General features: G+C 48.5%; 54 protein-coding genes and 2 pseudogenes (1 of these 56 running past the window's edge). 22 read left to right on the plus strand and 34 right to left on the minus strand.

The window, feature by feature from the left end:
* Positions 1–289 precede the first annotated feature (289 nt).
* Together ACO0K4_RS18950 and ACO0K4_RS18955 are read left to right on the plus strand one after the other, a co-directional pair.
* Positions 290–937, plus strand: a complete 648-nt coding sequence (locus tag ACO0K4_RS18950) for a DUF4272 domain-containing protein (RefSeq protein WP_422958240.1) — start codon at positions 290–292, stop codon at positions 935–937.
* 21 nt (positions 938–958) lie between these two features.
* On the plus strand, positions 959–1,195 hold the full coding sequence (locus ACO0K4_RS18955; protein ID WP_422958241.1) for a hypothetical protein: 237 nt from the start codon (positions 959–961) through the stop codon (positions 1,193–1,195).
* A 64-nt stretch (positions 1,196–1,259) separates the two neighbouring features.
* Here ACO0K4_RS18955 and ACO0K4_RS18960 read toward each other — a convergent pair whose 3' ends face one another.
* On the minus strand, positions 1,260–1,631 hold the full coding sequence (locus tag ACO0K4_RS18960) for a hypothetical protein (protein WP_422958242.1): 372 nt from the start codon (positions 1,629–1,631) through the stop codon (positions 1,260–1,262).
* A gap of 94 nt (positions 1,632–1,725) precedes the next feature.
* Positions 1,726–2,082 (minus strand): nucleotide pyrophosphohydrolase, encoded by a 357-nt coding sequence (locus tag ACO0K4_RS18965; RefSeq protein WP_422958243.1) that lies wholly within the window; start codon positions 2,080–2,082, stop codon positions 1,726–1,728.
* A gap of 426 nt (positions 2,083–2,508) precedes the next feature.
* On the opposite strand from ACO0K4_RS18965, the gene ACO0K4_RS18970 reads away from it, so the two are divergent.
* Positions 2,509–4,533, plus strand: coding sequence for a M13 family metallopeptidase (locus tag ACO0K4_RS18970; RefSeq protein ID WP_422958312.1), 2,025 nt, complete (start codon positions 2,509–2,511; stop codon positions 4,531–4,533).
* Positions 4,534–4,720: 187 nt separating this feature from the next.
* Here the strand turns inward: ACO0K4_RS18970 and ACO0K4_RS18975 are convergent, their stop codons facing one another.
* Together ACO0K4_RS18975 and ACO0K4_RS18980 are read right to left on the minus strand one after the other, a co-directional pair.
* Positions 4,721–6,739 (minus strand): ATP-dependent DNA helicase, encoded by a 2,019-nt coding sequence (locus ACO0K4_RS18975; RefSeq protein ID WP_422958244.1) that lies wholly within the window; start codon positions 6,737–6,739, stop codon positions 4,721–4,723.
* A gap of 50 nt (positions 6,740–6,789) precedes the next feature.
* Positions 6,790–6,990, minus strand: a complete 201-nt coding sequence (locus tag ACO0K4_RS18980) for a YdcH family protein (protein ID WP_422958245.1) — start codon at positions 6,988–6,990, stop codon at positions 6,790–6,792.
* A gap of 97 nt (positions 6,991–7,087) precedes the next feature.
* Here ACO0K4_RS18980 and ACO0K4_RS18985 point away from each other — a divergent pair, with 97 nt between their 5' ends.
* On the plus strand, positions 7,088–7,888 hold the full coding sequence (locus ACO0K4_RS18985) for a PP2C family protein-serine/threonine phosphatase (protein WP_422958246.1): 801 nt from the start codon (positions 7,088–7,090) through the stop codon (positions 7,886–7,888).
* A gap of 145 nt (positions 7,889–8,033) precedes the next feature.
* On the opposite strand, the gene ACO0K4_RS18990 is transcribed toward ACO0K4_RS18985, so the two are convergent.
* The 3 genes from ACO0K4_RS18990 to ACO0K4_RS19000 form a co-directional block, all read right to left on the minus strand.
* Positions 8,034–8,684 (minus strand): glutathione S-transferase family protein, encoded by a 651-nt coding sequence (locus ACO0K4_RS18990; protein WP_422958247.1) that lies wholly within the window; start codon positions 8,682–8,684, stop codon positions 8,034–8,036.
* 88 nt (positions 8,685–8,772) lie between these two features.
* Positions 8,773–10,656, minus strand: a complete 1,884-nt coding sequence (locus ACO0K4_RS18995; RefSeq protein WP_422958248.1) for a type IV pilus assembly protein FimV — start codon at positions 10,654–10,656, stop codon at positions 8,773–8,775.
* A 327-nt stretch (positions 10,657–10,983) separates the two neighbouring features.
* Complete coding sequence (locus tag ACO0K4_RS19000; protein ID WP_422958249.1) at positions 10,984–11,757, minus strand: RNA methyltransferase; 774 nt, start codon at positions 11,755–11,757, stop codon at positions 10,984–10,986.
* 154 nt (positions 11,758–11,911) lie between these two features.
* On the opposite strand from ACO0K4_RS19000, the gene ACO0K4_RS19005 reads away from it, so the two are divergent.
* Both ACO0K4_RS19005 and ACO0K4_RS19010 read left to right on the plus strand, forming a co-directional pair.
* The gene (locus tag ACO0K4_RS19005; protein ID WP_422958250.1) at positions 11,912–12,709 is read left to right on the plus strand and encodes an inositol monophosphatase family protein; all 798 of its coding nucleotides are present in this window, start codon (positions 11,912–11,914) and stop codon (positions 12,707–12,709) included.
* A 312-nt stretch (positions 12,710–13,021) separates the two neighbouring features.
* Positions 13,022–14,419 (plus strand): DEAD/DEAH box helicase, encoded by a 1,398-nt coding sequence (locus tag ACO0K4_RS19010; protein WP_422958251.1) that lies wholly within the window; start codon positions 13,022–13,024, stop codon positions 14,417–14,419.
* A 132-nt stretch (positions 14,420–14,551) separates the two neighbouring features.
* Here ACO0K4_RS19010 and ACO0K4_RS19015 read toward each other — a convergent pair whose 3' ends face one another.
* From ACO0K4_RS19015 to ACO0K4_RS19035, 5 genes are all read right to left on the minus strand, one after another.
* The gene (locus tag ACO0K4_RS19015; protein ID WP_422958252.1) at positions 14,552–14,917 is read right to left on the minus strand and encodes a hypothetical protein; all 366 of its coding nucleotides are present in this window, start codon (positions 14,915–14,917) and stop codon (positions 14,552–14,554) included.
* Positions 14,918–14,960: 43 nt separating this feature from the next.
* Entirely contained in the window at positions 14,961–16,088 is a 1,128-nt protein-coding gene (locus ACO0K4_RS19020; protein ID WP_422958253.1) for a CaiB/BaiF CoA transferase family protein, read from the minus strand.
* Between the two features lie 81 nt (positions 16,089–16,169).
* The gene (locus tag ACO0K4_RS19025) at positions 16,170–16,997 is read right to left on the minus strand and encodes an enoyl-CoA hydratase/isomerase family protein (RefSeq protein ID WP_422958254.1); all 828 of its coding nucleotides are present in this window, start codon (positions 16,995–16,997) and stop codon (positions 16,170–16,172) included.
* 4 nt (positions 16,998–17,001) lie between these two features.
* A complete protein-coding gene (locus tag ACO0K4_RS19030; RefSeq protein ID WP_422958255.1) occupies positions 17,002–18,207 on the minus strand; it encodes an acetyl-CoA C-acetyltransferase in 1,206 nt (401 codons plus the stop codon).
* A gap of 11 nt (positions 18,208–18,218) precedes the next feature.
* Complete coding sequence (locus tag ACO0K4_RS19035; protein WP_422958256.1) at positions 18,219–19,355, minus strand: acyl-CoA dehydrogenase family protein; 1,137 nt, start codon at positions 19,353–19,355, stop codon at positions 18,219–18,221.
* A 139-nt stretch (positions 19,356–19,494) separates the two neighbouring features.
* On the opposite strand from ACO0K4_RS19035, the gene ACO0K4_RS19040 reads away from it, so the two are divergent.
* From ACO0K4_RS19040 to ACO0K4_RS19050, 3 genes are all read left to right on the plus strand, one after another.
* Positions 19,495–20,154: a TetR/AcrR family transcriptional regulator gene (locus tag ACO0K4_RS19040; RefSeq protein ID WP_422958257.1), complete on the plus strand. Its 660-nt coding sequence runs from the start codon at positions 19,495–19,497 to the stop codon at positions 20,152–20,154.
* A gap of 481 nt (positions 20,155–20,635) precedes the next feature.
* Positions 20,636–20,935, plus strand: a complete 300-nt coding sequence (locus ACO0K4_RS19045; protein WP_422958258.1) for a type II toxin-antitoxin system HigB family toxin — start codon at positions 20,636–20,638, stop codon at positions 20,933–20,935.
* Positions 20,936–20,945: 10 nt separating this feature from the next.
* A complete protein-coding gene (locus tag ACO0K4_RS19050; protein WP_422958259.1) occupies positions 20,946–21,323 on the plus strand; it encodes a helix-turn-helix domain-containing protein in 378 nt (125 codons plus the stop codon).
* A gap of 104 nt (positions 21,324–21,427) precedes the next feature.
* Here ACO0K4_RS19050 and ACO0K4_RS19055 read toward each other — a convergent pair.
* A pseudogene (locus ACO0K4_RS19055) lies at positions 21,428–22,005 on the minus strand (DNA adenine methylase); the annotation flags it as partial.
* A gap of 650 nt (positions 22,006–22,655) precedes the next feature.
* Here ACO0K4_RS19055 and mutS point away from each other — a divergent pair.
* Positions 22,656–25,298: a DNA mismatch repair protein MutS gene (gene mutS / locus ACO0K4_RS19060; RefSeq protein ID WP_422958260.1), complete on the plus strand. Its 2,643-nt coding sequence runs from the start codon at positions 22,656–22,658 to the stop codon at positions 25,296–25,298.
* Between the two features lie 179 nt (positions 25,299–25,477).
* Here mutS and ACO0K4_RS19065 read toward each other — a convergent pair whose 3' ends face one another.
* Positions 25,478–26,728 (minus strand): HD-GYP domain-containing protein, encoded by a 1,251-nt coding sequence (locus ACO0K4_RS19065; RefSeq protein ID WP_422958261.1) that lies wholly within the window; start codon positions 26,726–26,728, stop codon positions 25,478–25,480.
* Between the two features lie 685 nt (positions 26,729–27,413).
* Positions 27,414–27,953 (minus strand): FKBP-type peptidyl-prolyl cis-trans isomerase, encoded by a 540-nt coding sequence (locus tag ACO0K4_RS19070; protein ID WP_422958262.1) that lies wholly within the window; start codon positions 27,951–27,953, stop codon positions 27,414–27,416.
* A 76-nt stretch (positions 27,954–28,029) separates the two neighbouring features.
* Between ACO0K4_RS19070 and ACO0K4_RS19075 the strand changes: the two genes are divergently transcribed.
* Together ACO0K4_RS19075 and ACO0K4_RS19080 are read left to right on the plus strand one after the other, a co-directional pair.
* On the plus strand, positions 28,030–29,166 hold the full coding sequence (locus tag ACO0K4_RS19075) for a cupin domain-containing protein (RefSeq protein ID WP_422958263.1): 1,137 nt from the start codon (positions 28,030–28,032) through the stop codon (positions 29,164–29,166).
* Between the two features lie 356 nt (positions 29,167–29,522).
* Positions 29,523–29,762 (plus strand): hypothetical protein, encoded by a 240-nt coding sequence (locus ACO0K4_RS19080; RefSeq protein ID WP_422958264.1) that lies wholly within the window; start codon positions 29,523–29,525, stop codon positions 29,760–29,762.
* A 217-nt stretch (positions 29,763–29,979) separates the two neighbouring features.
* On the opposite strand, the gene bamC is transcribed toward ACO0K4_RS19080, so the two are convergent.
* The 10 genes from bamC to ACO0K4_RS19130 all read right to left on the minus strand — a co-directional run bounded on the left by bamC (position 29,980) and on the right by ACO0K4_RS19130 (position 41,094).
* Complete coding sequence (gene bamC / locus ACO0K4_RS19085) at positions 29,980–31,140, minus strand: outer membrane protein assembly factor BamC (protein ID WP_422958265.1); 1,161 nt, start codon at positions 31,138–31,140, stop codon at positions 29,980–29,982.
* Positions 31,141–31,218: 78 nt separating this feature from the next.
* Positions 31,219–32,103 carry a 4-hydroxy-tetrahydrodipicolinate synthase gene (gene dapA / locus ACO0K4_RS19090; RefSeq protein WP_422958266.1) on the minus strand — a complete coding sequence of 295 codons (885 nt, stop codon included), beginning with the start codon at positions 32,101–32,103 and terminating at the stop codon, positions 31,219–31,221.
* Positions 32,104–32,191: 88 nt separating this feature from the next.
* Entirely contained in the window at positions 32,192–32,836 is a 645-nt protein-coding gene (locus tag ACO0K4_RS19095) for a class I SAM-dependent methyltransferase (protein WP_422958267.1), read from the minus strand.
* Positions 32,837–32,848: 12 nt separating this feature from the next.
* A complete protein-coding gene (locus tag ACO0K4_RS19100; RefSeq protein WP_422958268.1) occupies positions 32,849–33,508 on the minus strand; it encodes a site-2 protease family protein in 660 nt (219 codons plus the stop codon).
* A gap of 38 nt (positions 33,509–33,546) precedes the next feature.
* Positions 33,547–34,170, minus strand: coding sequence for an L-threonylcarbamoyladenylate synthase (locus tag ACO0K4_RS19105; RefSeq protein WP_422958269.1), 624 nt, complete (start codon positions 34,168–34,170; stop codon positions 33,547–33,549).
* Positions 34,171–34,249: 79 nt separating this feature from the next.
* Positions 34,250–35,125, minus strand: a complete 876-nt coding sequence (htpX, locus tag ACO0K4_RS19110; protein ID WP_422958270.1) for a protease HtpX — start codon at positions 35,123–35,125, stop codon at positions 34,250–34,252.
* A gap of 66 nt (positions 35,126–35,191) precedes the next feature.
* Positions 35,192–36,037, minus strand: coding sequence for a 3',5'-nucleoside bisphosphate phosphatase (locus ACO0K4_RS19115; protein WP_422958271.1), 846 nt, complete (start codon positions 36,035–36,037; stop codon positions 35,192–35,194).
* A 134-nt stretch (positions 36,038–36,171) separates the two neighbouring features.
* Positions 36,172–38,505, minus strand: a complete 2,334-nt coding sequence (locus ACO0K4_RS19120) for a TonB-dependent receptor plug domain-containing protein (RefSeq protein ID WP_422958272.1) — start codon at positions 38,503–38,505, stop codon at positions 36,172–36,174.
* A gap of 238 nt (positions 38,506–38,743) precedes the next feature.
* Positions 38,744–40,075: an ABC transporter permease gene (locus ACO0K4_RS19125; protein WP_422958273.1), complete on the minus strand. Its 1,332-nt coding sequence runs from the start codon at positions 40,073–40,075 to the stop codon at positions 38,744–38,746.
* A gap of 77 nt (positions 40,076–40,152) precedes the next feature.
* A complete protein-coding gene (locus tag ACO0K4_RS19130) occupies positions 40,153–41,094 on the minus strand; it encodes an ABC transporter ATP-binding protein (protein ID WP_422958274.1) in 942 nt (313 codons plus the stop codon).
* 246 nt (positions 41,095–41,340) lie between these two features.
* On the opposite strand from ACO0K4_RS19130, the gene ACO0K4_RS19135 reads away from it, so the two are divergent.
* Complete coding sequence (locus ACO0K4_RS19135) at positions 41,341–41,718, plus strand: hypothetical protein (RefSeq protein ID WP_422958275.1); 378 nt, start codon at positions 41,341–41,343, stop codon at positions 41,716–41,718.
* Positions 41,719–41,837: 119 nt separating this feature from the next.
* Here the strand turns inward: ACO0K4_RS19135 and purF are convergent, their stop codons facing one another.
* The 8 genes from purF to ACO0K4_RS19175 all read right to left on the minus strand — a co-directional run bounded on the left by purF (position 41,838) and on the right by ACO0K4_RS19175 (position 50,409).
* The gene (purF, locus tag ACO0K4_RS19140; protein WP_422958276.1) at positions 41,838–43,358 is read right to left on the minus strand and encodes an amidophosphoribosyltransferase; all 1,521 of its coding nucleotides are present in this window, start codon (positions 43,356–43,358) and stop codon (positions 41,838–41,840) included.
* A gap of 44 nt (positions 43,359–43,402) precedes the next feature.
* Positions 43,403–43,891, minus strand: a complete 489-nt coding sequence (locus ACO0K4_RS19145) for a CvpA family protein (protein ID WP_422958277.1) — start codon at positions 43,889–43,891, stop codon at positions 43,403–43,405.
* A 33-nt stretch (positions 43,892–43,924) separates the two neighbouring features.
* Positions 43,925–44,962: an SPOR domain-containing protein gene (locus ACO0K4_RS19150; RefSeq protein ID WP_422958278.1), complete on the minus strand. Its 1,038-nt coding sequence runs from the start codon at positions 44,960–44,962 to the stop codon at positions 43,925–43,927.
* A 16-nt stretch (positions 44,963–44,978) separates the two neighbouring features.
* Positions 44,979–46,295: a bifunctional tetrahydrofolate synthase/dihydrofolate synthase gene (gene folC, locus ACO0K4_RS19155; protein ID WP_422958279.1), complete on the minus strand. Its 1,317-nt coding sequence runs from the start codon at positions 46,293–46,295 to the stop codon at positions 44,979–44,981.
* Between the two features lie 57 nt (positions 46,296–46,352).
* Complete coding sequence (gene accD / locus ACO0K4_RS19160; protein WP_422958280.1) at positions 46,353–47,225, minus strand: acetyl-CoA carboxylase, carboxyltransferase subunit beta; 873 nt, start codon at positions 47,223–47,225, stop codon at positions 46,353–46,355.
* A gap of 86 nt (positions 47,226–47,311) precedes the next feature.
* Positions 47,312–48,109 (minus strand): tryptophan synthase subunit alpha, encoded by a 798-nt coding sequence (gene trpA, locus ACO0K4_RS19165; RefSeq protein ID WP_422958281.1) that lies wholly within the window; start codon positions 48,107–48,109, stop codon positions 47,312–47,314.
* Positions 48,110–48,374: 265 nt separating this feature from the next.
* A complete protein-coding gene (gene trpB, locus ACO0K4_RS19170; RefSeq protein WP_422958282.1) occupies positions 48,375–49,658 on the minus strand; it encodes a tryptophan synthase subunit beta in 1,284 nt (427 codons plus the stop codon).
* A 76-nt stretch (positions 49,659–49,734) separates the two neighbouring features.
* Positions 49,735–50,409: a phosphoribosylanthranilate isomerase gene (locus ACO0K4_RS19175; RefSeq protein ID WP_422958283.1), complete on the minus strand. Its 675-nt coding sequence runs from the start codon at positions 50,407–50,409 to the stop codon at positions 49,735–49,737.
* A gap of 83 nt (positions 50,410–50,492) precedes the next feature.
* Between ACO0K4_RS19175 and ACO0K4_RS19180 the strand changes: the two genes are divergently transcribed.
* The gene (locus tag ACO0K4_RS19180) at positions 50,493–51,311 is read left to right on the plus strand and encodes a WecB/TagA/CpsF family glycosyltransferase (RefSeq protein ID WP_422958284.1); all 819 of its coding nucleotides are present in this window, start codon (positions 50,493–50,495) and stop codon (positions 51,309–51,311) included.
* A gap of 88 nt (positions 51,312–51,399) precedes the next feature.
* On the opposite strand, the pseudogene ACO0K4_RS19185 reads toward ACO0K4_RS19180, so the two are convergent.
* A pseudogene (locus ACO0K4_RS19185) lies at positions 51,400–52,389 on the minus strand (integron integrase).
* A 140-nt stretch (positions 52,390–52,529) separates the two neighbouring features.
* Here ACO0K4_RS19185 and ACO0K4_RS19190 point away from each other — a divergent pair.
* The 8 genes from ACO0K4_RS19190 to ACO0K4_RS19225 all read left to right on the plus strand — a co-directional run.
* Positions 52,530–52,877, plus strand: a complete 348-nt coding sequence (locus ACO0K4_RS19190; protein WP_422958285.1) for a hypothetical protein — start codon at positions 52,530–52,532, stop codon at positions 52,875–52,877.
* Positions 52,878–52,997: 120 nt separating this feature from the next.
* Positions 52,998–53,462: a hypothetical protein gene (locus tag ACO0K4_RS19195; RefSeq protein ID WP_422958286.1), complete on the plus strand. Its 465-nt coding sequence runs from the start codon at positions 52,998–53,000 to the stop codon at positions 53,460–53,462.
* A 140-nt stretch (positions 53,463–53,602) separates the two neighbouring features.
* Entirely contained in the window at positions 53,603–53,989 is a 387-nt protein-coding gene (locus ACO0K4_RS19200) for a hypothetical protein (protein WP_422958287.1), read from the plus strand.
* A 98-nt stretch (positions 53,990–54,087) separates the two neighbouring features.
* Positions 54,088–54,597: a hypothetical protein gene (locus ACO0K4_RS19205; RefSeq protein WP_422958288.1), complete on the plus strand. Its 510-nt coding sequence runs from the start codon at positions 54,088–54,090 to the stop codon at positions 54,595–54,597.
* 96 nt (positions 54,598–54,693) lie between these two features.
* On the plus strand, positions 54,694–55,185 hold the full coding sequence (locus ACO0K4_RS19210) for a hypothetical protein (RefSeq protein WP_422958289.1): 492 nt from the start codon (positions 54,694–54,696) through the stop codon (positions 55,183–55,185).
* 102 nt (positions 55,186–55,287) lie between these two features.
* Entirely contained in the window at positions 55,288–55,608 is a 321-nt protein-coding gene (locus ACO0K4_RS19215; RefSeq protein WP_422958290.1) for a hypothetical protein, read from the plus strand.
* A gap of 125 nt (positions 55,609–55,733) precedes the next feature.
* A complete protein-coding gene (locus ACO0K4_RS19220) occupies positions 55,734–56,138 on the plus strand; it encodes a hypothetical protein (RefSeq protein ID WP_422958291.1) in 405 nt (134 codons plus the stop codon).
* 394 nt (positions 56,139–56,532) lie between these two features.
* Positions 56,533–57,671, plus strand: partial view of a serine hydrolase domain-containing protein gene (locus tag ACO0K4_RS19225; protein ID WP_422958292.1) — the 5' portion only. 385 nt of this gene lie beyond the right edge of the window; the window shows 1,139 of its 1,524 coding nt (coding positions 1–1,139); the start codon lies at positions 56,533–56,535; its stop codon lies beyond the right edge, outside the window.

The following is a 57,671-nucleotide window of genomic DNA, read 5'->3' on the forward strand; positions in this document are numbered from 1 at the left end:
TCCCACTTCTAACATCCGTATCAACCGCTTCTCTTTCTCTTCCTTACCTTCCCGCCTCTCGACGGGAGCCGAACTATAGCAAATTCCTTCCGCCATTGGCAAGCTTATTCGACCAATATTTTATAAATAGTTTGGTTTAGTAGCAAAGTATAGTGAAGTTGCATCTCTCAAGGCGAATCAAGCTTCTGAATACGAAACAACAATCAGATGTAAACATGTGATAAAACACTTTCCATCAATATTATTAAATGGCAAATAATTGTTAAAGTATTTTTATGAGCACTAAAGTATGAATCCAGAAAATCGCAAATTTTTATCCGAGACGATGCTGCATAAGCGCGGCATCCGCATCAATCTACAACTCCCGCTGATTGAATCGGATGAAGAAGTCACCCTACGTGATACAACATCTCTTTTCGAAAGGCTGATCGCCTTGTGGGCAGTAACTAGTGCTGCGCAATCTGGGGAGGCGCACTACTTTCGCGAATACCTTACCGCCAACCAAATGACTGGTTATTTATCAGAGAGAGAGAAAAGCTTCTTGCTAACTGATCACTGGACTGAAAATGAACGCGCTTACTTCTCTGCACAAAAAGAACGCTTGTTTTTTTTGGGATGGTGCGCTGGCATCCAGCCGGATATCGAGCTCAGTTTACAAGTATCTAGTTTAGATAAACTGTTACGCTATTTTCCACAAGGTATGGAAAACGCCAGCGTCTTGCAACAAGCGATACAAATGCGTTCTAAATCAAAAATTTTAGATTGGGCCGATCTGCTATACCGTGTTCATTGGGCGGTGAGGCATGCCAACTTGATTGGGAAGACGACCGTCGGCAATATTCGTTGCGACATCATTCCCGAATGGCATCACGCTGTAAATTGGCTGACCCGTTATAACGAGGAAGATAACTGGGATATGGTCGAAACCGACACTTAAACAAACACAAATATGACAAGCATGAACAAAGAAGCGTTAGCAGCTATCGTAGCGCGCCAAAAACCCGGTGCCAAATTTGTCGTCTCAGCGGAAATGCTAGGAATGAATGTAGTCGATTTTGACCTGCAGGCAAAACTCTGGGCAGAGGAGAATGGTCCCGGCTTCACTACCACCGGCGTCCCATTCCGCAAAGTAATTGATGGTCAGTTTTTTAATTCAAAGACTGACCTTACTGAAAAATACTTGATATGCGTTTGATATGCATATTCGACAGATGCGTCATCGCATCTGACTTTAGTTAATGGTAGTTAAGCTAGATGTTTTAGACACGTACTGCCGGTGCACTATCAATATCAACTAAAGAGTCGCGGCCTTTATCCGTAATCGCAAAGCCGCCCTCAGTCGATTCAATAATGTGACCTTTTTTACTTAAAAAGGTCGCCACATCCTTGGCCAATGTCGTTGTTGCATCTTGAGATACCAATCGCAAACCTTCTATACATCGTTTAACGAACAAGGTCTGCAAGCCTTTTTCTGTCATTTCGAAAATGCCATCTTTATGATACTTGATAAATTTCAGGCCATTCAAACGCTTAGAGTTTCTGCCTATACAGGCATTCGGCGTATCGCCCTTGCGTAATTTGCTAATTAGCTCCAGCGCGTTAAATTCATCGATGGTCAAATTGTCGTTCATAGTTTTCCTTATTTATTTTTAATCTTGCAAAAGTGGCGCAATAGGTAATTTGCCCGACCTCGCAAGTAAGATCCGTGATTACTTCTAAGCTCTTCTAATCGAGCGAAGTATATTTTTTCGCACTGCCGTAGATCAGTCCTACAGGATAGCGTTTCTCATTGATACGGATTTTCTCTTCTGCGGCCGCGATCAGATCGATTCCATTTTGTTCGGCGATTAGCAGCAAATAATGCAATACATCAGCACACTCGCCAGACAGATCACGCTGAAACCCGGGATCGGCTTGCAATGCGATCACTTCTTCATCCGTTTTCCACTGCATCAGTTCGAGCAATTCGCCAGTTTCAAGATGCAGAGAAATAATCAGATTTTTTAAGCTATGGAACTGTTTCCAGTCGCGCTTATCCCTGAATTCCACCAATAGTTGACTCAATGATTGCAAGTCAGGCATGTTTTATACGAAAAAATGAGAAAGAATGCCGCATTGTAATCGATAGACCGCAGCTTACTGGTAATCAGGATCTTCACGGTTCTTAGAAATCGATAGATACCATCATTGGAGACATCCTGACTAACCTTCATACAATTTGACTCAGCACCGGATTGAATTCGGCATTTCGTGGTTTTTATCAACTTTGCTCTGTTTATTTTCATTCACATTAATTAATTTGAAAAAAATTGATTAGAATTTGCGGCGTCGGGCGAACTCGCAACAACAATGCTGGTCTACGTGATGCAAGGCTCAAGGCGGCACTTTGAATTAAGCCCGCGCTGCTAAGCGATATTGCCAGTGATTCATTTAGTTAAAACAACAAGCCTTACCTCACTACCAGGGAGATTATTAGTGAAAGCACAAGTTCTCAGCGCGATCGCGCTCATGTTTGCCGGCGCCACCAGCGCCTACGCAGCTGAAGCAGTTAATACGACTGCATCCGCTTCAGCTGTTCTATTAGCGGGCATTGACACCAAACACAACGACAAAACTGTACGCGCGCAAGACGATTTTTATCGTCATGTGAACGGCACCTGGCTAACTAAAGCAGAAATCCCTGGCGACAAATCATCTATTGGCGCCTTCATGGACTTGCGTGAAGCCGTAGTGCCGCGCCTGCATAGCATTATTGAAGGCCTGAACAAACAAAAACCACAAGCTGGTTCAGAAGCGCAAAAAATCAGTGATCTGTATGCCACTTTCATGGATACAAAACACATCGAGTCTCTGGGCCTGAAGCCACTCGATGCCGATTTTGCCAAAGTCGCCGCCCTGTCTGACAAAAAACAGATTCCGGCTTTCATTGCCTGGTTAAATAAAGTCAGCGTCAATGCACCGCTTGATATCTCTGTTCATCAAGATAATAAAGACTCCACCAAATACGTACTGGACGTCGGCCAGTCAGGCCTCGGCTTGCCAGACCGCGATTATTATCTGAACGATGGCGATGCCAAGCTCAAGGACGCTCGTGCCAAATACCTGAAACATATTGAGACGATGCTCGCTCTGGCAGGTGACAAAGCGGCCGCAAAAACGGCAGCCGACATTCTCTCGCTGGAAACAGAACTGGCAAAAATCCAGTGGAGCAAAGTGGAGTTACGCGATCCAATCAAGGCTTACAACAAAATTGAGCTCAGCAAACTAGATACATTGACGCCAGGCTACGACTGGACCGGCTACCTCACGACACTTGGCGTGCAAAGCAAAATCAATTATCTGATCATCAGCCAGCCAAGCTATCTGACAGGCTTTAATACCGTTATTGCCAATACCCCGCTTGATACCTGGAAAGCGTATTTCAAATGGCAGTTATTAAGCTCTGCGGCAAGCCAATTGCCGAAAGCATTTGCCGATGAAAATTTTGCATTTAAGAGCACCACGCTGATGGGTGTACCTAAGCAAGAAGAGCGCTGGAAACGTGGTGTGCGTCTGGCAGATGCCGGTCTGGGTGAAAGTCTGGGCAAGCTGTATGTAGAAAAATATTTCCCCGCTGGCCATAAAGTAAAGATGGAAAAACTGGTCAGCAATTTGCTGCTGGCGTACAAGCAAAGTATCGACACGCTTGACTGGATGAGTCCAGAAACGAAGAAAGAAGCACAGGCAAAATTGGCGACTTTCATGCCTAAAATCGGCTACCCAAACAAATGGCGCGACTACTCCGCACTGCAAATAGTCAAAGGTGATGCCGTCGCCAACTTACGCAATACGCGCTCATTTGCCTCTCAGGTTGAGTTAAATAAACTGGGGCAACCGATTGATCGCGAAGAATGGGGCATGACACCACAAACCGTCAACGCCTACTACAACCCGGAGATGAACGAAATCGTCTTCCCGGCAGCGATCTTGCAACCGCCATTCTTTGATGCGAAAGCCGATGATGCAGTGAACTATGGTGGCATCGGCGCAGTGATTGGTCATGAAATCAGCCACGGTTTCGATGATCAAGGTGCGCAATACGACGGCTTAGGTAATTTGCGTGACTGGTGGACCAAAGAAGATCACGAGAAGTTCGCAGCCAAAACAGCGACACTGGTCAAACAGTACAGCAGCTTCAGCCCGCTTCCGGGTTACTTCGTGAACGGCGAACTGACCCTTGGCGAAAACATTGCGGATAACTCTGGTCTGGCCATTGCGTACAAAGCCTACAAATTATCACTTGGCGGCAAGCCTGCGCCAGTAATTGCAGGATTGACTGGCGACCAACGCTTTTTCATGGGCTTTGCTCAGGTATGGCGCGGGAAAATGCGCGAAGCTTCAATGATCGTTCGCCTGAAAACTGATCCGCACTCTCCTGGCGAAATCCGTGCTAACGGCACATTGCGCAACATGGGCGAGTACTACAAAGCCTACAATCTGAAAGAAGGCGACAAAATGTATTTGCCGCCTGCTGAACGCGTATCCATCTGGTAATCAGGCATCAATCAGCTTAACCGCATCAATAAAAAGGGCGCTTCAGTTTATAATACTGAAGCGCCCTTTTTCACTCACTTACAGATACTCCCCTAATTTCCTTTTAAAATCATCTTATTCCCGCTCATCTGTATTGCGACTTTAAAAAATACTCTAGTGGAGTATGGTAGCGAGTGCTATAAGCGACTTACTTTTCTTGTAATTTTACGACGGCGAGATTTTTAAAGAAATCCTGCACAACCGTCAGCTCTCTGGTGCGGGTAAATGCCGGTAAGCTTTGCCATATCCGTTTGCCATAAGGCTTAGAAATCAGGCGGGGATCACACAGCATCAACACGCCTTTATCCAATTCATCACGAATCAAACGTCCGGCTCCCTGCTTCAGATTGATGATCGCCTCTGGCAACTGATGATGGACAAATCCATTCAAGCCTTTTTTTTCCATGGCTTCGATGCGGGCTGCGAGCACCGGGTCATCGGGCGGCGAGAACGGCAGCTTATCAATCACTACCAGCGACAACGCATCACCGCGCACGTCCACTCCCTCCCAAAAACTCTGACTGCCAATCAGCACCCCATTACCGGCGGCACGAAAGCGATCAAGTAATTCCGTGCGCCCTGCATCTCCCTGCACAAACAAAGGGAAATTCAGATGACGCTTTTCAAATTCTTCTCTCAGCCGCTCTGCGCAATGCTTGACCGCTTTGATCGTCGTGCATAGCATAAAGGTGCGCCCACCAGCCGCCTCAATCACTGGCAATGCCGCATCTACGACGGCGTCAGTGTATTCACGAGAATTAGGCTGCGGCATTCCCTCCGGTACATACAAGATGCCCTGCTCGGCATAATTAAACGGGCTAGGCCAGGTTCTGGCGGGCTCATTCCATAAACCCATCTGCGACACAAAATGCGCAAAATCATTCTTCACCGCCATCGTAGCCGACGTAAAAATCCAGGTACGCGGCACGCCCTCACGCTGCTTATTAAAAATCGGCGCAATCGACAGTGGGGTGCGGTGCAATTGCAAGGAGGTTGAAAATGCCTCGACCCAAAGTACATAATCGGCTTTGGGCACGGCACCCGCCTTGGCATTCGGTTCTGGCTCTTTCCAGTCATCGATTTTGGTTTGCAGATCAATCGCCCTGACACGGCATTGCTCAATGGTTTCGGCCCGTTCAGCCTGTTTTTCCAGTACCGCGATCAGATCATCCATCGTGTCTTTGAGTTTGTCGAGTGAAGGAAAAAACTCGCTCGACGGCGCGATTTGCGATAAGGACAGACGGACAACATCTTGTGGAAATGCCAGTCGCAAATCACGCGCGGCACGCTCGACAGGCGCCACAAGCTTTGCCCATTCGGCACCGTCGCGGGCATGCGACAGCCCCTCTGCCAGCACATCACGGCACAATTCCAATATTTGAGAAGTCGAAATCGTCTCCCCAAAGAACAAGGTAGCGGTGTCCGGCAATTGATGCGCCTCATCAAAAATCACGGTATTCGCCGAGGGCAGCAATTCGGCGATACCAGTATCTTTCAAAGCCACGTCAGCAAAGAATAAATGGTGATTGACCACCACCACATCGGCTTGCTGCGCCTCCTTGCGCGCCTTCATGACGAAACAATCCTGGTAATACTGACACTCAGATCCCATGCAGGTATCTTTGGTAGACGTCACCAGATTCCAGACCGAGGCCGTTTCTGGCACACGTGCCAGCTCCGCTTTATCACCGCTGCTGGTGGTCTTCATGAAACGGGAAATATCACGCAAATATCCGACGTCTTCACGGGAAGTCAGGCGGCCATTTTGTAAGGTACGCTCCAGATGAAAATGGCAGAGATAGTTCGCTCGCCCTTTCAGCAAAGCAACCGATACTGGCGCTTTCAAGACTTTTTTGATAGTTGGAATATCGCGTAAGAACAACTGATCCTGCAAGTTCTTGGTGCCGGTGGAAATGATCACCTTCCCGCCCCAGAGCAATGCAGGCGTCAGATAGGCATAGGTCTTACCTGTGCCGGTACCGGCTTCTGCCAGCAGGGTTTTTTGGCCAGAGATCGCATCAGCAATCGCTTTTGCCATCTCGGTCTGCGCCTGACGGGGACGATATCCGTTAATTGAAGCGCTTAACGCACCGGTCAAACCAAAAATATGTTCAACTTCGTCATCATGAGTGCCCTTGGCACCCGGTACTAGTGTGGATTCAGTCAAAATAAATGGATCAGTCAGCAAAGTGTAACAAAATAAAACAGATCATCAGCTTACGCCGGCACATCTGGCATCATTTGCATTTTGAGTAGAGTAATATGGTCTTTTAATTGCAATTTGCGCTTTTTAAGGCGGCGTAGCTGCAATTCATCGTGATTTTGGTCTTTCACCAGGGTTTCAATCACGATGTCAAGATCGCGATGTTCGACTTCCAACTCGATAATGCGTTGTTGTATTTGTTCCGGATGGCTCATAGTCGTCTGGTTGCGAGTAAAATGAAGTTTAATTTGAACAACAGTTTTTGCTTGGGACCTTTTATAGGATACCCGCTAGTTTAATCTACCAAGACGTATGAGCCAATATAAGATCGAAGCTGGCACCGGACAACACATTGGTGACAGGAAAGAACAACAAGACAGGGCAGCCCTGTTTGCGGCTCCGCACGCCCCTGGCTATATGATGGCTGTAGTGGCCGATGGCATGGGTGGCAAGAGCGGTGGAGCACTGGCTGCAGAACAAGTCGTACGTACTGCAAAATTATTATTTGATGATTTCTATCCGACCGGTGATGTAAAAAAATTGCTGGAACATATCGTCAACGAAGCACATACCGTCATCAAGCTCAGCGGCGTCTCTGCTGAAAAAGAACCTCATAGCACCTTTGTCGCCTTGGTGATCACGCCAAATAAAGAGGCGATCTGGGCATATGCAGGCGATTCTCGACTGTATCGTTTCAGCGGACCGAATTTCGCCGAACGCACAAAAGATCACTCCTATGTAGAGCGTCTGGTGGACGAAGGCAAAATTACTGCGGAAGAAGCCAAGACTCACAGGATGTCGAATATTCTGGTGAACGTACTCGGCTCTAGCACGACACCGCCTTATATCACTTATGGACAACGCAGTGAATTAAAGGTCGGCGATTCGTTTTTGATCTGCTCTGACGGACTCTGGCATTACTTTACCGATGCAGAATTATCTGCCGCTGTTGCCGCAAACTCTCCGCGTCAGGCATCTGAGTTACTGATCAGAAAAGCCCGCGAACGAGCCGAAGGGCATGGCGACAATTGCACCTTTGCGATTGTTAAACTGGTTGAGCCGCCAGAAGAGGTAAAAAATTACGTCGTCCAAAAAATGCGCAGAGCAGTTTAAGCATCGGCTTTAGCGCTTTAGCAGTGTAGGCGACATGACTTAACATGCAGTGCCAATAGCATTGCCAATAGTAGTTAAAATAAAAACGGCGTCCTGATTAAAGGACGCCGTTTTTTATTCCACATCACCGAACGCGGAACAGAATTTACTTTTTTGAGCGCTCTGCTAGCACTAGTTGATTCGCCTTACGATCGGCGTTGATTTGCTGCATAGCTGGGCGTTCTGACATCATTTTCACGTAATCACGCGTAGGCAAATCCGCCAAAAAATCGCGATCATAAATCGCCTTCGTCGCCATTGAAACCAAAGGAAAATGTACGACTGCGACACAGTCAGCCATCGTAAATTCACTGCCCGCAACAAACGGGGCAAACTTAAGCATCGGCGTCAATGCTTTGATATTTCTCGTGAGTTGCTTCTCGACTCGCATCTTTACTTCATCGCTGACTTTACCGCCAAAAAAAGCCTCTGCATACAGCTCGCGTGCCACCAGCTCCAGATGCAATTCCAGGAACACAATCAACTCCCGTACTTTTGCCGCAGCAAAAGGATCGGCAGGCAACAGGGGATGCGCCGGATAAGCACTCTCCAGATAATCAATAATCGCCTGGGATTCACACAAAGCACCTTGCTCAGTTTCGATAAAAGGAACTTTACCCAGTGGAGATCTGGCCAGTAGTTCAGGGGAACGATCAGCCCACACCAGAACTTCTTCAAATGGGATTTGTTTTTCCAGCAAAGCCAGCTTCACTTTGTTGTGGTAATTACTGACGGCAAAGCCACATAATTTAAGCATCGTTTGTCTCCGGTTTTGTTATTTTGTGCGTCAGACTCATTATCTGACGAATACACCTGATTGTGAATTACAGACCTTAGTGCATAGTTCAGGTTTTTTTATGAAAATCAATCGCTTCAAAATCAATGCTATGTGGGTCTGACTGGATAATGATGGCATCGTCGGCGCCAGGCTCAATATGACTGACAACATCCGGCGCATGTGCCCAGCCACTACCTGCAGGACCTGCGCTGGCATTACGTTCCAACTCATTTGCGATGGCAATCAATAACAAAATATCGCGATACACCGGCAAATCAAATCCTATCCGCGTACCATCACGGTCATCGACTAATAAGCTTTGCAGAAACGGTACGATATCACCGCCATTCCACATACTGCAAATACGCTCTATCAGGTGCGGAAACTCCTCAAGATGACGACTCACAATTGTCGTGTGATCCACATCAAACTCAGGAATATTGGCATTAAAAAACAAGATGAAACGGTCGCGTAAGGCATCGTATTTCACGCGATTATTTGTCGCATGATACAGATCCAGCAGATACAACCAGGGCACGGGCGAATCCGGATGTTCGACCAGACTTTGCGGCTCCAGAATCTCAATCGCTCGTTGAGGATCATTGACCGAGATCCAGAATTCGGCTTCCTGAGTGACGTCAGAGATCTCTTCAACCTTGACTGAACTGCCTCTCGTGGAGAAGAAATTAAAGGTGCTGCTATTACTTTCTTCCAGCGTCGGCGTGCGCCCCCGCCCACCTCTTGCCGGCGAATCTGTATCCATCGCATCTATATCGGGAGAACCTGCTTTTGACATCGTATCCACCCCGCCAAACGACATGGGCTGACTATCCTCAAACGACTGAAAACGTCCGCTGGTCGTCGTTGGCTCATACGAGGCCTGTATGTTGTTGACGATATCTTCTATATTTTTTCTTTCAACTGGTTTGTCCGCATGTTGCGCCCACCAGGAGCTCTCGGTACGTTTGTGTATGCGATTGATATAAACCAGCAACATCACAATAACCAGCAATCCCGTCACAATGAAGGCGGACAAACCGATCACCCAATTGCGGGAAAAACTATTTTCCTTAACCTCATCCAGCGCAGCTCTGTCAATCTGGCTTTGTTTTTTGAGTTGCGCCGCCTCCATTTGCAGGCTGGATAGTTTTTGCTGGTCGGCTTTTAATTGGGTTGATTGTGTTTCCGGCTGGCCGCTGTCACCACGCAACAACGCTGCCAGATGTGCCTGTGCTGCGCGAAGCTCGGCCATATTACTTGCGCTCTGCGCCTCGCCTCCCATAGTCAGGCTGTCACTCATGCGCAAGCCTTGCGGCAAGACCATCGTTTCATCCGAGAGCTTTAAAACATCTTTATGTTCTGTGGAATTTTTTTTATGACTCTTCGACTTATCCGGGGATTTTGGCGTATTGGCTTTTTCTGAAAATGCCGCTTCTCCTGCTAATTCTGCACTGTTTGCAGAAGCCCTCACTTTTTTAGAACTTTTTTTTACCCTGGTGAGCGCTGGCTCGTCCTGAGCAGAGGCGGAAGAAGCTTGAGGTAACGAAGATATTTGACTTGCTGATGAACTTTGAGTGCCTTGTATGAGCGGCAAAGAAATAGCCTTCTCATTTTGATTAAATTGCGGCGGGTCTAACAAGAGCATGTATTCGCGATGCAATTGCACTTCACAAGCGATATCAATCGTGACTTTGACCGCAGGTTCAGACAAGCCTTGACGAGTTGTGATGTAAATCGTCTTGGAACCGCCGGACTGAACCAAAGCAACATTACCGGTTGCTAAAAAACCGCTTTCAGAGGTCTCTACCTTCGCCTTAATGCAAATCTGACTCACATCACTTGCGTCATTACCTAACAAGACAATAGACGATTTCAGAGGCTGGCCCAATCCTGATTGCAGACGAATCTCGCCGAGACCTAAGGCGTAAGCAGGCATCGCAGCGATCAACATCTGAGCGGCGATAAAAAGCAAAGTGACAACGAATCGACGGGTGCGATAAAAAATAATCAGTTCCTCAAAAAACACTTAGCAAGAATAATTTTCGCAAACCGCAAAAAAAGATACCTAATTGACTAAACTAATATTGCCAATCTTACTTGCTTTATAACAAAGGCAAAAGCAATTGCCTTTAAAAAAGACCGTCAAGTATGAGGATTTCAACTTATTTATCATTTGCCACAACAATTCATTTCCAATAAGAAATTATATTGTGCCAACTTGGGACAAGCCGTCCCTGAATGTCGGTGTTTTATATCTCAAGCCAGACTAAAACAGACGCTACTTCACACTTTTGAAATGCAAAATTTTCTTTGCAATTCCGCGCAGTATATTCACTTCTTCAGTTTCTAGTTGAGCTCGTGAAAACATCCGTTTCAATCTCGGCATCAGCTTTTTGGGACTGGCAGGATCAAGGAAATCAATCGCAATCAACGCCTGTTCCAGATGCGCATACATGCCATCAATATCGTTGGCAGATGCCGCCTCGCCATGAAAACCGATATCAGTGACAGGCAATTTATCGCCAAGAGCAGCCAGACGACACTCATAAGCCAGCACTTGCACCGCCTGCGCCAGATTAAGCGAAGAATAATCAGGATTCGCCGGAATATTGATCAAAGTATTACAGTTGACGACGATGTCATTCGGCAGGCCAAATCGCTCGTTGCCAAAAACCAGAGCAATGGGCGCATTGCTGGACGACGCGCCAGTTTGCCCTGCACGGAGTGCAAGCTCGCGTGGCGTACAGACCGGTGGAGAATACTCCCGCAATCTTGCACTGACTGCCGCAACCAATTGGCAGCCATCAAGGGCGGCGTCAATAGAATCGACAATTCTGGCAGACTCCAGCACATCTAGTGCTCCGCTGGCAAAAGCGATCGCATCAGGATTGCTTAACGCATCAGGAAAACGGGGATTCACCAGAATCAGTTCGGAGAACCCCATCGTTTTCATCGCCCTGGCAACGGCACCAATATTGCCAGGATGGCTAGTTTCTACCAAAACGAAGCGCAGGCGTTTGAAAAGAGATGTGTCAGTTTGGGTCAAGTTCATTTAAAATAGCGCAATTACGCGTTTATCCAAGGCATGTTAATCGTGCCGCGATGTAACGCGACGCTCTTTAATTCATTTTTGTGTGGCATCTTTTTTTGCAGATATCGGTTTCGATGTCCGCACCAATAATGCCGCCATTTTAACGGAAACCCTTATGCACCCAATGCTCAATACGGCTATCAAGGCCGCTCGTCGTGGCGCGACTATCATTAACCGCGCATCTTTTGACCTCGACCGCGTCCAGGTCACGGAAAAACAATACAATGATTTTGTGACTGAAGTCGACCGCGCTGCCGAAGCAGCGATCATTGAGGTGCTGACAACTGCCTATCCGGATCACGCGATTCTGGCAGAAGAGTCCGGGGCTTCCGCCAATCTTCACGACGACAACGACAATGTCTGGATCATCGATCCACTTGACGGTACAACGAATTTTATCCACGGCTTTCCACAATACTGCGTGTCTATTGCCTTGCAACAGCGCGGCGTGATTACGCAAGCCGTAGTCTACGATCCTACCCGCAATGAAATGTTCACGGCCAGCAAAGGCGCCGGTGCCTTCCTGAACGACAAACGCATCCGCGTTACCCGTTGCGACAAAATCGCTGATGCACTGATCGGCACAGGTTTCCCTGCACGTGACTTATCCGGTCTGGATGAATACATGGAAATGTTCAAAATCATGACGACCAAATGTCAGGGTCTGAGAAGACCAGGCGCCGCCGCTCTGGATCTCGCCTACGTCGCAATGGGTCGCCTCGACGGTTTCTTTGAAAAAGGTCTGGCACCCTGGGATATCGCAGCGGGTTCATTGCTGATCACCGAAGCTGGCGGCATCGTCGGTAATTTTTCCGGCGATGGCAACTACCTGCACAAAGGCGACGTTCTGGCCGGCACACCAAAGGTATTTGCCCAAATGGTCGGCGCTCTGCAAGCCTTTGCTGGCAAATAAATATGCAATCAGTCCATACAGTTTGCAAAAGAACCAAGAAGCTCCATATAAACTGTGAACTCTTAGTTCATACAGCGCTTAGTTTATATAGCGCACCACGTCAGCTTATCGACGTATCGTATTTATAATGTATCGTACCGTATCGCCCGCCTGAAGAATGCAGGCTGAATGGGGGAGTATAGTTAAAAATACTCCTGATTCCGCACTGTTTTATTAGGCCTTTAAATAATACTCTACCCGAGTATTTAACATGCAATACAGAAAAAATCTGCACTGCGTGGTCATCAAGTAGAAGTTAAGTAGAAATAAATTATGTCATTTTCAGAACTCGGTTTGTCCGAGAATATTGTTCGTGCTGTGACCGAGCAAGGCTATACCACCCCTACCCCAATTCAAAAGCAAGCGATTCCTGCCGTCATCAGCGGCGGCGACTTGCTGGCTGGTGCGCAGACAGGCACTGGCAAAACTGCGGGTTTCACGCTGCCGATTTTGCAGCGTTTATCGACCTCTGCAACAACACCACAAAACAAAACCGACCGTCGCCCTATTCGTACACTGGTGCTGACACCAACACGTGAACTGGCTGCACAGGTCGAAGAAAGTGTCAGCACTTATGGCAAATATACGAATCTGAATTCAGGCGTCATTTTCGGCGGCGTCGGCATTAATCCGCAAATCAAGCTGCTCAAAAACGGAGTTGATATTCTGGTCGCGACACCAGGCCGTTTACTCGACCATCATCAGCAAGGCACGATCGATTTACGTCATATTGAAATCCTGGTACTTGATGAAGCCGACCGCATGCTGGATATGGGCTTCATTCACGACATCAAAAAAGTCCTCGCGATTTTGCCGCCAAAACGTCAAAACCTGCTGTTCTCAGCGACTTTTTCAGATGAGATCAAAACACTCGCAGATCGCCTGTTAAATAATCCGGCGATGATCGAGGTGGCGCGCCGCAATTCAACGGTAGAAGTGATTGCACAAAAAGTGCATCCGGTCGACCGCGATAAAAAACATCCCCTGCTCGCTCACCTGATCAAAACGCATCAATGGACTCAGGTACTGGTCTTTACGCGTACCAAACATGGTGCCAACAAGCTGGTTGAGCAACTCGCCAAAGACGGCATCAATGGCATGGCGATTCATGGCAATAAGAGCCAGTCGGCGCGTACCAAAGCCCTGAGCGAATTTAAAGACGGTAGTCTGACTGTCTTAGTCGCAACCGATATCGCTGCGCGCGGGATCGACATTGATCAATTGCCGCACGTCGTCAACTATGATTTACCAAACGTACCGGAAGACTATGTGCATCGTATCGGCCGTACCGGCCGTGCTGGCGCAACTGGTGAAGCCGTATCGCTGGTTTGCGTGGATGAATTCAAGCTTCTGGCTGACATCGAAAAACTGATCAAGCGTCAATTACCGCAAGAGATCATTGACGGTTTCATTCCTGATCCGCATGCGAAAGCGCAGCCAATCCAGTTGCGTAGCTTTCAAGGTCAACCGCGTGGTAACAGTGGCGGCAATGGTGGTGGCAACCGACCACGTCAAAACGCTCCGGCACGTAGCGGTGGTGGTGGGGGTAATAGCAGTAGTGCAGGTGCAGCAGGCAAACCCGCTCAACGTAGCGGCGATGCACGTCACCCGTCACGCCCGGTCGTCAAGCAATCCACACCGCGTCGCTCAGGCGGTCGCGGCGGCGCGTAAGCCGTTCTGATGTATTTTCAGAGAGAATGATGTCCGCCCCAATTAATCCAAAGCATCCAAAGAATTCATCTCTTAGCGATGAATAAGATGTGCTCTATTATCAACTGGGAACGTCAAGGCATGATGTAGGCCTTATCCAGGCATCGCTCTCTCAATAATGCTTTTCACATCAATATGTCGCGGCAACGCGCCATATTGATGATGTCCTTGACTATCCAATCTTGAACGGCAAAACGCGTCTGACACAAAGACCGGTGCTGACATTAACAGTTGTGCTACCTGCAAAGCCAGTGCCATCCTGTCGATCAGGTCACGCGCACGGTACTCAAGATCAGCGGTATCACCTAACACCGTCTTAAGTTGCTCCACATACCGGTCAAAAACGATGTGCTGCGTTTTCGCTTTATCCAATTCGGCGAAAAATACGAGCAATACCTCCGGCGTTTTGCTGATCGCACGCAAGACATCTAGACACTGCACCATAGCAGTCAAATTCATTCATGAGCTTTACTTTCTCAGACGTGTAACCCACCACGCGGATTCATTTCAATAACTGGGCAATCTCATCCGCACTCAATCCCGCTTCACGCAATACTGCGGCACTATCGGCTCCGCGCTTTGCCACCTTACCGGGAACAACATTTGCAGAAACAGAAAATCGTGGTGCGGGAGCTGCCTGAAGTACTCCCTCATGTCGGGCATAGATACCCCGTGCCGCGATATGGGGATGAGCCATCGCCTCCGCCGGTGTCAGCACGGGTGCGAAACAAGCGTCACTGCCCTCCAGCAAGTCGATCCAATGTTGCCGCGGCTGACTCACAAAGATCGTCGTTAAGCGAGCACGCAATGACGGCCATTGTTGCCGGTCATAAGGGTTTTTAAATTCAGGCACCTCACCCAGTCCAAGTCGGCTTATCAGTATCTGATAAAACTGTGGCTCCAGTGCGCCGATCGTAATCCATCCGCCATCAGCACATATGTAACTACCATACCAGTGCGGTCCATCCAGCAAACCCTGACCACGCTCATATGGCTGCTGTCCCGCAGCATGCAGGGACAACAGCAGATTCATCATATTGGCACTGCCATCGACAATCGCCGCATCCACAACCTGACCGCGCCCGGTGGTACGTGCACTTAACAAGCCTGCCAATACGCCCATCGCCAGATACAAAGCACCTCCGCCGATGTCTCCGACCAAAGTGGGTGGCGCTACAGGTGGAGTTCCGGCAGCACCGGCGTACCAGAGAGCGCCGGACAAGGCGATGTAGTTGAGGTCATGTCCCGCCGCTTGTGCCAGCGGTCCATCTTGCCCCCAGCCCGTCATCCGTCCGTATACGAGTTTGGGGTTCACTGCATGACAGACCTCCGGGCCAAGTCCAAGACGCTCCATGACACCAGGGCGCATACCCTCAATTAAAGCGTCAGCACTGGTGATCAGGTGCAGCAACGCCTGTAGCGCCTGCGGATCTTTCAGATCCAGTGCCAGCGAGCGTTTGCCGCGGTTCACGATGGCATTTTCAGCGAGATCAAGCGGATCGCCAAATCTGCTCGTCTTGCGCTCGATGAGAATGACCTCAGCGCCCATATCTGCCAGCAACATACCGCAAAAAGGAGCGGGGCCAATGCCCGCAATCTCGATCACCCGCACACCAGAAAGAACTGCCATCCTTATCCCTTTATAAAAATCTCAGATGATTCTTCAGATAGTTTTTCAGATAATTGATATCGCTTCAAAACTCAAATGAATTTACCTTATCGTATTCACAAAGTAACGTGCTTCTGTTTTTAAACCTGTGTCGATATCGGTGATCAATCCCTCGTATACACTCGATAAGGTATTCACGGAGGCTCTATCCAAAACATGATTGTGCGCATGACTTCTTGCCCGCAGCATCGCATTACTGATCATCAATAATTGCTGTATCGCCGGGCTGGACACGGCACCACCCGGTACTTTATATCCTTTGACATCCCAGCTTTGTTGTACGGCGCTTGTCTGCACCAGCCTGCTGAGCAGCCATAGGCGCGCCTCATTGGACTCACTGCCTGCCGGTGCCAGAGCATGTACGAGTTGTTGCGCCAGGGCTTCGGCTGCGCTTATTTTTTTGTTGTCGAGAAGCATGGATAAGGCATTTTGTATACCGACCAGGCGCGGCAAACGTTGCGTCCCGCCAGATCCCGGCATGCGACCCGAAGAATTTGGGCTGATACCAAACTGAGCCGTTACTACATCAGAGGCAACGCGATAATGCGCAACCACAGCCAGCTCCAGAGAAACGCCAGCAGCACCGCCGGACAAGGCAATGGCAACCGGCTTACCGCAAGTTTCTAACCGGCGCAACACGCGGTGGCGCTCAAGCATTCTTGCAAATAGTTTTGCTACGTCGCCTTCATCGGCATTTTTTTCATCTGCAATAAAATTACTGCCAGACGCTAACAGCAAAAACCCTTTCACATTATCGTCATTGATCGCTTCGTCTAAAACCAGAAGCAGATCATCCATCTGAGGTAGAGATGTCTGGTCAAAATTCATGGTGGCGATACCTTGCGCATCGAGACTCAATATCATCGTCATCTCCTCACACCCGCTCAATAATCGTAGCAATGCCCATCCCGGCACCGACACATAAGGTGGCCAGCCCGGTCGAGAGATCGCGTCTCTCGAGTTCATCCAGCAAGGAACCCAGTATCATCGCCCCCGTTGCACCGAGCGGGTGCCCCATCGCAATCGCACCGCCATTCACATTCATCTTATCGTGCGGCACTGACATGACTTCCATGAAACGCAAAACTACCGCAGCAAAGGCCTCATTGAGCTCAAACAAGTCAATATCCTTTGCACTCATGCCGGCGCGCTTTAGTGCTTTTTCTGCAGCATAGCTTGGTCCCGTCAGCATGATCGATGGCTCAGACCCGATAGTGGCGAACGAGCGGATACGTGCTCTTGGTGTCATGCCGGTACGTTCAGCAATAGCACGGTTGCCGATCAACACGGCGGCTGCACCATCGACAATGCCAGAACTGTTACCGGCATGATGCACATGCTGCACCTTATCCAGATCAGGATAGCGCTGACCTATCACCGCATCAAAACCCCATCGCTCCCCCATATCAGCAAATGATGGACGCAAAGCGGCAAGCGACTCCAGCGTGGTTTGCGGACGTATCGTTTCATCTTTATCTAACATGATCAGACCATTGATATCCGTGACCGGCACAATCGACCGACCAAACCAACCCGCTTGCACGGCAATCGCAGCACGGCGGTGACTTTCGACCGCATAGGCGTCAACATCCTTGCGCGAATACCCTGATTGCGTCGCTATCGCATCAGCAGAAACACCCTGCGGTACAAAATAATTTTTTATCGCCGCTTGCGGATCGACTGGCCAGGCGCCACCATCACTCCCCATGGCAACACGTGACATCGACTCGATACCACCACCGATAGACAATGCACTCTGACCTGACATTACCTGCGCCGCTGCCATGTTCACTGCCTCCAGGCCAGAAGCGCAAAAGCGGTTGACCTGCACACCCGATACGCTCTCGTGATAATCCGCCGCGAGAACGGCCAGGCGGGCAATGCATGCTCCTTGCTCCCCTACTGGCGTAACACAACCGAGCACTACATCGTCAATCAATCCGGTATCAAGATGATGACGCTCACGCAAAGCGCGTAAGGGTGTTGCAGCCAATTCGAGCGGCGTAACACCATGCAAAGCACCATCCTTTTTCCCTTTGCCACGCGGCGTCCGCAAGGCATCATAAATAAATGCATCCATATGCTGTCCTATCAAAGTGTGCGGCTGATTAATTCTTTCATGATCTCATTAGTGCCACCATAGATCCGCTGCACCCGTGCATCTGCCCAAGCCCGCGCGATGGGATATTCATGCATATAGCCATACCCGCCATGCAACTGGACACATTGATCCATGACTTTAAATTGCATTTCCGTTGCCCAGTATTTCGCCATAGACGCAGTCTCGGCATCGAGCCGGTTGGCTAGTTTTAATTCTATACAGCGATCGATGAACACCTGACCTACGGCGATCTCGGTTTTCATTTCCGCCAGCTTATGCGATACCGTCTGAAAGTCGATCACCGATTTGCCAAACGCTTTACGGTCGCGGGTGTACTGGATGGTCCACTCCAGAGCAGCCTGAGCAGCGGCGACGCCGGTCAAGGCGATTTGTAAACGCTCCCAGGGAAGTTCCTGCATCAAATAAGCGAAGCCACGTCCCTCCTCACCCAACAGATTCTGTGCAGGCACACGAACCTGATCGAAGAACAGTTCAGAGGTATCTTGTGCGCTCATACCCATTTTGTGCAATCGCTTGCCTTTAGTAAAACCAGGCATTGACGTATCAACTACAAACAAACTGATACCTCTGGAGCCTGCGTCAGGATCGGTCCTGGCAACGACGATCACCAGATCGCAATGCCAGCCATTTGTGATGAAAGTTTTTGACCCGTTCAAAATATAGTGCTCTCCCTCTCGCAGCGCACTCGTTTTAATTCCTTGTAAATCCGAACCGGCACCAGGTTCAGTCATCGCAATCGCACCGATCATTTCGCCAGTTGCGAGCTTCGGCAGATACGTCGATTTCAGATACTCACTCCCCTGATGCAATAGATAAGGCGCCACAATTTCCGAGTGCAAACCAAAACCCGGACCCAAGGCGCCTATCCTGAATTGCTCTTCCATCAAAATCACGCTGAACAGAATATCGACGCCTGAGCCACCATATTGCTCAGGCATGCTGGGACACAGCAATCCGGCAGCACCTGCTTTACGCCACAGATCCCGGTCGACAAAACCCTGCTCATCCCAGCGTGCGTGATGCGGCGCGACCTCGGTCTCCATAAAGCGCCGGACGGTATCCCGAAATAAGTGGTGATCGTCGCCAAAAAGCGTACGTGGAATCATGTTTTGCTCCTGGAATTAGTTTTTATTTTGATGATCGGCTACATGAATCGAGTCTATAGGTCAATTGACCCATTTGTCAATGAATGCCATAATCCGCCGACCTAACTGACCAAACCACCATAACTCCAGAAAAAACCGGATGAGCTCCAGCCGCACCAGCCCGCTACGCAACAAGGAATCAGAAACCACAGGGAAGGGTTACGAACGTGCCCGTGCGATTCTGGAAGCGACACGGACAATTTTTGCGAATGACGGATATGCGGGCCTGTCGATGCGCGCCGTCGCCACCAGAGTTGGCGTCAACCTGTCGACGGTGCAGCACTACTATCCCAGCAAAGACAACTTAATCGAAGCGCTGCTATCACAGACACTGCAAGACTATCAGGCCGCAGTTGATCTGTTCGCCCCCTCGGGCAGTCAGTCAAGCAATCTTGATCAACATCAGTTTGAAGCCTTAATTGATTATTTTCTGGATGACATCAGCACACCAGAATCGAGTGGCATGCTGTCAGAATTATGGGCGTTGGCCTACCGGCACACCTTCGCCGCAGACATCCTTGATCAGATGCTGACCCGCTCACGCAAAGTATTTCGCAATCTGATTCGCAGCCGCATGCCCACTCTAGCGCCAGAACAATGCGAGCTGCGCGGCGCACTGATGGTCGCGCAACTGCAAGGACTGACCTTATATCTTGCGACCTCACGACCTCAGCACAAAGAATTGACGGGTTTAAAAACAGCAGCGCGTGCAGCAATAGTTCATCTGGCTTTCGCACCAGAAATCACTCCGGACACATAGTCCCCCTCAGTCCAGATAACGATCCCCATCTCTGTGCCATAGACTGCGATATTCGTCTATGATAATGTTCTGACCCCGCGTACTGACTATGGCTGCATCGCTGCATGGCTGATATGTGATGTCACCCACGTGAATATTTTTTCTGGCAGCGCAGATTCTGATCTCGTAAATAATGTATCTACCGTTACAAAGGGGCAGATCAATGCGCGGCAGACTGAAATAAAGCGCAGCCCAGCATCGCACCACTACCAAAACTACCGAATCAAGAAAATTAAGGTTTTATGAAAGCAGCAGAAAACAGCCACACCCCCAATGATGCAGCGGCGTGTTTCCCCTATAAAGACTATTACTAGCTAGAAAAAGTTACGCTAAAAGATACGCCACATCGATATTCTGAAGCAGCAGGAATTCTATCCAGCTACCCCCCATATTAATTCAAAAAAAACTTGATCTAGTCCCAAATTGGGACTATGATTTATTCATGCGCATACTTTCCAAACCGACACTTATCAATTTTTTTGAACAACCTGATTATTCCGACTCAAAAGCACCTTTACTGTCTTGGCATGGACATGCTTTAAAGGCCTCGTGGCAAGAACCGGCCGACGTTAAAATTGACTTCGGGTCAGCAAGCATATTGAGAGAAGGTCGCGTAGTCTTCAACATCGCCGGAAATAAATACAGACTTGTCACTTGGATAAACTACGACTTTGGAATTATCTATATCAAGTTTATCGGGACACATAAGCAGTACGACGCAATTGATGCGCAAACCATCTGAAGAGGTAATCATGGATATCAAACCAATTCGAACTGAAAATGACTATCATGTTGCATTGGAGGAAATAGAATCTCTAATGACAGCTAAATTAGGGACTCCTGAAGGTGATCGCTTAGATATTCTAGCAACACTTGTTGATGCTTATGAGGCTAAAAACTTTCCCATAAACCTACCTGACCCCATTGATGCAATCAAATTCAGTATGGAACAGAAGGGATTAACTCCAAAAGATTTAGAGCCAATGATAGGCCGGACAAATCGTGTCTATGAGATATTGGCAGGTACGCGTCAATTAACTTTGCCGATGATTTGGAAATTAAATGAAGCTCTAGGGATTCCGTTCGAGTTACTTATACGTCCATCGCATAAGATACTAGAAGCAGCTTAATAATTATTAAAAAGCCCTGAGTTAAAATCAGGGCTTTTTTTAAATTCGCTTGGCTAAAAAAGCCCCACAGGATCTTGTGATCGATCCCAACTATAGATAATCACTTATGACCGATCCACGGTTTTTGCGCCACCACCCACACTGTATTTAATCGGTACCGTATCAATCTCAAATCCAGCAAAGATACGACGTACATCCGGATGGTCGTTCAGGCTGACGATTGCCTTTCCCTTAATAGTCCGAAGCATCGACGCCATCTTTTCATACTGCTCGATGCCAAAGTCCACGCCATAACCTTCGGTCTCACAATACGGCGGATCAAGATAAAAGAACGTATGTGGCCGGTCATATTTTTCCATCAGTTTGTAACAGTCCAAGTTCTCAATGAACGCGCTGGCCAGCCGCAAATGCGCTGCAGACAGATTCTCTTCAATACGTAATAAATTAACTGGTGGCGCGGTAGTCGCAGTACCCCAGCTATGTCCATCAACCTTGCCGCTGAACGCGTGCTGCTGCCGGTAGAAGAACCTAGCTGCACGCTGGATGTCTGTAAGGGTATGTGGCGGCGTCTCTTGCAGCCATTTAAAACATCTCTACTCGACAACGCATATTTAAATTGCCGGACAAATTCCTCAAGGTGATTTTTGACGACGCGGTAAAGATTGACGAGGTCGCCATTGATAAGTCCGTGATGTCATCAAGCATCGTTGAAAACATGCGCTTGATTTCGTTCGCCCCCTTCTCCGCACGATTGCGGACGATGTGACCTAGGTAACAATCTTCACAGAGCTTTCGCACCGTATAGGTTGCCAGCTTCTTTTCTATTTTGGCTTGCACCACCAATTGTTTTTCTTCTTGCCTGACTGTTTTCTTCTCAAGCGCCGGATCTCGGCCAAGCGAACGAACATCACGCAGCTGCTCCCACGCTTCAACAGCAGCAGATAAGACAGGGCTGGCCACTGCCCTATTTTCACCTGACGCATCTTGCCATCAATGGGGCTTTTAAAACGATAGATCCACGCCCGTCCTGTACTACTCGCTTCAAACCGTAGACCCGGGCAATCGTCTATGATAAGGTGCGCTCCGGGTGTTAATAGCTTGGCTTGTCTGGCATCAAATTACATAATTTATCCGGCGTAGCTTTTTAAAGAAAAAATTCACCGGCGAATACTAGCGTAACTTTTAAAAATAGTGGTTGTAAAAAGCTACGCTAAATTAGAAGTGTTGTTGGTTTTTGGTAGGTGTTGGCGGTATCTAGTGAAACGAGCCAATTAGAAATAATCACCAATCATTCAAACACTTAACAAACAAAACAAGAAAAATCAAAGAGTTATGACGACAGAAAAAAGTAATCACACCCCAATGATGCAGCAATACCTACGCATCAAAGCCGATCATCCGACCACATTGGTTTTTTACAGGATGGGGGATTTTTACGAACTGTTTTTTGAGGATGCGGAAAAAGTCACACGCCTGCTGGGGATTACCTTAACTCAACGCGGCACCTCGAATGGAGCGCCGATCAAAATGGCGGGTGTGCCATTTCATTCATTAGAACCTTACTTGGCAAAACTGGTAAAACTGGGGGAGTCCGCTGCGATTTGCGAACAAATTGGTGACCCTGCAACCAGCAAAGGTCCGGTAGAGCGCAAGGTCATGCGTGTGATTACGCCAGGCACCCTGACCGATACCGATCTGCTGCCAGAAAAATCTGAACGCCCTCTTCTAGCGCTATGCCTTTTACAGCAACGCAAGACCATTACGGCAGGACTGTCCTGGTTGTCTTTAGCGAGCGGCGCACTCAAGCTGATGGAATTCAGCTGCGATGAAAAAACCTTGCCGCAGCGCCTGCAACAAGAGCTGGAACGCATCTCGCCTGCCGAAGTCTTGGTGTCTGCTGGCAGCTTGTTACTGGAATCGTGTCAAGCCAGCTTACCGGGTAAATTTTCAGAAGTACCTGATTGGCACTTCGATTTGAAACAAGGTCAGAAATCCTTACAAGATCAATTAGCGATCGCTTCGCTGACAGGTTTTGGCGCAGAACATCTGACCGCGGCAATTGGTGCCTCCGGTGCTTTATTGCGCTATGCCGAAGCAACACAAGGTCGCGGCCTGAAGCACATCAACACGCTGACAGTTGAAAACGAAAACGAATTCATCGGCCTCGATACGGCGACACGACGCAATCTGGAATTGACCGAGACTTTACGCGGACAAGAGTCTCCGACACTCTTTTCCTTACTCGATCACTGCCGCACTGCGATGGGCTCACGCTTGCTGCGACACTGGCTGCATCATGCGCGACGGGATCAATTGGTTGCGCGATCACGTCATGACGCGATCAAGGCGCTGATACAAGCCGACTCTACGGCAGGACTTTCCACTACATTGACTTCCGTTCCGGATATCGAGAGGATTACAACACGTATCGCACTGCAATCAGCGCGACCTCGCGATCTGGCCGGTCTGCGCGATGGGCTGCAGCATCTGCCAACGGTACGCTCGTATGTCGCGATGTGTATTGCCGATAACCATACCAATCTGCTGACCAAAGTGCTGACGGATCTGGCGACGCCGACAGAATGCCTGGATTTGCTCGAGCGCAGCCTGATGCTGCAACCCGCAACAATGGTGCGCGATGGCGGCGTGATTGCGACTGGCTTTGACGCTGAACTTGATGAGCTGCGCGCACTGTCAGAAAACGCCGGGCAATTTTTAATCGATCTGGAAACCTCAGAGCGCGCACGCACCGGCATCGCCAATTTACGTGTCGAATACAACAAAGTACATGGCTTCTATATTGAAGTGACGAACGGACAGACCGATAAAGTACCGGACAATTATCGCCGCCGCCAGACGCTGAAAAATGCGGAGCGCTACATCACGCCAGAACTCAAAGCCTTTGAAGATAAAGCGCTGTCAGCACAGGAACGTGCCCTGGTCAGAGAAAAAGTCTTGTATGAAAAACTGTTGCAAGATCTGCTGCCGCATATCACGACTTTACAAGCGATCGCCCATGCCATTGCGCAGCTCGACACTCTGGTCAGTCTGGCGAATCACGCGACTAAAAATAACTGGTGCGCGCCCGAGCTGGTAGATGAACCTATGCTGCATATTACCCAGGGACGCCATCCCGTGGTGGAGAACCAGATTGAACGCTTTATCGCGAACGACTGTCAGCTCTCCAGCGAACGTAAATTACTCCTGATCACCGGTCCGAACATGGGTGGTAAATCGACGTTTATGCGTCAGGTGGCACTGATTACCTTACTAGCCTATGTCGGTAGCTATGTACCGGCAAGCGAGGCCATGATTGGCCCCATTGACCGCATCTTTACCAGGATCGGTGCCGCCGATGATCTGGCAGGCGGGCGCTCCACCTTCATGGTCGAGATGACTGAATCTGCGGCAATTCTGAACGGTGCAACAGAAAATTCATTGGTATTAATGGACGAAGTCGGGCGTGGCACCTCGACATTCGACGGACTGGCATTGGCTTGGGCCATTGCACGACACTTAATTCTCATTTCGAAAAGTTACACCTTGTTTGCGACGCATTACTTTGAATTGACACAGTTACCCGACATTCATTCAAGTGCAGAAAACGTACACCTGTCCGCGATTGAGCACAAAGAAAATATCGTATTCCTGCATGCCGTCCAGGCTGGTCCGGCATCACAAAGTTATGGCCTGCAAGTTGCTCAACTCGCCGGTATTCCGCAAGGTGTTATTAAGGCTGCGCGCAAACACCTGGCGGAACTGGAGGCGCATTCCCTGCAAGCCTCACCACAATTTGACCTGTTCAGCGCGAATGCACCAGCGGAGCTAACTGATGAACTCGAATCAGACAGCAGTACCGAACCGCCAAGCGAATTATTCAATGCGATCAGTGAACTCGATCCTGATGCCATGAGCCCAAGGGAAGCCTTAGACGCATTGTATGTATTGAAGCAGCTTTATAAATCGCATCACTAATTAATGAGGACAGGGCTTATCGTATCGAAGGCCTGTTACTGACTGTTCGATACAGTTAAGGTCTGTTGATAGTCCAATCGGAGAGGTGTTTGGCGTTTAGGGTGTAGCATTTTCGGGGAGAATGGTTTTATCCCATTTTGAGATAAATTCTTCACCTCCGGTCGCATGATTAACGGATCCTAGCCTGCCCACATCTGATCAAAATTCTTAAAAGCCCATTTTGCGGGATCTTCGTGACCAACGATCTGCTCAGCATTGAGGTCTTTCATCGGGTGTGACAGGTCGAGAATTTCAGGAGAAATATAGACGTTCGACTTTGTCGAAAAAAAGATTTTAACCTTAGGCGTTAACAAAGACGTTGCCGACTGTTCCAGGACAACACCCAGACGACCGGAGGACAAGCGCACTAATGATCCGACCGGATAGATACCAACACTGTTCACAAACGCGTGAAAGATATCCTTCTCATACTGAGCGGTACTCCATTCACTCATTTTTTTGATCGATGCAATCGGCTCCCATCCAGCCTTGTAAGGGCGATTTGATGTAATCGCATCATAGACATCGCAAACCGCTCCCATCTTTGCAAAAATAGAAATCTCACTTCCCTTGAGCCCGTGAGGATAACCACTACCGTCAACTCTCTCATGGTGATGCAGGCATACATCAAGCGGAATATGCCCGACAGAACCACTCTCCAACAAGAGTCGATGCCCCTCTTCGGGATGACTCTTCATAATGTCGAACTCTTCAACCGTCAACCTGCCAGGCTTATTCAGCACCTCGGTTGGCATCAGTGCCTTACCTAAATCGTGCAACAAACCCGCCATGCCGGCTTCACGAGTCTGATCTTCATCCAGATTCAGTTGCTGCGAAACTGCAACCATTAAGGCGCATACAGCGACGGAATGCATGTACGTGTAATCATCGGCTGTTTTCAGGCGAGCCAGGCTAATCAGCGCGCCAGGATTACGCATCACTGAAAGTGATATCTCCTGCACCACTTCGCCTGCGAGATCAACGGATATCGCTTTACCCATGCGCACTTCCTGAAACATGGACATCACGGCATTTTTTGAGCGATCGCAGATTTTCTCAGCTCGCTGAATCTCATCAGTAATCGATGCGGGTTTCGGACGCTCCGCTAGGACAATGCTGACACGATCAATATTCGTTGAGGGATCCTGTGACTCGAGTTCTGCATTCCGGGTCGATATGACCCGCTTGTTATCGTCTGACGAAATGACATCATCACCTTTATCGAGATTAATCCATACCTCAGAAATACCACTGTCGATAATCAGGCGAATATCATTTTGTTCCTTGATGACAAATTTGGAGCGCCAAAACGGATGATCAATCCATGAACCACAAAGCGACTGCAAATACATACCAGTCTTTAGTTGGGTGACTGGGATTTTTTTCAGCATGCTATCTCCAGGCGAATGAGGTTTCTTGCTTGACGCAAGTGGCTGCGTCAGATTTTTTTGTGGTGCAGCGTTTTTATCATTAATTGAATAGTACGGCGAATCACGCCAAGATGTGATGTAGTACAACTATTTTTTAATCACCAAAAATCTTTTATTGAGTCTCTACCTGGCATCATATATTTTCATAAAACAAATTCAAACGAGATAACTGACTGCCACGAACGCGTACCTCACAATGGCTTTAGCAATCAATTTACTCAGAATCGTTTTTCATAGACGAGCTATTACAACCAACTAAAAATCACATACTCCCTCAAAATATCTACAAAACATACTTGCCCCCGCTTATTTTAAAGCGCGACTTTAAATATACTCCCTCTATGTATGATTTGTTTGTCCGCTTATTTGTTCGTTTATTTGTTCATTTCTTTCATTCACTGACATAGATGAATGTCTTCAAATTTAATCCCTACACAATAAGGGCAAGCAATTAAAACAACCAGATAACTCATGAGAATTTACCACCAGTCAATCCGCTCAGGAAGCCATAGAAATTCCAGACAAGATGACAAATCCGCATAAAAAAACCGCAAAGATCATCTTTGCGGTTTTTTATTTCATCTTACCTGAACAGGATTTATCGCTACCTGAGCTAGGCAGCAGATACTCTACCTGCCCGGCATGATTAGTGAATCGGATGACTGCGATATTCATCACCAGCATCATCTTCGTCGTCTTCGCCATGATGGTGGCCGTGTGCGCCATGCACGTGACCGTGTTCGATCTCTTCGTCGCTTGCAGCGCGGACTTCTACCACGGTTAAATCAAAACGCAATGCCATACCTGCCAACGGGTGATTACCATCCAAAACGACTTTGTCGTCCGTGATATCCGTCACTGTAAAGATCAGTGCGTCGTCTTCATCTTCACCGTCCTGCATGCCTTCGAACTGCATACCAACTTCCAGTGGATTTGGCAGGCGATTACGTGGCTCAACTTTCACCAGCTCTGCGTCGTATTCACCAAACGCATCGTCTGGCTCAACCTGCAAAATCGTTTTGTAGCCAACTTCTTTGCCATCTAATGCTTCTTCGATCTTAGGCAAGGTATTTTCGTAGCCACCGTGCAAATACACCATTGGCTGTTGACCTTCTTCGATCAGATTGTCTTGCGCATCCGACAGTTTATAGTTAACAGTAACAACTGTATTTTTGACAATCTTCATGATATTCCTTAAAAATAATGTGCAGACGAATTATACCCGTCTGGCTAGTTGAGTACGCCACGCCTATAATGCCGACATGAAAAATTTATCTACAAAACTGCCTCTCTTGGGCAACATCACTGCCGACCAGTTCCTTAGCGAGTACTGGCACAAGAAACCTCTGCTGATACGCCAGGCAATTCCCGGCTTCAGCGCGCCAATCAAGAAAGATGCCTTGTTCGACATGGCAGCACGGGAGGATGTCGAGTCCCGCCTGATCTGCTTTTTCGACAAACACTGGGAAATGAAAAATGGCCCTTTCCAGCAATTGCCAATAAAGGAAAAAAAAGACTGGACGCTGCTGGTACAAGGCGTGAACTTACACAATCCGGTCGCCGATGAGTTGCTGCGCCAGTTCAACTTCATCGCCGATACCCGACTTGATGATCTGATGATCAGTTACGCAGAAGACGGCGGTGGCGTTGGCCCGCACTTCGATTCGTATGACGTATTCCTGCTACAGGCGCACGGGCAGCGTCGCTGGAAAATCGGCGCACAAAAAGATTTATCGCTGATCGAGGGAATGCCACTCAAAATCTTGCGTAATTTCAAGCCGGAACAAGAATTTGTACTGGAACCTGGCGATATGCTGTACCTGCCGCCACAATACGCGCATGACGGCGTCGCGATCGGTGAGTGCATGACTTACTCTATTGGCTTCCGCGCACCGTCTTATCAGGAATTCGGTGAGTCGTTTCTGCAATTCATGTCTGATTCGATTGATTTACCTGGCCGCTATGCTGATCCAGATCTCAAGGCAAGCTTGCGTCCTGCAGAAATCAGCACGGCAATGGTCGATACGATTGCCGAGCAATTGGCAAAAATTCGTTTTACCGAGGAAGACATTACCATTTTTATCGGTGAGTATCTGAGCACGCCAAAATCCAGCGTATTCTTTAATTCGCCAGAAAAGCCGTTGACGCCGAAACGCTTTACCCAAGCCGCACAAAAAAACGGTGTGTCTTTATCACTAAAGACCCAGATGCTTTACAAAGGCAAGCATGTCTTCGTTAACGGAGAATCTTTTGCGATCGGCAAAGATGACAAAGTAAGCTTACTAAAACTGGCGAATCAAAGAAAACTGGACGGCGCCGATGTCGCACAAGTTTCAGATGACGTTATGGAAGCCTTGTGCCTGTGGTACGAAGATGGCTGGTTGAACCTGAACTCATAAAGCGATTTTCTTGCACTAGATTGTCATAACTATTTGCAAAAATAAATTACATAAAATTAGTTAAATTGCATGATTTTTTAAAAAAACTCACTGTAATTTAACTATTACATGAGTATTGCCAATAAAAAATTGTTTTTGTTGGTAAATATTACGGAAAATCCGTATAAAAATGACTCTTTCCCTATTCCATTAATGGAAAAATCATTATAATTCTGGGTTAGGAAACTTTCGTAGGGGCCGACCTGCCTATTTGGGTAATAAGCCCTCGAATAAACCTATAGAGCGATAATTACCGGTAATTATTCATCGCAAAATTTTGATCTTATTTTTTTGATCTATTTATTGAAAGTATAAACATGAAAAAATCACTCTTGCTTGTTTCCCTGTTGGCAGTTGCTTTGGCAGCTTGCGGTAAAAAAGAAGAAGCTCCAGCAGCTTCTGCAGCAGCTTCCGTAGCTGCACCAGCTCCAGCAGCAGCTTCTGCTCCTGCTGAAGCTCCAGCAGCAGCACCAGCTCCAGCAGCTGATGCAGCAGCATCTGGCGCAGCTCCAGCAGCTTCCGCTCCAGCAGCAGCTTCCGCATCTGCTTCCAAGTAATTTTTTTATTGCTTGAAAAAAGCCGACTTTCGAGTCGGCTTTTTTTCGCCCTTTTTTTGCCAGTTACTTTAATAAATTTACATCATAGCAATATCATTTATCCAGATAAAAACAAGTGTTTAGATTGCTGTCCAGATCACCTTACAGCTTATCTTTTAAAACATAACAGGCAAAAAAAATGCGACTCATTGAGTCGCATTTTTTAATGTGAAATACCTTACTTCAATTGTTCATTCAGCAATTGAAGGATCTTGTCAGCAGTCGCTGAAGTCTCAACCTTGCCATCCGTGCCATAGATACTGACATGACTGACTTCGCCCTTACCAGAAACCAGAATACGATACTTTTGTGCATTCTTTGGATCGCTAGAGCCAAACGAGAATAATTTCGAGAAGAAGCCTTCGCTCGCACCTTTAGTTTTCGCATCGATGTCCTGATCGATGTAACGAACATAGTAGAGACCTTGTGAACGATCACGGTCTTCCACAGTGAACCCGATACGATCCAATGCCAGACCTACGCGACGCCATGAGCGGTCAAAACCTTCATCTGTTTCAACATAAGACACATTATCGGCCTTCAACAGCTTGGCGCGAATCTTCAATTGCGTTGGCGACGCGGCCGCAACTTTAGCCTGCTCAGCATCCGCACCCAGGCGCACCATCAAACGAGACAAAAATTCTGCTTCAAGGCCACTATCGTTCGCACGCGGCGTCCAGACAGTACCCTCTTTCTGGTTACCGACTAGCACCTCTTGTGCGCCACGATGACTGATATAAATTTCTACTTCGCCTTTGGCATTGCGTTCAAGGCGAGTGCGGAACTTATCGCGCTCACCAGTCGAATACAGCGAATCGAGCACTTTGCCTAAAGTATTACGGATGATATCTTGTGGAATTTTGGCGCGGTTTTCAGCCCAGTCCGTTTCCATCACTCCGGATTCTTGAGACTCAATATTGATCAGGAAACCCAGCTCTTGCCAGAAATCCTTGATTTGCGGCCACAGAACCTCTGGCGTTTGATTTACCAGCAACCAGCGCTGAGAACCGTCACGTTCAATGCGCATGGATTTCACTTGCAAAGGGGCAATAGCAGAGGCGCCAGAAGTGGTGGCAACATTCCCTTTTTGCAGGTTATAGCTTGAGGCAGTGGCGCTACCTTGATTACTGTTAGGGACAGCAAAACGATTATCACGACGAATTTGCGTCAGATCAGGCGGAACTTCCAGAGATACTGTGGCAGCTTTGCTCGCACTTTTATAGTCGATCTTATTTGGCTCAAGAATATTACCAATTGACGTACAAGCACTTAAGCTGATTACACCAGCCAGTGCTAATGCACTGATGATCCCATTTTTAGCAACAAAGCTTTTTGCCATGTGAAAGTCCCTACGATTTGTAATCAATTAAATGTACATAAAAACATAGGCGGGAATCAGATACCCGCCCAAGCGACGCTATTGTAATACACCTGACTCGCGTAAAGCAGTGCGAACTACATCATGATACTGCTCTGACATAGGCACCAAAGGCAAGCGAATACCACTTGGTATCAGACCCATCTCCTGCATTGCCCATTTCACAGGCAGAGGATTTGGCTCGATAAACAATTTATTGTGCAAGGGCAGCATACGATTATTGATTGCCACTGCCGTTGCAATATCGCCGCGCATCGCGGCAACGCACAACTCATGCATTGCACGGGGAGCCACGTTGGCTGTTACAGAAATATTGCCCTTACCACCGCAGAACATCAACGCGATTGCGGTCGCGTCATCACCTGAGTACACAGCAAAGGATGCCGGCGCCAGACGAATCAAATCCGTATCGCGAGCGATATTACCTGAGGCCTCTTTAACGCCAATGATGCCGGGGACTTGCGCCAGACGCAGAATTGTCTCATTGCTCATATCAGCAACGGTACGGCCTGGCACGTTATACAGAATTACAGGGATATCAACCGATTCAGCAATTTTCTTAAAGTGCTGATACATGCCCTCTTGCGTTGGACGGTTGTAGTAAGGCACCACCTGCAAAGATGCATCTGCGCCAATTTCTTTAGCGAATTTGGTCAGCGCAATCGCTTCTGCTGTTGAATTACCACCAGATCCTGCGATGATAGGAATACGTTTATTAGTATGTTCGACGGCGACGCGAATCAATTCGCAATGCTCTTCTACCGACACTGTAGGCGACTCACCCGTGGTACCGACGATCACGATACCATCAGTGCCTTCGGCAATATGCCAGTCAATCAGTTTGCGCAGACATGGCAGATCGAGACTGCCGTCGGCGTGCATGGGGGTCACAATTGCAACCAGACTACCCTGTATCGTTGTCATGTTAATGCGTGAAAAAGTAAAACCTTGATTGTAGCGGATAGGGCATCACTATGGGCAGGAATCGCTTGAAATTGACGTCAAATCCTATTCAAAGATCAGGTACATTATTCATCATAGTGCCCGACACATCGGACATCTGCGATATCCCCGACATATTGCGCACACAGATTCTCTGCACTATTGCCGGATGCGGGTATTCAACATAGCCATGTTCATACGCGATCACCTGATTTTGTTGACCAACGCTTATGTCAGACCCGAATTGCTGTAAAAGTTCACCGGGTCGTAACAAAAAATCTGGATTACTCGGCCGGCCAAAACTCGCATTACCGTCGGCAAAGGTTTCATAAATCAATATGCCCCCTTCTGCCAAAGCCATTTTCAGATGCGAAAAAAGTGGCCGATGCAGATAGTTAGTCACAATGACGCCTGCGAACTGATGTCGTTCAAATGGCCAGACTGTTGCATCGACCTGGTCCTTAACCTGATCATCAGCCTCCAGATCAAGCTGAAAAGTCCGTGCGCCAATCCCGGCAAGAGGCAAAAGCAAATGTGCCTCTCTATCCACGGCCCAGACCTCATACCCGGCGGCAAGCATCAGTCGAGTATGCCGACCGCCGCCGCAGGCCAGATCTAATACAGGGCCAGCATTTTTGGGTATCAGGGATGCGAAGCGATGCACCCAGACAGAGGCATCGGATCCGGGATGCGGCGCACTAATGGTCGCAGACATATTGATCAAATATCAGCCAAGTAAAAGCCGGATTGGCGACATCATGAGATAAAGCAGCGTTTCTGCTAACCACATGACAGGAACCATCCAAAACTGTAGCACGTGCAACATCACCAAAGCCATCACGATGAAAAACCCGTATTGCTCGATCTGTGCGAATTTATATGCCAGCTTATAAGGTAATAAACTCACCAGAATTCGACCACCATCCAGAGGTGGAATAGGAAAAAGATTAAAGGCAAACATCACCAGGTTCGTCAAAATACCGGCATTGGCCATGCGAACAAAAAAATCCTCGTCCACACCAGAAACCTGTAAAAAAATTGCTAATAACATCCACAAGAATGCCATTGCGAAATTTGCGGCAGGCCCAGCCAAAGCAACCCATGCCATATCTTGTTTTGGTTTTCGTAAATTAGCAAAATTCACAGGAACCGGTTTGGCATAACCAAACAAAAATGCACCGCCCGTCGCAACATATAAAACCGCAGGAATAATAATGGTGCCAAAAGGATCGATATGACTAATTGGATTCAGCGTCATTCGCCCCTGGCTATAAGCCGTCGTATCACCAAAAAATTTAGCCGCAAAAGCATGCGCAGCCTCATGCAAAGTGATCGCAAAAATCACCGGCAGGGCATACACAGCAACGGTTTGAATTAATTCATTCATATTAGTTTTTCATTATCTAAAATTCAAAAAGCACCGGATTACAAACCGAATAAAGCTGCGTCACCCCTGCCCTGTCTGATCAGCACAGGCGCATCATCGGTCATATCGATGACCGTGGTAGGGATCAGGCTGCAAGCACCGCCGTCTATGATCAGGTCAACTTGCTTTTCCAGTTTTTCACGAATGACTTCAGGATCTGTCAGAGGTTCATCTTCGTTCGGCAAGATTAAAGTAGTGCCTAGCAAAGCCTGTCCCAATTCCTCTAACAATGCGTGAGTAATGCGATTTTCCGGAACCCGCAAACCTATGGTCTTACGTGAAGGATGACTCAGGCGACGCGGAACTTCTTTCGTCGCTTCCAGAATCATGGTAAATGCACCTGGCGTCGCTGCTTTCAGCATGCGGTATTGACGATTGTCGACCTTGGCATACAAAGCAATTTCTGACAAATCCCGACACAACAAAGTCAGGTGATGTTTCTCATCCACCGCACGGATGCGCCGCAAACGCGTGACAGCATCCTTGTCATCAAGGTGACATACCAGTGCATAGCAAGAATCTGTGGGCAACGCCACGATACCGCCCTGATGAATAATCTGGGCAGCTTGCTTGATCAACCTGAGTTGCGGGTTATCAGGATGCAGTTGAAAAAATTGGCTCATCAGCGATCAGTAATGACGATAAAAGTAGAAAGGCGGTAGCGGGACATCCCTGCTACCGCCATTTTATAAAAGAATATATTTATTTAAGATTTTGCAGAGCCGCAATCCGTTGTTCCATCGGTGGATGCGTAGAAAACAAGGCGCTCCAGCCGGCTTTATCACTGATACCGGCTGCTGCCATCGACTTTGGCAACTCACCCGGCTGCATGCCGCCTAAACGAGCCAGTGCGTGAATCATCGGCAACTGATTGCCCAGTAATTTTGCTGATCCGGCATCGGCACGGAACTCTCGCTGACGCGAGAACCAGGCAACGATCACTGAAGCAGCAATACCAAATACAATCTCGCAAACGAATACCGTAATCATGTAGCCAATGCCTGGCCGGTCGTCGTCACCATTGCGGAACACCGCTTTATCAATCGCATAACCGACAACCCGCGCCAGGAATACGACAAAGGTATTCACTACACCTTGAATCAGCGCCATTGTTACCATATCGCCATTCGCGATATGAGCAACCTCATGACCCAAGACAGCTTCGACCTCTTCCTTGGTCATGCTCTCCAGCAAGCCGGTAGAGACGGCAACCAGCGCAGAATTCTTAAACGCGCCTGTCGCAAATGCATTTGCTTCACCGTCATAGACGGCAACTTCGGGCATGCCGATACCAGCGCGTTCAGCCAAGGCTTTGACGGTATTCACCAGCCATAGCTCGGTAGACGAAGACGGGGCATCGATCACACGTGCGCCGGTAGACCATTTGGCCATCGGCTTGCTAATCAATAAGGAAAAAATAGCGCCCGTGAAACCGACCACCAGCGAAAACACCATCAAGGTGCCCATATTCAAACCGTTCGCAGTCAGATAACGATTGACGCCAAGCATCGACAAGACTAGCGACATGACCAGCATTACAGCGAGATTCGTCGCCAAAAATAACACTATACGTTTCATTCGGACATCCCTAAAAAGTTAGACCCGCCGCATAAATTGGGCGAAATAAGGAAATTTCAAGATGATTTACATCCACTTCGACCAGACTGGCGTGAGTGTAGATGAAAGTGGCGGCAATTGGCCTAAATCCACGACGGCGTCGTCTGGACCATGAAAATCCGAACCGCGCGATCCCAGGAACCCGTAGCGGCTGGCAATTTTTGTATATTCCGCATACTGATCAACCGTGTGACTACCAGTGACCACCTCAATAGCAGAACCGCCATAAGATTTAAATTCATTAAAAAAGGCATCAAATGCAACAGGACTAAGCTCATAGCGCCCCGGATGGGCAACCACGGCCTCACCACCGGCACCTTGTATCCACTTCACCGCCTCCGCCAGGGTCGCCCACCGGTGTGGCACATAGCCGGGCTTACCTTCAATCAGATAACGCTTGAACACCTCATTCACGGTATCGCAAACACCGATTTCAACCAGGTAGCGCGCAAAATGCGAACGCGAGATCAAATCAGGATTACCCACATAAGTCAGCGCACCCTGAAAGGCATTGGGAATACCTGCCTTTGCCAGACCTGCTGCCATCTCGAGAGCGCGACGCTCACGACCGGAGCGGGTTTCGGCCAGACCGCGTATCAAATTTTCATTCTTCTCGTCGATATTCAACCCGACGATATGAATAGTTTTGCCCGCCCAGGTAATCGATATCTCAACACCGGTCACATACTGCAAACCCAGATCCAGTGCGGCAGAACGTGCTGGTGGAATGCCGCGGATCTCATCATGATCGGTCAATGCCCAAACATCAACACCGTTTGCCTTAGCTCGGGCAGCAACCTCAGCGGGTGTCAGTACACCATCTGAAATCGTGGAGTGGCAGTGAAGATCAACATTCAATAATTCGGTGGACATGGTTATGCAAGGCAAATTACAGATAACTTGATTGTACTCCGTCAAATCAGACTCTGCTGCACTGCACACTCAACAATCTGCTAATGCCAGTTTACTGGCGATGGTATCGACCAGATCCTTGTGAGATATGCGTTTCAGATCTTAATTTCAAAGCGCAGGGACCAGGTCGTGTACGTTTTAGCAACGCTGCTATCCATGTGATTAATACCACCGGTTGTAACGATGCTGGAACTCAAATAATCACTGGCGGACAGATTATTCGCTGACAAGCGTAATTGGGTGGTCGGGTTGATTTTCCAGAGACTATAAAAATCGAGTTGGCGCTTAATTCCCGTCGTATTCATTTGCGTCTCACTGGTCTGGATCTCATAGGCTGGCGTCCAGTTGACATTCCCGCCAAAAGTCAGCGGCAACTTCGCCATACGGTAGTCGATTCCAAAATTCGCAGTTTGCTTAGGCTGCTGATCCAGGCGGTTATTAGGCCCCTGAATATCGTCGACGTTAGACCAGAAGCGGCTGTAATTGCTACGCAAATCGATTGCGGGCCCCTCCGGGAAAAATTCCTGTAACTGAAATTTTGCCTCCAGCTCTATACCCTTGGTCGTTGCATGGCCGATATTAATCGGGGACGACACCCAGCGTGGTCCCGTCAGAGTATTAACCAATAAGGTACGACGGCGTATCAGGTCCTTAATATCACGGGCAAAAATATTGGCGCTCATGATTCCCGCGCGGCTCAGATAATGCTCAAACGCGATATCAATACCTTTGGACAATTCCGGCTTCAGATTAGGATTGCCAGTCCGATCAGGTCTGGTCGGACTATTGATAGGCGAAATCGATGGTAGTGCAATCAAATCATTCAAACCAGGCGCCCTGTAAGCATTGGTCAAACTTACGCGTATCTGATCCTTGCTCTCCCCCGGAATACGCCAGACACCATGCAGTACCGGACTCCAGACACTACTTGTATTGTTGACCGCATTGCTGAGACTGGTACTGCTGGTACGAATACCTTCCCAGCGCAGACCGGCATAGGCAGATAGCTGGGAATTAATATCAAACTCATCTTGCACAAAGACCGCGACACGTCGTGTGTTTGCATTCACATTGTCGCCAGATTCAGCGAACTGCGGATGACCCTGACTATCTACCGATGTACGAATCTGCTCACGCTGACTGGTCTCCAGATCCCATCCTGCCGCCAGCGTATGTTTCTCCCCCCAGGGCTGAGTATATTTTCCGCCGATATTGATACTGCTATCTCGCGTGTCATTAACATCGCTAATGGCAGTAATGACCTTGCCGCTGACATCGTAATCCGTACGTAGCGATGAGCTATTCATTTTCCCGATACCACCGCCAAATTTCACATTCAATTTAGTATTATCGGCAAACTTATGCTGCCAGTTACCAAAGCCACGTAAAAAGGAATTTTCTGACGTGCTGGACGTATTTGCCATGGCATATTCGGCAAGATGATTGGCATCAGCCAGCGTCTGATCAACCACGCTGGATGTCGTCGAATCACTACGCGAATTCATCAGGAAAGGTTGCAACATCAGGGTGTCGCCATTATCAAACCGCACATTCAATCTCGGCGTCAGATGAATACCGCGGGTACGGCGATTGGTTTCATCCTCCTGTGTCTGCATCAGGCTTGGTTGACCTTGCGTATTTTTTTCCAAGGTCGTCGTCAGATTTTCATCATGCTGACGATTCTGAAAAATAGAGCCGCTTAATGCATAGGATAAATTACCGATCTGCCCGGGATAACTAACTGATAGATTCGGCGCAGAACGTCCCTGCTCCAGACTTTCTGAAAATTTGATCTCAGTATCTTTTTGTTTGTAATCTTCACGCAATACGATATTGATGGTACCGGCGATCGCCTGCGTACTAAATTCTGCGACTGGCCCGCGAATAATTTCAATACGTTCCACCTGATCCGGTGACAACGAATCCATCGAAAAACCGCGCGGCGGCCTTTCTCCGTTAAGTAAAATCTGCGTATAGCCACTCCCCATGCCACGCATACGGATATCACCGCCACGTCCGGGACGCCCGCCGATAGTCACACCTGGCAAACGCTTCAATACTTCACCTAAATTTGAATCGCCATTACGATCCAGTTCTTCACGACCAAAAATAATTTTTGCTGCCGTAGACTGACGTCGCTCATCAAGATCAGATTGGCGACCGCCAGTAATCGTCACCTTTTGAGTTGCATTCTGGTTGATCACCGGAACACTGGGCTTGAGGTTTGTGTCGTTATTTTGAGTGCTGGCTTTTTTTTCTGGTATCGCTGGCTTTACCGGACTCGCCTCTTTTGTTTTGTCTTCGAGAGGACTAAGCGACTCAGTTTGCGCCAGAGCTAATTCCGGAGTAGCGACGCTGGCAGAAAACACACCAGCCAGTGCGAGATGCATTAACTTCAAAGAAAAACCGACGGAGACATTTTTGGACATGATAGAAGCGTGTTGAATTTTTTGACTCCTGCACAATTGCGCGATGCATCAGTGCAGCTCGTTCGAAACTGCCGGAGAGGTAGCCGCATTGTATTTTCAAACACAGATAACAAGCCAGCGGTTTGCCGCGCTGTTTTGTATGATATTGAAACAGCCCGGATCGAAGCTGTTACTTAAGGATACGTTGATGTCCATAACAACGTATCCCGACAGGCTGTCACATCAGGAGTGACAGGTATCAAATACTGTTTTGCTGCTTACGGAAGCGCCATAAAGCGAGGCTCACAAACAACAGGCAAAACCCCAGCTGGACAGCAATGGCAGGCAAAGCCGCATCCAATCCTAATCCACGCCAGGTCATCGCATCAAAACCGTCGACCGCCCAGCGAGTAGGTACAATCAAGGTCAGGTTTTGCAACCATTGGGGGAATAAAAAAGACGGCATCCAGGCGCCGCCCAGCATCACCATAATCAAGGTCGCGAACACCGATATGCCGCGTGCAGCCTCTGGCGTTTTACCAAAAGCCGCAATCAACAATCCAAAGCTCGCTGTCATTAGAGAAAAACTGAAAGCGACGCCCACAAATCCCACCAAGCTACCAGCGATTTTGACTTTAAAAATCACGCCGGCAATTGAAAAAATAATGCCTGTTAAGGCAAACGCAATCAGCGCACACGATAAGGCACGCGCAATCAGTACGGTGTTCAGACTGACTGGTGCCGCAAGTAAACGATTCCATAAACCGAGTCGTCGCGCCATCAAAATACTGATGCCGGCATCAATTGCCATGAATAAAATAAATTGCACTGTCATACCCGCAAAAGAATGGGCATAACCGTTATAGCGTGCCGTAACAGGGTCTCCGGCCACCATTGCCTGATCTTTGGTCACGAAGGGCATCGACAATCCACCGACAGCTGATGCATCTTTCCCGGCACTTGCAGGAGAATTCGCCTTTTCAGTACTTTTCATGAGATTTGAGCTTTGAAATTTTTTTAAACTACCTAAAAAGTCTTTCAATTCAGGCTGAGCCGCTGCAAGTTCCGGGTGCGCCTCAAAATCACTTATGTTCTTATCCACCATGTTCAGCCCACTCTTACCGCTGAACATTTCGGCACTGACGCTCTGCATCACATACTGTGTGAGTATGCCTTTTACCATCGCAAGAACCGCTGATTGGGATGGATCGTAATAAATTGGCAGTTCTGGTTTTGTCCGACCGCCAAATAAAGCCGCTCCCGCTGACTCGCCAAAACCCGCAGGGATCACGATTGCCACATTCAGCTTGCCTTTGCGCACTTGCTCCTGCGCTTGTTCTAAGGGTAACTCTGAAATCTTCAAACTCGATTCTGACCTCAGGCCGCTGGCGATTTTTTGACTGATCACGTGCGTGTCCTGCATGACCAGAGCAACAAGAATTTTTGAGGTATCTTTGCTACCGGAACCACCGGTGATAAAACCAAAAAAACCACCAAGAATGATGGGCATGACCAGAGTCAGCAACATCGCCCGGCGATCAGAAAAAAACAAAATCAAATCCTTACGAATCAATGCAATAAGAGCAGTCATGATTATTCTTTCAAAGCAGGTAATTGTGAGCAGATTCCAGACGATGGCAAACGTAATTTCTTCAATTAAAGTAGAAATTAATCGCGCAGACTACGACCAGTCAAAGTCAGGAAAATATCTTCCAATTTAGTTTTTGCAGTAGAAAAATGTTGCAGCGTATACCCTTGAGAATTGACCCATTGCAGCACTGGCAAAGCGTAACCAGAATTAAGTAATGCCACATCTAGATGTGCACCAGCAGTTTGTATCTGAGTGACGCCCGCTTGCTGTGCTAATGCTGAGAGTGTTTCAGCATCAGGAGTGCGATCCAGATCAAGCTCCAGCGCAGCCTGTGCAGGCAAGCGCTGATACAGTTCTTGCGGGCTCTCATTAGCGATAACTTTGCCGTGATCAATAATCACAATATGATCAGCCAGGCGCTCGACTTCTTCCATGTAGTGGCTGGTATAGATTAAAGCCCTGCCCTGTTTCTTGAGTATTTCAAGGCTGTCAAAAATGGCATTCCGGCTTTGCGGATCAACGCCGACCGTAGGTTCGTCCAGTATCAACAGTTGCGGATCATGCAGCAAAGCAGCCGCAATGTTTAAACGGCGTTTCATGCCACCAGAAAAAGTCGCCGGCTTATCTGCCGCTCTATCACGTAAATTCACCAGCTCTAGTACTGCATCACATCGGGCCTTGAGCACACCACCCGTAAGGCCATATAAAGCACCGAACAATTTAAGGTTTTCTATGGCAGACAAATCATCGTAGAGCGCCAGATCCTGCGGTACAAAACCGATCTTATGTTTGACCGCATTATTCCCCTCGCCGACCAGTTGCCCATCGATACGAACTTCCCCCTGATCCTGACGCAACAGGCCGCAGATCATACTCACTGTCGTGGACTTGCCAGCCCCGTTTGGGCCTAACAACCCCAGGGTCTGTCCATGCTTGAGAGAGAAAGAAGCCGAGTCAACAACCTTGCGCTGACCGAAAGACTTGCTAAGAGTTTTTACGTCTAATAGTAAGGATGTCATGTTGTCTGCCTGTGAACGAAACACGAGGACTATACCTGATAGCAAGATTTTTTTGGTCGTTTTGATATGAATTTTAAAATCTCACTTGATGACTGATATTGACAGCTCAAATTGACAATTCAAAAAATGAACGCCTCAAAGAAACGAGCGACGCAATTACCCGCAATAGCCGTCAGCGATTAATTCAGCATCACGAATCGCCTCAGAACTGTTAAGATCGCGACCTGATTTCACTCTTTTGCTATCATGAAACGTCTTATTCTTTTGCTCATCGTTTTGCTGACGACGCTTTGCTCGTACCCTACGCTGGCTGCGGATAATCCTTGCAGTGGAACCGGAAATAGTCAGCCTTGTAAATCTGCCCCACAGCCCACCAGCTCAGCACCTGCAGCACCGGCGGCGCTGATGGTCTCTATTCAGGATCAGGTAGCTGCAGCCTCTCTGGCCTCAGAAGCTGCGGCAATGGCAGCGCAAGAGCCGCGTAAAAGCGTGTTGCGCGACAATATCTATTTCAATGCGATTTTCTGGATACTGGCGCTGTTAGCGCCGCTGGGTGCGGGGATAATGATTGTCTTGAATTTGCTCGAATATCGTTTCAAACGTCAAGACAAGGTTGAGGACTGAACGGCGAAGTTAAGTCTAAGTTTTTGAACCGTAAAGCGAAGCAGAGTAAAAAAGAAAAATCCCGATACCAAGTGATATCGGGATTTTTTTATACTAACGCTAACCTGCGCTGGCGGTGATTAATCCCCGCGCTCTGCCAGATTTAAATTCAACTGAGAGCGCATCATATCTTCAGTATCTGGGCGAGGCTTATTTCTAGCCATCTCCAAATGATCTAAATACGCAGAAGATACGTCACCGGTAATGTAATGTCCGTCAAAGCAAGAGGCTTCGATATTACGCAACATCGGGTTCACATCCGAGATAGAACGCTTCATCGCGGCCACATCTTGATACACCAGAGCATCTGCAGTAATTTCACGGCAAACCTCTTCTTCGCTGCGACCATATGCAATCAATTCGCTACGGGTAGGCATGTCGATACCATAAACGTTAGGGAATTGAACTGGCGGTGCTGCCGATGCAAAAATAACGCGCTTGGCACCCGACTCACGTGCCATCTGCACGATTTCGCGGCTAGTTGTACCACGCACGATGGAATCATCAACTAACAAAACACTCTTGCCAGCAAATTCCTGCTTGATCGCATTGAGTTTTTGACGCACGGATTTTCTGCGGATTGCCTGACCCGGCATCATGAAGGTACGTCCGATATAACGATTCTTGATAAAGCCTTCGCGGTAATCCAGATTCAGTTTCATCGCCAGCTCCATCGCGGATGGACGGGAAGAATCCGGAATCGGCATGACCACATCAATTTCACCATCGCGGAATTGATTGCGAACTTTGTCTGCCAGGTACTCACCCATTTTCAGGCGAGTCAGATACACGGATGCGCCGTCGATAATCGAATCAGGACGGGCCAGATAAACATACTCAAACGCACAAGGATTCAGCGTTGGATTCTCTGCGCACTGTTCGTTATACATCTTACCGTCGAGATCGATAAAGATAGCTTCACCAGGTTCTACGTCACGCAAGAATTTAAAACCCAGACCTTCCAGTGCCACAGACTCACTGGCGATCATGTATTCAACACCGCTTTCGGTATGCGATAAACCGATACACAGAGGACGGATACCAAAGGGATCGCGAAATGCCAGCAAACCATAACCGGCGATCTGTGCAACTACTGCGTAGGAGCCGCGTACACGCCGGTGCAGCATTGAAACTGCACGGAACATCGACTGAGGATCCAGCGAATAGCCACTGGTGACTTCCTGGATCTGGTGCGCAAGAATATTCAGCAATACCTCAGAATCGGAATCAGTGTTCAGATGACGCATGTCATTCTTAAACAGCTCAATCTTCAATTCATCTGCATTAGTCAAATTACCGTTATGCGCCAATACAATACCAAACGGTGCATTGACGTAAAACGGTTGCGCTTCCTCTTCACTGGTAGAACCAGCCGTCGGATAGCGCACCTGACCGATACCGATATTACCCGGCAGAGAGCGCATATTGCGAGTACGAAATACATCTCGCACCAGACCATTTGCCTTATGCATGGCAAACTTGTTGCCATGACCCGTCGCGATACCTGCTGCATCCTGACCACGATGCTGCAACAACAGCAACGCGTCATACAACAGTTGATTGACGGGATTATTTGAAACTACGCCAACGATGCCACACATGGTGGACTCCTAAAAAAACAAATTAAAAACGATACAGATAGGCTTCAAAAATGGACGTGCCGCGTAATCGACGCAGGCAAAAACGGCATCACAGTTTGTGCGGAGGTCACAACCACCGGGCTCAGTAAGGCATCCTTCCAGAACGCCTGCTGCGGAATGGCAGTCATGCCACAAATCATCACAGCAGCCAGTACCAGGACGCAGCCACGCGCTAAACCAAACAAACCGCCCAATCCCCTGTCGGCCAATTTCAGTCCGCTGGCTTTAAGCACAGCGTCAACGGCCATCATCAATAAGGACATTAGCAAACGAACGCCAATAAACAAGGCTAAAAATGCCACGATCAGACGCAACATTTGTCCCGGAAACAAATCCGGCAAATAACCTGCCAACGTCGCGCTAAAGGCGTTTGCCACGACAAAGGCGACGATCCAGCTTACCAGCGACAACATTTCTTTAACAAGTCCACGCATGGTACTGATCACGATGGAACAAATCAGAATAAACAGCACCACGTAATCAAATAGCGTCACAGCATCATTCCGTTACAGTGGATATGGGGGCCATCAGTTGGGAATCAACTTCGGTGTCAGTCCAAGCTTGGTCAGCTTGGCTGCCGTCTTGTCTGCCTCGTCCTTGGAATCAAACGGGCCAACCCGGATACGCGTCACCGATTTGTCGCCTGCAGGCGTGGTCGCTACTTTTTGTGTGTACGATTTGATACCGGCAGCTTTGAGCTTGTCCTGTACTTCGTTGATTTTTTCCTGAGTGGCAAACGCACCTGCCTGAACCACATATCCGTGCTCTTTGGACGGAGCCTCTGTGGCAACTGCGGGTTTAACGGTTTTACCTTCCAGAATGGCTAAGGCACGTGCAGCATCATCATCCTGATTGTTTGATTTTGCCGTGGTTTTTGCGGATGCTTTAGTATCCGCTTTTAATTCGGGCTTAGAGTCTGACTTGGTGTCAGGCTTCATTTCAGATTTGGCGTCAGATTTGCCTTCTGGCTTTGCGTCACTCTTTGCGTCAACCCTGGATATGGTTTTAGCATCAGTCTGGACTTTTGGTTCAGGCTTGAGCTCGGGTGTTTTTTCTGGTGTTTTCTCTGATTTCGCATCACCTTTGGCATCTGATCTGGCGTCCGGCTTAGTCGCTGATTTGCTATCGGTGAGTCCTGCGACTGGCTGGGTGGCAGCATTTTTCGCAAGCGCAGGTAATTGAGAAGGCTCGATGATTTCTTCCGGCAGCTCTGTTCGCTTATTTGCACTTTTTGGTGCAACGGTTTGCTCAACGGAAGGCAGTTTATCTTTAGACGGTATTTGAACAGCGATGTCATCTGCCAAAGGTTTTGGCTCTGAATCAAGTAGTAAAGGCAAACCAATCACAGCAGCGAGAACCAGCGCAACGGCGCCGATCAGGCGGCGACGGGCGCGTTTTTTTTCTGGCAATACCGGATCTGCTGCTTTGTTTTTACGTGCATTTTCAGCACGTTTGCCGCTACCACGCGTCGGCTTGGTCTCGTCTTCAGTGCGAGCACGGAATTCGCCATCGTCCTGATCGTGTGATGCATCTTGCTTTTGTTTAAACAACGAGAACAAGCCCATGTGCAAACTTCTTTGGTTAGTGAGTCGTACGTTGACGGGCTCTCATCACACCGGCTACTGTGAGAAAAGATCCGAAGACCGCTATTCTATCATTTTCGCCCGCTTTACTGAGTGCGTGACGATACGCCGCCTCAGGATTTTCAAAACATTGAATACTATGTTCCGGATCACTAAGCACGCCAGCCGCAATCAACCTGGTTTTAATATGCTCAGCGCTGGCAGCACGCGGCAGTGGCAGATCTGTCACGCACCAGTGATCAATCTTGCCTTTAATCTGTGCGATCACGCCATCGATATCTTTGTCCAGCATCGAACCAAACACCGCATAGGTGTAGGCATGGAAACCCATGTTGTCAAAATTTTGCGATAAAGTTGCGGCGGCATGCGGGTTGTGAGCGACATCCAGCACCACAGTCGGACGTCCTGGCATGACCTGAAAGCGGCCTGGCAGATCGACCATACCCAGCCCGTTACGCACTTCCTGCGCACCGACTGGCAAGCGATGGCGCAAGGCCTCCAGAGCCGCTAACACGGCAGAGGCATTCAACAATTGATTCGCGCCGCGCAGGCTAGGATAGCCAAGAGAATTGCGACGTTGCTCGCGACCGCCAAAGTTCCACTGCTGCTTATCACCGGAGTAATTAAAATCGCGTCCAAACAGCCAGAGATCCGCGCCAATCTTAGTGGCGTGCTCGATCAGACTTTGGGGTGGGATCGGGTCGCCACAGATCGCGGTTCTGCCTGCACGAAAAATGCCGGCCTTTTCGAAACCGATTTTTTCGCGGGTATCGCCGAGGTAATCAACGTGATCGATATCGATACTGGTCACAATCGCGACATCCGCATCGATGACATTGACCGCATCCAGACGACCGCCAAGTCCAACCTCAAGAATCACGACATCCAGTCTGGCGTCGGCCAGTAATTTACAGATCGCCAGTGTAGTAAATTCAAAATACGTTAATGAAATTTCCTTACCGCTTTGACTTTCAATCCGCGCTTTCTCTACCTCGGTAAATACGTCGACAAAAACCTGATCCTTGACTGATTCGCCATTGATACGGGCACGTTCATTGAAATCTAAAAAATGCGGCTTGCTATACAGCCCGACGCGATAACCGGCTTGCAGCAAAATCGCTTCCAGCATCGCGCAGGTAGAGCCTTTGCCGTTGGTCCCGCCGACCACAATCACGGGGCAATCATAACGGATATCCAGACACTCTTTCACCGCAGCAACGCGTTCCAGCCCCATGTCAATTTCTTTGGAATGACGTGTTTCTAATAGCGCGAGCCAGTCGTTGAGATTAATTGGGCTAGTAGGAGTAGTTTGCATAAGATAAAAAAAGCCCGAAGGACAATGTCTCGGGCTTCTCTTTAATAATGAAGATGATTAAGCGACGGCTTCAGCAGATTGATTTTGCAAGAGAGCCAATAAACGAGCGATTTCTTCACGCATTTTGCGGCGGTCGACGATCATGTCGATAGCGCCTTTTTGCAGCAAGAACTCAGAACGCTGGAAGCCTTCCGGCAGTTTTTCACGCACGGTATTTTCGATCACACGCGGTCCGGCAAAACCGATCAAGGCTTTTGGTTCCGCCATGACAACGTCACCCAGAAACGCGAAAGAAGCAGACACGCCACCGGTCGTAGGATCCGTCAATACTGAAATAAAAGGCAATTTCTTCTCTGACAGCTTGGTCAGCATCGAAGTCGTTTTTGCCATCTGCATTAAGGACAACAAGCCCTCTTGCATACGAGCGCCGCCACTGGCAGTGATACAGATGAATGGTACTTTTTGGTCTATCGCCGCTTGCGCGCCACGCACAAAACGCTCGCCCAATACAGAGCCCATCGTACCGGCCATGAATTCAAAAGCGAAGCAAGATACAACGACCGGCACGGACATAATAGAACCGCCCATGACCACCATCGAATCGGTCTCGCCCGTCGCTTCGAGCGCGTCTTTCAGGCGATCTGTGTATTTTTTGCTGTCTTTGAATTTCAGCGTATCGATAGGCAGAATCTCTTGACCGATTTCATAGCGGCCGCCAGCATCCAGCAAGGCATCCAGACGTTCACGCGCACTGATGCGCATGTGGTGACTGCACTTAGGGCATACATGGATATTTGCTTCTAGATCAGAGCGGTAGAGAACCGCTTCACAGGACGGGCACTTGACCCATAGACCTTCGGGGATGGACTTGCGGTTTGCAGATTCTGAGCGCTGTATGCGCGGTGGTAGCAATTTTTCTAGCCAACTCATAATTTCTCCTGAATTCGGCTTGCGTACAAATTTTGCACGCAAGCATCATGTTCTTCCTAGACGGTCAAACAGTTTCGGAGCGTATTTTACTCGTCTAAAGCCTGTCTGACACCAGAAATAAAGCTTTTTACAGCTGCCGCCGCATTTTCGTGGGGCGTACTTTCCAGTTCTTGAATAATGCGAGAGCCTATCACAACTGCATCCGCCAGCGTCGAAATCGCACGTGCCGTGGCACCGTCACGAATCCCAAAACCGACGCCCACCGGGACTTTCACGTGTTTTTTGATACGTGGAATCATCTCCGCCACAGCATCCAGATCCAGACTTCCAGACCCTGTTACTCCCTTGAGTGATACGTAATACACGTAACCCGTAGCAATTTTACCAACTTGCTCAATACGTTCATCGGTTGATGTCGGTGCCAGCAGAAAAATCGTGTCCATGCCCTGCTCATGCATTTTGCCAGCGAACTCTTCACATTCTTCGGGCGGATAATCGACGACCAGCACGCCATCCACGCCGGCGCCGGAGGCTTGTACGATAAAAGCATCTATTCCCATACGCTCTATAGGATTGGCATACCCCATCAGCACGACGGGCGTTGTCTGATTGCCGGTGCGAAATTCGCGTACGAATTGTAATACATCGCGCAAGCCGACACCATGCAGCAAAGCCCGCTCAGACGCCCGCTGAATCACAGGGCCATCCGCCATCGGATCAGAAAATGGCACGCCCAGCTCAATGATATCGGCACCACCCTCTACCAGAGCATGCATCAAAGGCACCGTCAGCGCAGGTGCGGGGTCACCGGCAGTGATGAAGGGAATCAGGCCTTTTTTATGGTTGGCAGCCAATGCGGCTAATGTAGTTTGTATTCTTGACATGGTAATTTTTCGCGTGAATGACTTAAGTGACTTAGATAGCCTGACCTTATTAAAAACATATACTCCCACTCTGTATATTTTCAATCCCTAATAAAAATAAGCGGATAAGGCAGTATTTTATTAAGTTAAAGGGGGAGTATATGCACTACTAACTTTACTCAACCGATTTTATTCACCTAAGTTGATTCTTAAGCTAATTTTCAAACTAATTCCCAAGTTAACTACCAAACAAAGGACTCATCGGAGAGTAAAGTCAGCGACTCAGTTAATAGAACTTCAGCCCGGCCTTTTCGGCCACGGTATGCATGTCCTTATCACCGCGACCAGACAAGTTCACCAAAATGATTTTATCTTTAGGGAGAGTCGCAGCGAGTTTGGCGGCGTACGCGAGTGCGTGGCTAGACTCCAAGGCCGGGATAATGCCTTCGATCCGACAGCAATCATGGAAGGCTTGCAGCGCCTCAACGTCAGTAATCGTCACGTACTGGGCACGGCCAATATCCTTCAACCAGGCGTGCTCTGGCCCTACCCCCGGATAATCCAGGCCAGCGGATACCGAGTGTGTCTCGATGACCTGGCCATTGACGTCTTGCAGCAAATAAGTACGATTGCCGTGCAGCACACCAGGTGAGCCCGCCGTCAGCGACGCCGAGTGCTTACCTGTTTCCATGCCCTCGCCTGCCGCTTCCACACCGATTAACTGCACATTTTTTTGGTCGATGTAGGGATAGAAAATCCCGATTGCATTTGAGCCGCCGCCGACGCAAGCCAGCACAGCGTCCGGCTGACGACCAGTCATTTCCGGCATCTGCCATAAGCATTCCTCACCGATCACCGACTGAAAATCACGCACCATCATCGGATAGGGGTGCGGGCCAGCGACGGTACCGATGATGTAAAACGTATTGTCCACATTGGCGACCCAGTCGCGCATCGCCTCGTTCAGCGCGTCTTTTAAAGTCTTGGAACCTGACTCGACCGGCACTACGGTGGCGCCGAGCAGCTTCATGCGGTACACGTTTTGCGCCTGGCGCTTGACGTCTTCTGACCCCATGTAGACGACGCATTCCAGGCCAAAACGTGCGCAGATCGTGGCAGTTGCTACACCATGCTGCCCTGCGCCGGTTTCGGCGATCACACGCGGCTTGCCCATGCGTCTGGCGAGTAAAGCCTGGCCGATGACGTTGTTGATTTTGTGCGCGCCGGTATGGTTTAAGTCTTCACGTTTGAAATAGATTTGCGCACCGCCATTGATTTCCGACATGCGCTTGGCGTGATACACAGGAGACGGGCGACCAACAAAATGATGCAACTCATCGCGGAATTCAGCTAAGAACTCCGGATCGTTTTGATAACGTGCATAGTTTTCTTTTAACTCGTTGAGCGCATGGGTCAGGGTTTCTGACACAAAGGTACCGCCATATTGGCCGAAATGACCGCGCGCATCGGGGAAATTGTATTCAGCCGCATGGAAAATTGCCTGCGGATTAGTTTGAGACGCAGACTGCAAACCCGGTTGGGTTGGCGACAGAGGATTAATCGTGCTCATGATTTTACTTTCAGTGGCGATTAGCTAAGCGCATTAAGAGAGCATAATGACAAAACTCATTAACAACGCTGATTAGCTAGTTTTCATTGTCTGCCAAGTGCACGGCCTCAATAAAAGCCCGTACCTTGACATCATCCTTAATCCCTTTGCTCAGTTCGACACCACTACTGATATCGACCGCAAACGGACGAACCTGACGCACCGCGTCAGTCGCGTTTTGCACGCTCAAGCCACCACTTAAAACGACCCGAGGCGCGAGTTCTTTTGGGATGAGAGACCAATCAAAAACCTTTCCACTACCTCCGTACGCATCGACGAAGGTATCAAGCAATAATCCGGCAAACAAAGGACTTGCCGCACGATATTCTGACTCATATTCTAGCAAATCAGCCGCGCTTGTGGTGGGCTTGACCCGAAAAGCTTTAATAAATGGCCGGTTCACGGCGCTGGCAAGGGCGTGACATTGCGCAGCGGTCTCATCACCGTGGAACTGCAATAACTGCAGCGGCACCACAGCCACCGTCGCCCGCAACTCCTCCATCGTCGCATTCACAAACAAACCGACCGACATCACAAATGGCGAAATCTCCCTCACCAGATTCGCCGCCACTGCGGGCGTGACATACCGCGGACTAGGTGGATAAAACACAAAGCCTAACGCATCCGCACCAGCAGCAACCACACGCCGCACATCGTCTGCCTGCGTCAAGCCGCAAATTTTTATTCTGGTTTTACAGTTTTTATGAAACATGTTGATACTTTCGAATACAGAAACACCACGATAGCTGAGATAATCAAAATTCTTTATGTGCAACCCTCTGCGAATATTACCCCATGCCCTCAGCCAACGACCATTTGCCAAGCGACCCAGCACTACAGATCAGCCATTTATTCGGACTCGATATTCGTGCCTGTACATTTGACCAGGCAACGGCACATCTGCTAAAGGTCGCCAGCCAGCGCAATCACACCAGCCGCATCGTCGTCACACCCAACGTCGATCACGTCGTCAAGCTAGATAGTGACCCGATTTTTAAAGCGCAATATGCCGAAGCCGATTATATTTTTGCCGACGGCATGCCAATTATCTGGGCCAGTAAAATGGTAGCAACGCCCTTACCAGAACGCGTCACCGGTGCCGATTTATTCGTCTCGCTGTGCCAAGGTGCGATACAAAGACAACTATCGATTTTTGTAATCGGCGGACAACCGGGACAAGAAGCCGCACTGTTAGCATCGTTCGCACAAACTTACCCCGGCTTAAACGTCAGTATTTTTTGCCCATCGATGCAATTCTCCGCAGACGGCGAAGAAGGCGCAGAAGCCATGCGTCTAGTCCAGCAAGCGCAACCTAACATCGTCTTTGTCTGCCTGGGCATGCCCAAACAAGAACGCTGGTGCCTGCGCTACCGCAAAGAATTTACCGAGAACAATGCACCATTACTACTCTGCGTCGGTGCCGCCATGGAATTCGCCTTAGGACAAAAAAAACGCGCTCCATTGTGGATGCAAAAAATCGGCATGGAATGGTTCTGGCGCCTAGCCAGCGAACCACGTCGTCTGTGGCAACGTTATACGACGCAGGGGATGAAATTTATTGGCGTGCTTCAGCGTGAACGCCAATCTCAACGAGCGAAACGCCATTCAAAATAAACTGACATTTCCATCTGTTGCAATCAATTCGCAGAGATAGGAAGGACATGCAGCTTGATGACAATTTGTACTATCCGATATTAAAAAATTACGCCATGGTATCCAGCGGGCTGCGTACGCCACCAGCTACTTTTAACACATGAGTGTAGGTCATCGTAGTGCTGACATCAGCATGCCCCAGCAAATCTTGCACAGTACGAATATCGCAACCACTTTGCAATAGATGGGGCGCAAAACAATGACGCAACGTATGCGGACTTGCCGGCTTATGGTTGCCTGTATGCCTTAACGCAGCAGTAAAAGCACGGCGAAATGTTTGAACAAAAAGATGATGCCGGCGCACTACGCCAGATATTGGATCAGTCGCGAGATTTTTTTGAGGAAACACCCAAAACCACGCCAGACTATGCCCGGCTCGCGGATATTTTTTAGCCAATGCAAAGGGCATTTCAACGCCACTTTTTTGCATATCAACGTCCATTTGCCAAAGTAACTTGCTTTGCTGCAATTGGTCCTGCAAATCACGTTGCAAACTGATTGGCAACATCACAACGCGGTCTTTCCCGCCTTTGGCCTCGCGAATAATAATCGCGCCTCGCTCAAATAAAATATCCTTAGTCCTTAAACGCGCCGCTTCCATAACCCGCATCCCAGTGCCAAAAAGTAGTTTGGTAAATAAGGCAAATTCTGGATGACTGGCATTCAAAACAATGAATATCGCCTTCACCTCCAGAGCCGTCAACACCACCGGCAAACGTTGCGATGTTTTTGGCCGACCAATTTGCTGCATCCAAGGCAAATCAACTTGAATCACTTCTCTATACAAAAATAAAATAGCGCTTAAAGCTTGTTTATGGGTAGATGCGGATACTTGCCGCTCGGTTGCCAGCATCGTCAAAAATGCCTCTATCTCGGACGCCCCCATTTCAACAGGATGACGAAGTCCAGACCAGCGTATAAAGAAACGTATCCAATATACACAGACCTTTTCTGTTGACAAGCTGTAATGCTTCTAACGCAAGCGTTCACGCATCTGGTCAAGTAATCGAGGTTTTACGGGAATGACATTTTTGTCCATTTGGTTATACTGTATGTTTAATCAGCATAACCAAATGTAGCTCATGCCCATGAGCATTTCAAGAGATGTAGAGCAAGCTACTTTTTTTGCTCCATCGGTTATCATTGCAAAATGAAAATTAAATCACGTTAGACGTCTCAATGCCACTGAAACCGATCATTCATCACAAGGTCGCAGCCGAGTCAGTAGCGAATCGTGTGGCCAATGAGTATCGAAGCGTCATTGATGCATCGCGCCTCACGCAGCCTTCGTACACGGTTCTTTCCTATCCCGGAATGCAAGGCGAGTCTTCGTCCATCGTTAACTCGAAGTCCGCTTCTAAGGCGTTAGCGAAAGCGCAGCCGCAAGGTGATCCAATAGTCGCCGTAGCGCACAACTTCACATCCGAAGCACTGGAGCTGCTGCAGTCGCACGGAGCAATCGTCTTTCGTACGAGAGATCACTATTGGTCAGATGCTTCGTATGCCAGCCTCGGCGGGAAGCTCTGAAATCATGCGCAACCAAGCCGCTTTCCAACAGACGCCTAACCCTTCCATCGAGAGGACGTCACCCGGCAAGCCGGGCGCCGCCTCTCATGTCAAACGTTATGTTTCATGATTCTTCGAACAATGCCGAATCCAACTAATGCTACGATCGCCGCATATTACCTTTACGGCCTTGAGGCAGGTATCGTGACTCTTCAGCAAGCAAAGGATTGGGCATCCTCAGTTGTTGAATCTGTGGATAGTTCATCAACTGATATTATCGATGTCGCTTTGAGCAGTGGACTGCCCGAGATCAATGAGAAATTAAATGCTGTAACAGGCGAACGCGATATTCAGCTCGCCGGAAAATGGCTTCTCAATGCTTTGAATAAAGAATTTAGCTCTAACCCGTTAAATGTTGAACGAATCACTAAACAAGCAATGCAAGTAACCCTATCGACCGCATTGGGAGATGATGAGTATTACGTCTTCGATTCCATCGATGATTCGCTTTCATTGGCACAGAGTGGCACATATGGATCGGTAGAAGGGTGTCGAAGTGAACTTGAAAATGCACTTTCAGCGTATCAAGAGGGCTTCAATGCCTGAACATAACATGGCGCTGAACTCGGAAACTGCGCATTTTGGCGTTTCGACGTTCGGCATTTTTTCAATTATTTTCTCTCCGGTTTGCGGTTGTAATACGCAGTTCCGGGTAGCTCTGCGCTAGGCGCCAACAAGGAGAGGCTGTGCTGAATCGAGTAGCTGCAATTCTCGCCGTGGTCGGAACCACGATAGCCTTCGCGGCAGACGCACCCAATTCATACCTGTCCGCGAAAGCCACATGGGAGAGAACGAAGGACGACACCAAGTACCAAGCCTATGCAGCAGAGTTCGCTCAGTTCAACAACCATTTCCACCTCGACGAGAAAGACGGTTGCTACTCGCTGGCACCAGGTCCAGTGAACCTAATGCTGGTAATAACCCGGCCGGCAAAGAGCGAGTATGCGGTCATCGAACGTGTGCTCTCGGACGTAGAGAACGCCAAGGCGCAGTGCTTCAAGAAGTCGTACGGCGGCGTAAAGACAAAAGCTCCACCATTCGTTCCGTTTGTTCTTCAAATGCAAATGGGCTAGCGGCCGTGTTGGCGCCTAACCCTTCAATCGAGAGGACGTCACCCGGCGAGCCGGGCGCCGCCTCTCATCTCAAACGTTAAAGCACAAGATTTCAACGAATGAACAATCGCCGTTTTCAAACTCTAGACAAAAATTATCAGTCCAAACTGATGGATTCTTTTCCTAAATTATCCGCGATCATAAACAATGAAAATAAACACGACTATCAACAAGTAGCTATTACGGTATTCGATCATTGGCTAACTGAAGATGAGGCGGTCAAAGAGCTAAACGATGTGCCAATCGAAAAACAAAAAATTTACGACGCGAAATTACATTCATTTGTGTGTGGTCTTACATCGACATTTGAATCATATTTAATTAAATGCGTCGGAAGGCACAAGGAGCGCGTTACTTTTAGAGCTTTTAAATCTGATGATGCAAGAAGAACATTGGTGCCTTTAAATTACTTCGCGAGCCATCGGCATAGATTCATTTTTGTTGTTCCAGCTTTGCAACTCATTTACACAGAAAGTTGGGACTATACGCATCATGTCTATTTAAGAGATAGCGCTTCGTTAGAGGTACTTAGAGCAGAAGCGGCAAAGGTAGGCGTATATGTGCTTTAACATGACATCCGTAGCGGACGCGCGAAAGATTGTTTCGCTGTATTTTATTAATCAGTGCGCGCGCCGCACAATTGAACGTTAAACATCTTCCCCAACATGACGTACATTCTTTCAGCAGAGCGCGATTCAGAGCAAGCACAAGACCTGTGGTATGAATACCAGCAATATCTATCGCTAAATAAGTCCAACTTTCCTGCAAGTGCCTACACGTTGGCAACATCAGATTGGTACTACGGTTTTGATGACCATCGTGCCCCGCATGACGCTTGGCTTGAGTGGGCTAGGTTTGAAGAACCGGCGTCCGGCGAACGAAGCGAAATTCGTCACCTTAGTTTGCGAATTCGATTGCTTGGCGCATACCATGATAACTATCTTGAGTTCTTCTACCCAAAGGTCTTTGCATACACCTTAAGCAACGATGTCAGCGATAATGGTCATTGCGATTGGAGGTACGACGAATTTCGTCTTTCAACGAAAGGGCATCTTCTACATGAAATCGAATGGGCTGGTAGGCCAGGTATAGAATCTCGATGGGTCATTGAAGCGTCTGATGTTGAATTCAGTGTCTTTCCGCGACCAGAGGTTTAACTTAACGTTCGAGGGTGACGCCGTGAAAGTATTTTCCGTACAGATTGGCTGCATTTTTTGGCTCACCTCAACTTTGCGTTATACGTCTATGAGTACTATCCGATGACTTACGTAGTTCGATATTTTTTTGATCCAGGTAGTGGAATCTGTCTGTGGGCGAAGAACGAAGCTACTCGAGAAAAATTTGGCTATCCTATCGATCACTGGACATTACCTCTTCCTGAAAATACAAAGCGTGCGTTGCAATATTTAGTTGCGTGGTTTGATACATCACTTGATTGGGATGCTCCATCGGACTCCGATACTTACTGGTCGGATGATGAATTGCAAAGATTTAGATTAGCAGCTAGAAAAGGACTTGAATTGCTACGTCAAGAACTACCTTCACAACTTTATGAATTCATTGATGAAACCGACGCATAACACGACGCTCGACACGGAAACTGCGCATGGTGGCATTTCTACGTTCAGCACTTTTTCAACCATCAGCTCTACGGTAGCTGTGCGTTCCGCGCAGTCCCGTTCAGCTCGACGTTAGAGCTCTTTGAATGATCCGCTTCCTTGTCCGAATTTTTGTGTTGTCGCTGTTCAGCCTTCCAGGCATTGCTTTGGCGGGCTATGACTTGCATATCACAAGAGCCAATGAATGGGCATTGAGTTCTAAACATCCCATTTCGGAAAATGAGTGGAAGAATGCCGTCATGTCGGATGGCCAGTTTCAGATGGACACGACCGCGACCGCTGAGAATCCTAAGACGCATGAGACCATTCAGGTTTCAAATCCATTGATGGCCTCTTGGGTCGATCCGACCTCGAAAGAGAAGCACTACTTCTACTATTCTCGCGGCGAAATCACGGTCAAGAATCCTAGCAAAAATGCAATCGCGAAAATGAAGGCAGTCGCAAGAAAACTTTCAGCGCGGGTTCAAGGAGACGACGGCGAGTGGTATTGACGGAACTATCTCTAACCTTTAGCTCCAGCGGACGCGCTACAGCGGGCTTCGCCCACTTCCGCGCGCCGCTAAGCAATCACGTTAGCAAGCGTAGGGTGCGTTCCACGCACCGTCTTTTAAAAATACTCCCTAAATGCATATCTACAGTGTTCTTATATCACCTGAACAAGAAGACGTATTTATAGCTATTACTAGAAAAAATATGTGTAACGACAATTCATATTGTTAAGCTTTAATTATAATTTTTTACACCTAATGCGGTGTGTGGAACGTACGGTTGCCTTCATGATCATTTTGAGAAATGTAGGTCAAGCCTCCTATTTATGTTACGTCGGGTATCATCCTTAAATAAAAATTAAATCATTTGTTAGCGACATCAGATGCAGGAGATTTTGTGCAGATTTCCAAACGCTTCGTTACTGTGTGTGTCATGTGTGCGGCGGTTCTCGACGGCGCAGGTGTGCGTAGTGCATGGGCGCAAGAGACATACTGGCCCACGCACGGATGGCGCTACTCCTCCCCGGAAGCGCAAGGGATGGATTCCCAGGTGCTGGCCGGCGCGTTTGACTACATTCGCGACCACCATACGCCGATCCACAGCCTGACCATCGTTCGCAATGGCTATGTTGTACTGGATGCCTATTTCTGGCCGTTCATGGATGGACAATTCCACGATGTCGCGTCGGTGACGAAGAGCGTTACGTCGACGCTCGTCGGGATCGCAATTGGCAAGCATAAGCTGGAGCTTCGCCAGCCGTTGACTTCGGTCTTCAATCAACGAAGGATCGCGAACCTGGACGAGCAAAAAAAACGTATGGCCATCGAGCATTTGCTGACGATGACCTCCGGGTTGGACTGCCACGCCAGCATCGGCGAGATCACACTGTCCCAGATGAGGAAAAGTGCCGATTGGACCCAGTTCATGCTGGATCTCCCGATGCGCGATGAGCCCGGAAGCCATTTCGAGTATTGCTCCGGCGGAATGCACATCCTTTCTAGCGCGATCACAAAGGCAACGGGCCTGAGCGCATTCGATTTCGCGCGCCACGAGCTGTTTAATCCACTCGGTATCAGCAACGTAGCATGGCCAGCCGATGGCCACGGTGTTTCGTATGGCTGGGGCGATCTCCACCTCGAGCCCCGCGACATGGCGAAATTAGGGTATCTGTGGTTGAACAAAGGTCGCTGGGAAGACCGACAACTCGTTCCGGAGAAGTTGATGGAGGCTGCCATTCAGGGACGTTCCTTGCCGATGAGCAGTGATACGAAATATGGATATGGATTCTGGATTTATCCGAATAGGCAACCGCCGCTGTTCGAAGCACTCGGTCGGGGCGGTCAACGTATCAGCGTATCTCCGGAGAAAAACGTTGTCGTCGTGTTTACGGGCGGAGAGTTCGAGCCTGGCGATATAGGTGCGTTCATAGGTCGCGCCATCAAGTCCGATCAGCCCATGCCTGAAAATCCGTCAGCGGCTGCCCGGTTAGTGGCTGCAGTGAAAGATGCGGCAACGCCGCCTCGCCCAGTGTCACC

Origin of the sequence: Undibacterium sp. RuTC16W (assembly GCF_049339445.1) — a bacterium.
Lineage (GTDB): Bacteria > Pseudomonadota > Gammaproteobacteria > Burkholderiales > Burkholderiaceae_D > Undibacterium.

What these genes read in the sequence shown, in the direction of transcription:
- ACO0K4_RS19035 (WP_422958256.1), bottom strand. Translation starts at nt 19,355, where the DNA reads ATGATTCCACGTACGCTTTTTGGCGACGATCACCACTTATTTCGGGAT.
- ACO0K4_RS19005 (WP_422958250.1), top strand. Translation starts at nt 11,912, where the DNA reads ATGCACCCAATGCTCAATACGGCTATCAAGGCCGCTCGTCGTGGCGCG.
- ACO0K4_RS19115 (WP_422958271.1), bottom strand. Translation starts at nt 36,037, where the DNA reads ATGTCCACCGAATTATTGAATGTTGATCTTCACTGCCACTCCACGATT.
- ACO0K4_RS19205 (WP_422958288.1), top strand. Translation starts at nt 54,088, where the DNA reads ATGAACAATCGCCGTTTTCAAACTCTAGACAAAAATTATCAGTCCAAA.
- dapA (WP_422958266.1), bottom strand. Translation starts at nt 32,103, where the DNA reads ATGACAACGATACAGGGTAGTCTGGTTGCAATTGTGACCCCCATGCAC.
- ACO0K4_RS18970 (WP_422958312.1), top strand. Translation starts at nt 2,509, where the DNA reads ATGTTTGCCGGCGCCACCAGCGCCTACGCAGCTGAAGCAGTTAATACG.
- ACO0K4_RS19000 (WP_422958249.1), bottom strand. Translation starts at nt 11,757, where the DNA reads ATGAACTTGACCCAAACTGACACATCTCTTTTCAAACGCCTGCGCTTC.
- ACO0K4_RS18955 (WP_422958241.1), top strand. Translation starts at nt 959, where the DNA reads ATGAACAAAGAAGCGTTAGCAGCTATCGTAGCGCGCCAAAAACCCGGT.
- ACO0K4_RS19195 (WP_422958286.1), top strand. Translation starts at nt 52,998, where the DNA reads ATGCCGAATCCAACTAATGCTACGATCGCCGCATATTACCTTTACGGC.
- ACO0K4_RS18960 (WP_422958242.1), bottom strand. Translation starts at nt 1,631, where the DNA reads ATGAACGACAATTTGACCATCGATGAATTTAACGCGCTGGAGCTAATT.
- ACO0K4_RS19135 (WP_422958275.1), top strand. Translation starts at nt 41,341, where the DNA reads ATGAAACGTCTTATTCTTTTGCTCATCGTTTTGCTGACGACGCTTTGC.
- ACO0K4_RS19050 (WP_422958259.1), top strand. Translation starts at nt 20,946, where the DNA reads ATGGATATCAAACCAATTCGAACTGAAAATGACTATCATGTTGCATTG.
- ACO0K4_RS19020 (WP_422958253.1), bottom strand. Translation starts at nt 16,088, where the DNA reads ATGGCAGTTCTTTCTGGTGTGCGGGTGATCGAGATTGCGGGCATTGGC.
- ACO0K4_RS19030 (WP_422958255.1), bottom strand. Translation starts at nt 18,207, where the DNA reads ATGGATGCATTTATTTATGATGCCTTGCGGACGCCGCGTGGCAAAGGG.
- ACO0K4_RS18950 (WP_422958240.1), top strand. Translation starts at nt 290, where the DNA reads ATGAATCCAGAAAATCGCAAATTTTTATCCGAGACGATGCTGCATAAG.
- ACO0K4_RS19075 (WP_422958263.1), top strand. Translation starts at nt 28,030, where the DNA reads ATGAAAAATTTATCTACAAAACTGCCTCTCTTGGGCAACATCACTGCC.
- ACO0K4_RS19045 (WP_422958258.1), top strand. Translation starts at nt 20,636, where the DNA reads ATGCGCATACTTTCCAAACCGACACTTATCAATTTTTTTGAACAACCT.
- ACO0K4_RS19120 (WP_422958272.1), bottom strand. Translation starts at nt 38,505, where the DNA reads ATGTCCAAAAATGTCTCCGTCGGTTTTTCTTTGAAGTTAATGCATCTC.
- ACO0K4_RS19105 (WP_422958269.1), bottom strand. Translation starts at nt 34,170, where the DNA reads ATGAGCCAATTTTTTCAACTGCATCCTGATAACCCGCAACTCAGGTTG.
- ACO0K4_RS19010 (WP_422958251.1), top strand. Translation starts at nt 13,022, where the DNA reads ATGTCATTTTCAGAACTCGGTTTGTCCGAGAATATTGTTCGTGCTGTG.
- ACO0K4_RS19015 (WP_422958252.1), bottom strand. Translation starts at nt 14,917, where the DNA reads ATGAATTTGACTGCTATGGTGCAGTGTCTAGATGTCTTGCGTGCGATC.
- htpX (WP_422958270.1), bottom strand. Translation starts at nt 35,125, where the DNA reads ATGAAACGTATAGTGTTATTTTTGGCGACGAATCTCGCTGTAATGCTG.
- ACO0K4_RS19125 (WP_422958273.1), bottom strand. Translation starts at nt 40,075, where the DNA reads ATGACTGCTCTTATTGCATTGATTCGTAAGGATTTGATTTTGTTTTTT.
- ACO0K4_RS18965 (WP_422958243.1), bottom strand. Translation starts at nt 2,082, where the DNA reads ATGCCTGACTTGCAATCATTGAGTCAACTATTGGTGGAATTCAGGGAT.
- trpB (WP_422958282.1), bottom strand. Translation starts at nt 49,658, where the DNA reads ATGAGCACGATTAATCCTCTGTCGCCAACCCAACCGGGTTTGCAGTCT.
- ACO0K4_RS19180 (WP_422958284.1), top strand. Translation starts at nt 50,493, where the DNA reads ATGCCCTCAGCCAACGACCATTTGCCAAGCGACCCAGCACTACAGATC.
- ACO0K4_RS19190 (WP_422958285.1), top strand. Translation starts at nt 52,530, where the DNA reads ATGCCACTGAAACCGATCATTCATCACAAGGTCGCAGCCGAGTCAGTA.
- ACO0K4_RS18985 (WP_422958246.1), top strand. Translation starts at nt 7,088, where the DNA reads ATGAGCCAATATAAGATCGAAGCTGGCACCGGACAACACATTGGTGAC.
- accD (WP_422958280.1), bottom strand. Translation starts at nt 47,225, where the DNA reads ATGAGTTGGCTAGAAAAATTGCTACCACCGCGCATACAGCGCTCAGAA.
- ACO0K4_RS18995 (WP_422958248.1), bottom strand. Translation starts at nt 10,656, where the DNA reads ATGTTGATCGCTGCGATGCCTGCTTACGCCTTAGGTCTCGGCGAGATT.
- ACO0K4_RS18980 (WP_422958245.1), bottom strand. Translation starts at nt 6,990, where the DNA reads ATGAGCCATCCGGAACAAATACAACAACGCATTATCGAGTTGGAAGTC.
- ACO0K4_RS19040 (WP_422958257.1), top strand. Translation starts at nt 19,495, where the DNA reads ATGAGCTCCAGCCGCACCAGCCCGCTACGCAACAAGGAATCAGAAACC.
- ACO0K4_RS19175 (WP_422958283.1), bottom strand. Translation starts at nt 50,409, where the DNA reads ATGTTTCATAAAAACTGTAAAACCAGAATAAAAATTTGCGGCTTGACG.
- trpA (WP_422958281.1), bottom strand. Translation starts at nt 48,109, where the DNA reads ATGTCAAGAATACAAACTACATTAGCCGCATTGGCTGCCAACCATAAA.
- ACO0K4_RS19220 (WP_422958291.1), top strand. Translation starts at nt 55,734, where the DNA reads ATGATCCGCTTCCTTGTCCGAATTTTTGTGTTGTCGCTGTTCAGCCTT.
- folC (WP_422958279.1), bottom strand. Translation starts at nt 46,295, where the DNA reads ATGCAAACTACTCCTACTAGCCCAATTAATCTCAACGACTGGCTCGCG.
- ACO0K4_RS19215 (WP_422958290.1), top strand. Translation starts at nt 55,288, where the DNA reads ATGACTTACGTAGTTCGATATTTTTTTGATCCAGGTAGTGGAATCTGT.
- ACO0K4_RS19210 (WP_422958289.1), top strand. Translation starts at nt 54,694, where the DNA reads ATGACGTACATTCTTTCAGCAGAGCGCGATTCAGAGCAAGCACAAGAC.
- ACO0K4_RS19070 (WP_422958262.1), bottom strand. Translation starts at nt 27,953, where the DNA reads ATGAAGATTGTCAAAAATACAGTTGTTACTGTTAACTATAAACTGTCG.
- bamC (WP_422958265.1), bottom strand. Translation starts at nt 31,140, where the DNA reads ATGGCAAAAAGCTTTGTTGCTAAAAATGGGATCATCAGTGCATTAGCA.
- ACO0K4_RS19025 (WP_422958254.1), bottom strand. Translation starts at nt 16,997, where the DNA reads ATGACGATGATATTGAGTCTCGATGCGCAAGGTATCGCCACCATGAAT.
- ACO0K4_RS19100 (WP_422958268.1), bottom strand. Translation starts at nt 33,508, where the DNA reads ATGAATGAATTAATTCAAACCGTTGCTGTGTATGCCCTGCCGGTGATT.
- ACO0K4_RS18990 (WP_422958247.1), bottom strand. Translation starts at nt 8,684, where the DNA reads ATGCTTAAATTATGTGGCTTTGCCGTCAGTAATTACCACAACAAAGTG.
- ACO0K4_RS19130 (WP_422958274.1), bottom strand. Translation starts at nt 41,094, where the DNA reads ATGACATCCTTACTATTAGACGTAAAAACTCTTAGCAAGTCTTTCGGT.
- ACO0K4_RS19065 (WP_422958261.1), bottom strand. Translation starts at nt 26,728, where the DNA reads ATGCTGAAAAAAATCCCAGTCACCCAACTAAAGACTGGTATGTATTTG.
- ACO0K4_RS19150 (WP_422958278.1), bottom strand. Translation starts at nt 44,962, where the DNA reads ATGGGCTTGTTCTCGTTGTTTAAACAAAAGCAAGATGCATCACACGAT.
- mutS (WP_422958260.1), top strand. Translation starts at nt 22,656, where the DNA reads ATGACGACAGAAAAAAGTAATCACACCCCAATGATGCAGCAATACCTA.
- purF (WP_422958276.1), bottom strand. Translation starts at nt 43,358, where the DNA reads ATGTGTGGCATCGTTGGCGTAGTTTCAAATAATCCCGTCAATCAACTG.
- ACO0K4_RS19095 (WP_422958267.1), bottom strand. Translation starts at nt 32,836, where the DNA reads ATGTCTGCGACCATTAGTGCGCCGCATCCCGGATCCGATGCCTCTGTC.
- ACO0K4_RS19080 (WP_422958264.1), top strand. Translation starts at nt 29,523, where the DNA reads ATGAAAAAATCACTCTTGCTTGTTTCCCTGTTGGCAGTTGCTTTGGCA.